This is a genomic window from Pedobacter antarcticus, assembly GCF_900103515.1.
Lineage (GTDB): Bacteria > Bacteroidota > Bacteroidia > Sphingobacteriales > Sphingobacteriaceae > Pedobacter > Pedobacter antarcticus.
Window position 1 is genome coordinate 692,057 of record NZ_FNGZ01000002.1, and the last position, 57,671, is coordinate 749,727.

General features: G+C 38.2%; 50 protein-coding genes and 1 pseudogene (2 of these 51 running past the window's edge). 34 read left to right on the forward strand and 17 right to left on the reverse strand.

Going from position 1 to position 57,671, the window contains the following annotated elements:
• From BLR53_RS06575 to BLR53_RS06630, 12 genes are all read left to right on the forward strand, one after another.
• Positions 1-282 carry the 3' portion of a FecR family protein gene (locus BLR53_RS06575; RefSeq protein ID WP_143007834.1) on the forward strand. 717 nt of this gene lie to the left of the window's left edge, so the window shows 282 of its 999 coding nt (coding positions 718-999); its start codon lies off the left edge, out of view; the stop codon is at positions 280-282.
• A gap of 140 nt (positions 283-422) precedes the next feature.
• A complete protein-coding gene (locus tag BLR53_RS06580) occupies positions 423-3,872 on the forward strand; it encodes a SusC/RagA family TonB-linked outer membrane protein (protein ID WP_083332025.1) in 3,450 nt (1,149 codons plus the stop codon).
• Between the two features lie 16 nt (positions 3,873-3,888).
• Positions 3,889-5,346 (forward strand): SusD/RagB family nutrient-binding outer membrane lipoprotein, encoded by a 1,458-nt coding sequence (locus BLR53_RS06585; protein ID WP_074588161.1) that lies wholly within the window; start codon positions 3,889-3,891, stop codon positions 5,344-5,346.
• Positions 5,347-5,391: 45 nt separating this feature from the next.
• Positions 5,392-6,621, forward strand: a complete 1,230-nt coding sequence (locus BLR53_RS06590; RefSeq protein WP_074588164.1) for an alkaline phosphatase family protein — start codon at positions 5,392-5,394, stop codon at positions 6,619-6,621.
• Positions 6,622-6,728: 107 nt separating this feature from the next.
• Positions 6,729-7,667 carry an NADP-dependent oxidoreductase gene (locus BLR53_RS06595; RefSeq protein WP_218122972.1) on the forward strand — a complete coding sequence of 313 codons (939 nt, stop codon included), beginning with the start codon at positions 6,729-6,731 and terminating at the stop codon, positions 7,665-7,667.
• Between the two features lie 160 nt (positions 7,668-7,827).
• Positions 7,828-8,391 (forward strand): Crp/Fnr family transcriptional regulator, encoded by a 564-nt coding sequence (locus BLR53_RS06600; protein ID WP_037444374.1) that lies wholly within the window; start codon positions 7,828-7,830, stop codon positions 8,389-8,391.
• Between the two features lie 126 nt (positions 8,392-8,517).
• A complete protein-coding gene (locus BLR53_RS06605) occupies positions 8,518-8,907 on the forward strand; it encodes a RidA family protein (RefSeq protein ID WP_074588571.1) in 390 nt (129 codons plus the stop codon).
• A 330-nt stretch (positions 8,908-9,237) separates the two neighbouring features.
• The gene (locus tag BLR53_RS06610; protein ID WP_074588168.1) at positions 9,238-9,657 is read left to right on the forward strand and encodes a DUF417 family protein; all 420 of its coding nucleotides are present in this window, start codon (positions 9,238-9,240) and stop codon (positions 9,655-9,657) included.
• Positions 9,658-9,746: 89 nt separating this feature from the next.
• Positions 9,747-10,109: a BlaI/MecI/CopY family transcriptional regulator gene (locus BLR53_RS06615; RefSeq protein ID WP_037444372.1), complete on the forward strand. Its 363-nt coding sequence runs from the start codon at positions 9,747-9,749 to the stop codon at positions 10,107-10,109.
• A 2-nt stretch (positions 10,110-10,111) separates the two neighbouring features.
• Complete coding sequence (locus tag BLR53_RS06620; protein ID WP_074588171.1) at positions 10,112-11,575, forward strand: N-acetylmuramoyl-L-alanine amidase; 1,464 nt, start codon at positions 10,112-10,114, stop codon at positions 11,573-11,575.
• 9 nt (positions 11,576-11,584) lie between these two features.
• Positions 11,585-13,969 carry an outer membrane beta-barrel family protein gene (locus BLR53_RS06625; RefSeq protein ID WP_083332026.1) on the forward strand — a complete coding sequence of 795 codons (2,385 nt, stop codon included), beginning with the start codon at positions 11,585-11,587 and terminating at the stop codon, positions 13,967-13,969.
• A 102-nt stretch (positions 13,970-14,071) separates the two neighbouring features.
• Positions 14,072-14,518: a hypothetical protein gene (locus BLR53_RS06630; protein WP_143007835.1), complete on the forward strand. Its 447-nt coding sequence runs from the start codon at positions 14,072-14,074 to the stop codon at positions 14,516-14,518.
• Positions 14,519-14,692: 174 nt separating this feature from the next.
• Here BLR53_RS06630 and BLR53_RS06635 read toward each other — a convergent pair whose 3' ends face one another.
• Both BLR53_RS06635 and BLR53_RS06640 read right to left on the reverse strand, forming a co-directional pair.
• Complete coding sequence (locus BLR53_RS06635; protein ID WP_037444367.1) at positions 14,693-14,905, reverse strand: hypothetical protein; 213 nt, start codon at positions 14,903-14,905, stop codon at positions 14,693-14,695.
• Positions 14,906-15,085: 180 nt separating this feature from the next.
• Entirely contained in the window at positions 15,086-17,455 is a 2,370-nt protein-coding gene (locus tag BLR53_RS06640; protein ID WP_074588180.1) for an outer membrane beta-barrel family protein, read from the reverse strand.
• 125 nt (positions 17,456-17,580) lie between these two features.
• On the opposite strand from BLR53_RS06640, the gene BLR53_RS06645 reads away from it, so the two are divergent.
• Entirely contained in the window at positions 17,581-18,897 is a 1,317-nt protein-coding gene (locus BLR53_RS06645; RefSeq protein WP_074588184.1) for a sensor histidine kinase, read from the forward strand.
• The gene (locus tag BLR53_RS06650; protein WP_074588189.1) at positions 18,894-19,571 is read left to right on the forward strand and encodes a response regulator transcription factor; all 678 of its coding nucleotides are present in this window, start codon (positions 18,894-18,896) and stop codon (positions 19,569-19,571) included. The genes BLR53_RS06645 and BLR53_RS06650 overlap by 4 nt, the downstream gene beginning before the upstream one ends.
• On the opposite strand, the gene BLR53_RS20265 is transcribed toward BLR53_RS06650, so the two are convergent.
• On the reverse strand, positions 19,568-19,732 hold the full coding sequence (locus BLR53_RS20265; RefSeq protein ID WP_342342063.1) for a helix-turn-helix domain-containing protein: 165 nt from the start codon (positions 19,730-19,732) through the stop codon (positions 19,568-19,570). The genes BLR53_RS06650 and BLR53_RS20265 overlap by 4 nt on opposite strands.
• A gap of 238 nt (positions 19,733-19,970) precedes the next feature.
• Between BLR53_RS20265 and BLR53_RS19760 the strand changes: the two genes are divergently transcribed.
• Genes BLR53_RS19760 through BLR53_RS06670 form a run of 3 tightly spaced genes read left to right on the forward strand, consistent with a single transcriptional unit; the run spans position 19,971 to position 22,539 of the window.
• Positions 19,971-20,387 carry a hypothetical protein gene (locus BLR53_RS19760; protein WP_074588192.1) on the forward strand — a complete coding sequence of 139 codons (417 nt, stop codon included), beginning with the start codon at positions 19,971-19,973 and terminating at the stop codon, positions 20,385-20,387.
• Entirely contained in the window at positions 20,350-22,200 is a 1,851-nt protein-coding gene (locus BLR53_RS06665) for an RHS repeat-associated core domain-containing protein (protein WP_176763526.1), read from the forward strand. Before BLR53_RS19760 ends, BLR53_RS06665 begins: the two co-directional genes overlap by 38 nt.
• Positions 22,201-22,212: 12 nt before the next feature.
• A complete protein-coding gene (locus BLR53_RS06670) occupies positions 22,213-22,539 on the forward strand; it encodes a hypothetical protein (RefSeq protein WP_074588197.1) in 327 nt (108 codons plus the stop codon).
• Positions 22,540-22,734: 195 nt separating this feature from the next.
• Here BLR53_RS06670 and BLR53_RS06675 read toward each other — a convergent pair whose 3' ends face one another.
• Entirely contained in the window at positions 22,735-23,076 is a 342-nt protein-coding gene (locus BLR53_RS06675) for a helix-turn-helix domain-containing protein (RefSeq protein ID WP_074588200.1), read from the reverse strand.
• A gap of 7 nt (positions 23,077-23,083) precedes the next feature.
• Here BLR53_RS06675 and BLR53_RS06680 point away from each other — a divergent pair, with 7 nt between their 5' ends.
• Genes BLR53_RS06680 through BLR53_RS06690 form a run of 3 tightly spaced genes read left to right on the forward strand, consistent with a single transcriptional unit; the run spans position 23,084 to position 24,492 of the window.
• Positions 23,084-23,920: a hypothetical protein gene (locus BLR53_RS06680; protein ID WP_074588202.1), complete on the forward strand. Its 837-nt coding sequence runs from the start codon at positions 23,084-23,086 to the stop codon at positions 23,918-23,920.
• Between the two features lie 2 nt (positions 23,921-23,922).
• Positions 23,923-24,279, forward strand: a complete 357-nt coding sequence (locus BLR53_RS06685) for a site-specific integrase (protein ID WP_074588205.1) — start codon at positions 23,923-23,925, stop codon at positions 24,277-24,279.
• A gap of 15 nt (positions 24,280-24,294) precedes the next feature.
• The gene (locus BLR53_RS06690) at positions 24,295-24,492 is read left to right on the forward strand and encodes a winged helix-turn-helix domain-containing protein (protein ID WP_083332028.1); all 198 of its coding nucleotides are present in this window, start codon (positions 24,295-24,297) and stop codon (positions 24,490-24,492) included.
• A 59-nt stretch (positions 24,493-24,551) separates the two neighbouring features.
• On the opposite strand, the gene BLR53_RS06695 is transcribed toward BLR53_RS06690, so the two are convergent.
• The 4 genes from BLR53_RS06695 to BLR53_RS06710 form a co-directional block, all read right to left on the reverse strand.
• The gene (locus BLR53_RS06695) at positions 24,552-25,259 is read right to left on the reverse strand and encodes a LytR/AlgR family response regulator transcription factor (RefSeq protein WP_074588208.1); all 708 of its coding nucleotides are present in this window, start codon (positions 25,257-25,259) and stop codon (positions 24,552-24,554) included.
• A complete protein-coding gene (locus BLR53_RS06700; RefSeq protein ID WP_074588210.1) occupies positions 25,256-26,317 on the reverse strand; it encodes a sensor histidine kinase in 1,062 nt (353 codons plus the stop codon). Before BLR53_RS06700 ends, BLR53_RS06695 begins: the two co-directional genes overlap by 4 nt.
• Positions 26,317-27,102 carry a histidine kinase gene (locus tag BLR53_RS06705; protein WP_176763527.1) on the reverse strand — a complete coding sequence of 262 codons (786 nt, stop codon included), beginning with the start codon at positions 27,100-27,102 and terminating at the stop codon, positions 26,317-26,319. Before BLR53_RS06705 ends, BLR53_RS06700 begins: the two co-directional genes overlap by 1 nt.
• 274 nt (positions 27,103-27,376) lie before the next feature.
• The gene (locus tag BLR53_RS06710) at positions 27,377-29,887 is read right to left on the reverse strand and encodes a TonB-dependent receptor (RefSeq protein WP_143007836.1); all 2,511 of its coding nucleotides are present in this window, start codon (positions 29,885-29,887) and stop codon (positions 27,377-27,379) included.
• A gap of 321 nt (positions 29,888-30,208) precedes the next feature.
• On the opposite strand from BLR53_RS06710, the gene BLR53_RS06715 reads away from it, so the two are divergent.
• Together BLR53_RS06715 and BLR53_RS06720 are read left to right on the forward strand one after the other, a co-directional pair.
• The gene (locus BLR53_RS06715) at positions 30,209-30,433 is read left to right on the forward strand and encodes a hypothetical protein (protein ID WP_037444354.1); all 225 of its coding nucleotides are present in this window, start codon (positions 30,209-30,211) and stop codon (positions 30,431-30,433) included.
• A 26-nt stretch (positions 30,434-30,459) separates the two neighbouring features.
• Positions 30,460-31,149, forward strand: a complete 690-nt coding sequence (locus BLR53_RS06720; RefSeq protein ID WP_037444352.1) for a hypothetical protein — start codon at positions 30,460-30,462, stop codon at positions 31,147-31,149.
• 880 nt (positions 31,150-32,029) lie between these two features.
• Here the strand turns inward: BLR53_RS06720 and BLR53_RS06725 are convergent.
• On the reverse strand, positions 32,030-32,440 hold the full coding sequence (locus BLR53_RS06725) for a winged helix-turn-helix transcriptional regulator (RefSeq protein ID WP_074588215.1): 411 nt from the start codon (positions 32,438-32,440) through the stop codon (positions 32,030-32,032).
• Between the two features lie 126 nt (positions 32,441-32,566).
• Here BLR53_RS06725 and BLR53_RS06730 point away from each other — a divergent pair, with 126 nt between their 5' ends.
• The 7 genes from BLR53_RS06730 (at position 32,567) to BLR53_RS06760 (ending at position 42,097) form a co-directional block, all read left to right on the forward strand.
• Positions 32,567-33,361, forward strand: a complete 795-nt coding sequence (locus tag BLR53_RS06730; RefSeq protein ID WP_074588217.1) for an SDR family oxidoreductase — start codon at positions 32,567-32,569, stop codon at positions 33,359-33,361.
• Positions 33,362-33,379: 18 nt separating this feature from the next.
• Complete coding sequence (locus BLR53_RS06735; protein WP_074588219.1) at positions 33,380-33,703, forward strand: nuclear transport factor 2 family protein; 324 nt, start codon at positions 33,380-33,382, stop codon at positions 33,701-33,703.
• Between the two features lie 608 nt (positions 33,704-34,311).
• Entirely contained in the window at positions 34,312-35,469 is a 1,158-nt protein-coding gene (dinB, locus tag BLR53_RS06740) for a DNA polymerase IV (RefSeq protein WP_074588222.1), read from the forward strand.
• Between the two features lie 4 nt (positions 35,470-35,473).
• Positions 35,474-38,422 carry a DNA polymerase III subunit alpha gene (locus BLR53_RS06745; protein WP_074588225.1) on the forward strand — a complete coding sequence of 983 codons (2,949 nt, stop codon included), beginning with the start codon at positions 35,474-35,476 and terminating at the stop codon, positions 38,420-38,422.
• Between the two features lie 654 nt (positions 38,423-39,076).
• Positions 39,077-40,249 carry a hypothetical protein gene (locus tag BLR53_RS06750; RefSeq protein ID WP_074588227.1) on the forward strand — a complete coding sequence of 391 codons (1,173 nt, stop codon included), beginning with the start codon at positions 39,077-39,079 and terminating at the stop codon, positions 40,247-40,249.
• A 148-nt stretch (positions 40,250-40,397) separates the two neighbouring features.
• Positions 40,398-41,201 (forward strand): TIGR02391 family protein, encoded by an 804-nt coding sequence (locus BLR53_RS06755; RefSeq protein ID WP_074588230.1) that lies wholly within the window; start codon positions 40,398-40,400, stop codon positions 41,199-41,201.
• 164 nt (positions 41,202-41,365) lie between these two features.
• Complete coding sequence (locus BLR53_RS06760) at positions 41,366-42,097, forward strand: hypothetical protein (RefSeq protein ID WP_074588233.1); 732 nt, start codon at positions 41,366-41,368, stop codon at positions 42,095-42,097.
• Positions 42,098-42,402: 305 nt separating this feature from the next.
• Here BLR53_RS06760 and BLR53_RS06765 read toward each other — a convergent pair whose 3' ends face one another.
• The 7 genes from BLR53_RS06765 to BLR53_RS06795 all read right to left on the reverse strand — a co-directional run bounded on the left by BLR53_RS06765 (position 42,403) and on the right by BLR53_RS06795 (position 53,806).
• Positions 42,403-43,734, reverse strand: a complete 1,332-nt coding sequence (locus BLR53_RS06765) for an McrC family protein (RefSeq protein WP_074588236.1) — start codon at positions 43,732-43,734, stop codon at positions 42,403-42,405.
• Complete coding sequence (locus tag BLR53_RS06770; RefSeq protein ID WP_074588239.1) at positions 43,715-45,946, reverse strand: AAA family ATPase; 2,232 nt, start codon at positions 45,944-45,946, stop codon at positions 43,715-43,717. Before BLR53_RS06770 ends, BLR53_RS06765 begins: the two co-directional genes overlap by 20 nt.
• A gap of 28 nt (positions 45,947-45,974) precedes the next feature.
• Positions 45,975-46,598 carry a hypothetical protein gene (locus BLR53_RS06775; RefSeq protein ID WP_074588244.1) on the reverse strand — a complete coding sequence of 208 codons (624 nt, stop codon included), beginning with the start codon at positions 46,596-46,598 and terminating at the stop codon, positions 45,975-45,977.
• A 138-nt stretch (positions 46,599-46,736) separates the two neighbouring features.
• The gene (locus tag BLR53_RS06780; RefSeq protein WP_074588248.1) at positions 46,737-47,951 is read right to left on the reverse strand and encodes a restriction endonuclease subunit S; all 1,215 of its coding nucleotides are present in this window, start codon (positions 47,949-47,951) and stop codon (positions 46,737-46,739) included.
• A complete protein-coding gene (locus tag BLR53_RS06785) occupies positions 47,951-49,411 on the reverse strand; it encodes a class I SAM-dependent DNA methyltransferase (protein WP_074588253.1) in 1,461 nt (486 codons plus the stop codon). The genes BLR53_RS06780 and BLR53_RS06785 overlap by 1 nt, the downstream gene beginning before the upstream one ends.
• Before the next feature lie 71 nt (positions 49,412-49,482).
• On the reverse strand, positions 49,483-52,707 hold the full coding sequence (hsdR, locus tag BLR53_RS06790) for a type I restriction-modification system endonuclease (protein ID WP_074588259.1): 3,225 nt from the start codon (positions 52,705-52,707) through the stop codon (positions 49,483-49,485).
• Positions 52,708-52,795: 88 nt separating this feature from the next.
• Positions 52,796-53,806 (reverse strand): helix-turn-helix transcriptional regulator, encoded by a 1,011-nt coding sequence (locus BLR53_RS06795; RefSeq protein WP_074588264.1) that lies wholly within the window; start codon positions 53,804-53,806, stop codon positions 52,796-52,798.
• A gap of 172 nt (positions 53,807-53,978) precedes the next feature.
• On the opposite strand from BLR53_RS06795, the gene BLR53_RS06800 reads away from it, so the two are divergent.
• From BLR53_RS06800 to BLR53_RS06815, 5 genes and pseudogenes are all read left to right on the forward strand, one after another.
• Positions 53,979-54,356 carry a hypothetical protein gene (locus tag BLR53_RS06800; protein ID WP_143007837.1) on the forward strand — a complete coding sequence of 126 codons (378 nt, stop codon included), beginning with the start codon at positions 53,979-53,981 and terminating at the stop codon, positions 54,354-54,356.
• Positions 54,357-54,375: 19 nt separating this feature from the next.
• Positions 54,376-54,873: a hypothetical protein gene (locus BLR53_RS06805; RefSeq protein WP_143007838.1), complete on the forward strand. Its 498-nt coding sequence runs from the start codon at positions 54,376-54,378 to the stop codon at positions 54,871-54,873.
• A gap of 55 nt (positions 54,874-54,928) precedes the next feature.
• A pseudogene (locus BLR53_RS20300) lies at positions 54,929-55,090 on the forward strand (HNH endonuclease); the annotation flags it as partial.
• Positions 55,091-55,120: 30 nt separating this feature from the next.
• Entirely contained in the window at positions 55,121-55,738 is a 618-nt protein-coding gene (locus tag BLR53_RS06810; RefSeq protein ID WP_244889460.1) for a hypothetical protein, read from the forward strand.
• A gap of 43 nt (positions 55,739-55,781) precedes the next feature.
• Entirely contained in the window at positions 55,782-56,522 is a 741-nt protein-coding gene (locus BLR53_RS06815) for an AbiV family abortive infection protein (RefSeq protein ID WP_074588280.1), read from the forward strand.
• 695 nt (positions 56,523-57,217) lie between these two features.
• Here the strand turns inward: BLR53_RS06815 and BLR53_RS06825 are convergent.
• Positions 57,218-57,671, reverse strand: the 3' portion of a protein-coding gene (locus BLR53_RS06825; protein WP_074588286.1) for a DUF932 domain-containing protein. Its footprint extends 578 nt past the window's final position; only the last 454 of its 1,032 coding nucleotides appear in the window; its start codon lies beyond the right edge, outside the window; the stop codon is at positions 57,218-57,220.

The window sequence follows — 57,671 nt, forward strand, 5'->3', positions numbered from 1 at the left end:
AATCATCAGGTTTATCAGCATGAGTTCGATCAGGAATCTACAACCGGCTGGATGACAAATACATTATTAATTAAAAACGAGAAGTTGGGGCAGGTAGCTGAAAAGATAAACCAGCTTTATGGTGTTAAACTCATTTTCGCAGATCAGGCTACGGCCGACACCCGTTTATACGCGAGATTCAAAAACGAATCCTTAATAAATGTACTGGAAACGATTAGTGCAACTGGAAATATTGCCTACCGCATAGAAAGAAACAAGGTCTATTTAACCCTTAAAAATTGAATTTACAAAACAGAATAATATCCTGATAGAAAGAGACATGCCAGGCATGGGCTTTTTAAAATTTAACCGGCATGGACTAGATGCCGGTTAATAACGCCATATAAATGTTCGAATATTTAAGATAACGAATTTGCTAATTTATGAAAATAAAGATATTTACACGCTATTTATTCTACCCCTTATTGTGCATTATTAGCACAATAACATTATTAATCACGACGGGCATAGGGCCGGTTTCTGGTGCCGAAAAAGATCAGGACCTCTCTAAAATACAGTGCTCGGTAACTGCCACGAAACAATCCTTACAAAGCGTTTTTGACCTGATACAGAAACAAACGGCTTTTAGTATAGTATGTGTGAATCAAATGGGGTTTTTACAAAAAGAAATCACTCTTAATGCGCCTAAAAGCAACCTCGAAGATGTAATGCAGCAGCTTTCGGTAAAAGCTGGTTTTACTTATACAGCATTAAGCGATAAGATCATTGTTAAAACCATCGCACCGGCGGGCATTGCAAATAATGTTGCAAGAGTTATTAAGGGACGTGTTACAGATAAAACTAATGGAGCGCTTCCGGGTGTATCCATATTAGTAAAAGGAACAAATACCGGTACTTCCAGTAATCAGGAAGGTGATTTTTCCATTAAAGCGTCGACTGGTGATATTTTGACTGTTTCCTTCATAGGATATAAAACTGCAGGAATTCCGGTAACCGAAGCTGAAAATTATGCAATTATACTGGAAGAAGATGCGCAAGGTCTATCTGAAGTTGTGGTAACTGCATTGGGCGTAAAGAAGGAGAAGGCTAAACTCGGGTATGCTGTTCAGGAAGTTCAGGGTGAGAGCCTGGTAAAGGCGCGTGAACCCAATGTTATCAACTCCCTGACAGGTCGTGTTGCAGGTCTGAATATTCAGAATTCTACCGATCTTTTTCAGGACCCTAAAATCTCATTACGTGGACGTAGTCCGCTGGTGGTTATTGATGGTATTCCGGATCAATCCGCAGACGTGTGGAAAATTAACGCCGATGATATAGAAAGTATGACCGTACTTAAAGGTGCAAATGCTTCTGCTTTATATGGCTCTATCGGACAGAATGGTGCAATTATGATTACGACTAAACGTGGTAAAAGTAATGGATTGAGTATTGACGTTAATACCTCTACCGAATTTCAGCCGAGCTTTGTGCGGATCCCAAAAGTTCAAACGCAGTATGGAAATGGATTTAAGGGGCAGTATGCCTATGTGGATGGTTCTGGAGGCGGAACAGAAGGCGGCGGCTGGATCTGGGGGCCTAAACTCGATCAGTTGGATCCCTCGACACGCAGTGGATATTTTGAGACCCCACAGTTTAACAGCCCGATTGATCCCCTTACTGGAAAACTGGTTCCACTACCTTTTATATCCCGGGGGGAGAACAATGTATCAGATTTCTTTAGAACCGGAAGTATATCCAGTAATAATGTAAGTGTTACCCAAACGTCTGACCGGGGCACATTCAGAGCATCTGCTTCTCATGTTTATCAACGAGGAGTCGTACCAAACACAGATTTAAAAAACACCTCTTTTAATCTTTCGGGGAACTATAAACTGACCGACGAGCTAACTATGGATGCCAGGATCAGTTATAACCGTCAATACACTAATAATTTTCCTGAAACAGGTTACGGGCCAACAAACTATTTATACAATCTGATTTTATGGACAGGTGCAGACGTGAGTGTTAAAGACTTACGAAATTACTGGACGCCAGGTAAAGACGGGATACAACAGCGTAATTATAATAATTCCTATTATAATAATCCGTATTTCCAGGCTTATGAATATTTACAGGGATATGCGAAAGACAACACATTTGGATCACTCAACCTGAATTATAAACTGAGTCCTTCTTTTAGTGTGCAGTTCAGAAACGGAATAAATACCTACGGACTAAACCGCACTTATAAAGAGCCTAAAAGTTATATTGGATATGGAGATAAATCCCGTGGACAGTACACAGTCGCTACTGGTAATTATTTTGATATTGCATCTGACCTCATTGTTGACTATAATCATACCTTCACTGATAAAATCAAGCTGCATGCGCAATTTGGCGGATCAAATTATTACAGAAATCATAAGTACGGAAGCACCAATACTGACGGTCTTGACGTTCCGGGGTTCTATAACTTATCTAATTCGACAAATCCGCTTCAGGGTACAAATTTCATAGAGGAGAGACGTACAAGTGGAATTTATGGTTTAGTAGATCTTGAATTTTTAAATGGAATCTATTTAACTGCCACCGGTAGGAATGACCATATTTCTACTTTACCTGTTGCAAACAATAGTTTCTTTTATCCGTCGGTGAGTTCATCTGTAGTGATTTCCCAGCTCACCAAGTTGCCGGATTGGCTTAGTTATCTGAAAGTTAGGGGAGCGTGGTCCAGAGTCTCCAGTGCGACACTGAATGATAACACAGGTTCGGCACTGAGTGATAAAACTTATACCTACAGTTATCTTCCTTCTTATAATAAGGGAGTGATCTGGAATAGTCAGCCGTCGCTCGCTTATGGCAGTGCACTATTAAATGGAAGCCTGAAACCGCAGACATCGGATAGCTGGGAAGCGGGTCTGGATGCGCGATTTTTTAACAACAGATTAAGTTTGGAAGCTACTTATTATCAGACTCGTGACTACAATAATATTGTATCTATTCCAATCTCAAATACCAGTGGCTTTAAAACAAGGTTGGACAACGGAAACGTATATCAGCGTAAAGGTGTCGAGCTTGTACTTTCCGGAACTGCCATACAAAGCAAGAACTTCAGCTGGGATATTACAGCAAACTTCAGTCAGTACCGCAGATATCTGAAAGAAATTTATGGCAATGCAGAACGGCTTAACAACCTGAAAGTAGGCGATCGTACAGACAAGATATTTACAACCGTTTATCAGGAAGATCCGAATGGCAATGTGATCTATGGTGCCAATGGCTTTCCACTGGAAGATACCTTTCAACGTTCAGTCGGAAATCAGGATCCTAACTGGACTTATGGAATGGAAAACTCCTTCCGCTACAAGAATTTTAGCTTTAAGTTCTTAGTAGACGGTCGTTTGGGAGGCAAGATCTATTCTACTACTAATCAGAAAATGTGGTGGGGCGGAACAAATCCAGGTACCGTAAACCAATATCGTGATGATGCCAATGCAGGTAATTCAACTTTTGTAGGTGAGGGTGTAATCTTGACTTCCGGTCAAGTAAATTATGACGGGAATGGCGTAATTATAAATGATACACGTACGTTCGCACCGAACACTAAAGCCGTAAATTATATTGATTATATGACCAATACAAGTAATGGTGCTTATAATAACTACAACTATTTCTCCCAGACTTTCCTGAAACTACGGGAAGTTACATTAACCTGGCAAGTACCCGCTAAATGGCTTGGTAAATCGGGAATAAAGGCATTAAATATCTCTGCCGTAGGACGTAATCTATTGCTATTCTCTAAAATGCCTAATGTAGATCCTGATCCGGGCGTTGACAATCTTCAAACTCCTTCTATGCGCACCATAGGATTTAATGCGAACCTAAGATTCTAATTGTAAAGACATACACATGAAAAAAAGAGTATTCATTTTACTTGCAGCAAGCATTGTTTTACTGCATACAGGATGTAAAAAACTAAGCGAATTTCAAATAGACCCCAATAAGTCGACCATTGCCACACCAGATTTATTACTTAATACGGTCGAACAAAAGGCTTTTCAGTCTACGAGTTTGAATGTTGCAGTTGCGACAAGACAGATGGGAATTACCGAGTCTGCATCCAATTATCAATATTATGGCTGGACCAGGAGCGATTACGGCGATTTTGACAATCTCTTGCAGGTGGTTAAAATGGAGCAGGCAGCGACCGCACAAAACAAACCAGAATATATGCCACTGGTGAAGTTTTTCAAAGCATGGTATTTTTTAAAACTAACCCAGACTTTCGGCGATATTCCTTATAGCGACGCTTTGAAAGGCGAAGATAATATCAGCTCACCAAAATATGACAAACAGGAAGATATTTACCTCAGCATATTGAACGACCTGAAAACTGCAAATGGCATGATTGACGGAAACACACCTTCTGTACAGCGTGATATTGTCTATAATGGTAATATGATGAATTGGAAGCGTGCAATCAATTCATTAGCGTTAAGGGTATTGATGAGCTTATCGATGAAGGAAAATGACAGTCGTTTTGAGATTAAAAAGCGGTTTGCTGAAATCGTAAATAACCCGTCCCAATATCCGGTTTTCACGGGTAATGCAGATAATGGCCAGTTAAAATTCTACGATCTTCAGGATAATCGTTATCCATATTTTAATGATAATAGTATCCAGACTGCCTATTATATGGATGAAAGTTTTGTCAATATATTAAAACAGCTTAAGGATCCGAGATTGTTCAGCTTTGCAGATAAGGCACCGAAGTTCGCAGCATTGCCAGCAACAGATTTTAGTGCTTATGCCGGCATACAAGGAAGTGCTCCAGTTAATGAAAATGCTTTGCGTCAGATAAAAGGAGAAGCATCCAGGATTAACCCCCGGTTTTATAGCAATCCGGTGAACGAAGCCAGTATCGCAATTGGATACCCTGAGCAGCAGTTTATTTTAGCAGAAGGTGTGACCAGGGGCTGGATCGGAGGAAGTGCAAATGATTATTATCAGAATGGAATTGCGGCTTCCATGAGTTTTTATAATATTGATCAGACGACTATCAAAAATTATTTGTCACAGAGCGAATTGCAGTTGGGCAATAATGCTGTTTCACAGATTATTACTCAAAAATATATTGCTTCGTTTATGAACAGAAGCTGGCAACCATTTTTCGAACAGAGACGTACTGGTTTTCCGGTTTTTGAGGTTTCCGGTTCAGGCGTGTTGAATAATAAACGCGTACCTAAACGCTGGATGTATCCGGAGTCGGACTTGCAGGTAAATCAGCAGCATGTGATTGATGCAATTAGCAGGCAGTTTCCGGAGGGAGATAATATAAACGGAGTAATGTGGCTCCTTAAGCCATAAGTTCTGAACTCAATTCTTATATTCATCAATACGATCAGATATTACATGAAAAAAATATTTATTTGCGGCCTTTTACTACTGAGTATAAGTGGTTATGCGCAATCTAAGCGAAAAGTAGTTTATGTTATTGCAGATGGCATTCCACCAGATGTCATAGAAAAATTGGAATTACCAAACTTCAAACGTATAATCAATGAAGGTACTTACCTCAGGATACATGTTGGAGGCGATAAGGGAAGTTATAATGAGACACCGACTATTTCTGCAGTAGGGTATAACAGCCTGCTTACCGGAACCTGGGTGAACAAACATAATGTCCCGGATAATGATATTAAGGAACCTAACTATAACTATCAAAATATATTCAGGTTATTTAAATCCCAATTTCCAGACAAAAAGACGGGGATATATTCTAGCTGGACAGATAACCGTACTAAGCTTTTAGGGCATCGGCTGCCTTCGGCCGGTAATTTACAGGTCGATTATATTGCCGACGGTTATGAATTGGATACGTTGAATTTCAAGCATGATAAGCAGCGCGATTTTATGCACAGCATCGATGAAAAAGTCGTGGAACAAGCGGCATTGAGCATCAGAAAAGATGCACCTGATTTGTCCTGGGTATACCTGGAATATACAGATGATATGGGGCATATGTATGGTGATAGTCCTAAATATTATGCATCAGTTCAAATGCTGGATGTTCAGATGGGTAAAATATATGATGCCATCAACGAGCGTAAAAGGAAGTTTAAAGAAGACTGGCTGCTAATTATTACAACAGATCATGGGCGTAGCGAAAAAGATGGTAAAGGACATGGCGGGCAATCAGACAGGCAGCGTAATACCTGGCTGGTAACTAACAGTAATGACTTGAATAAATACGCACATACTTATGATCCAGGGATTGTAGATATTATGCCTACGATCGCCAGGTATTCGGGTGTACAAATCCCCAAAGATGTTTTGGAGGAAATTGATGGAACACCACTGATTGGCCCGGTGTCAGTAGCAGATATGAAAGTCAATTACATTCAGGGAGATATTGACCTCAGCTGGAAGGTGATTGAGAACTCCGGGAATGTTAAAATATGGGTTACTACTACCAATAACTTCAAGACAGGTGGAAAGGATACCTATCATATGGTCAAAGAAGTTCCGGTAAAGGATGGGCATGCATTAATTAATGTGAAAGAATATCCTTCTGAATTTTATAAAATTGTAATGGAAGCGCCCGCTAATACATTAAATAAGTGGCTTTTTGTAGAAAAATAGTCTGTCTTAGCTTGGTAAATATAAAAATAGAGTGCCTTAAAAGCACTCTATTTTTGTTGCAGTGCTGTGATTTCGAATGTTCAATTTTGACATATAAAAAATAAAATATGATGAAAGCAATCATTTTAAAAGAGTTTGGATCTGCCGACCAGCTGCAAATCCAAGAGTTGGAGATACCAGCAGTAAAGGAACAAGAAGTGCTGATCCGAGTAAAAGCAATAAGCATAAATCCAGTAGATATAAAAACCCGCGAAGGCAAAGGGGCTGCCGGAAAAATCGGAGAGGAGAGGCCGATTATTTTGGGTTGGGATATCTCCGGGATTGTAACGGAATCGCGGTCTGAGAGGTTCAAAGTTGGCGATGAGGTATTTGGAATGGTCAACTTCCCCGGGCACGGTAAAGCTTATGCGGAATATGTATCGGCACCTGCCGATCAACTGGTACTAAAACCTGCATCAATAAGCCATATCGATGCAGCTGCAGCTACGCTGGCGGCTTTGACAGCATGGCAGGCCCTGGTGACCAATGCGAAGATTAAAGCTGGAGATCGTGTATTAATTCATGCTGCGGCTGGTGGGGTAGGAAATTACGCGGTACAGATTGCCAAGCACCTTGGCGCCTATGTAATTGGAACTTCTTCCGGTGCAAAAAAAGATTTTGTACTTAGTCTGGGTGCAGACGAGCATATAGATTACACAGCTGTTCCTTTTGAGCAGGCCACGAGAGATATTGATTTTGTGCTGGACACCATCGGCGGTGACAACATAGACCGGTCTTTGAAAGTGATTAAAAAGGGGGGCACGATAATCAGCATTCCTTCCGGATTCAGAGAAATGGTGGCCGAAAAAACAAAGGATTCAGGAATTAACGGATATTTCATAATGGTGCAATCGGATGGTCAGGATATGCAGCAGATTGCAAGGTTACTAGAAAATGGTCAGCTTAAATCTCATGTATCGCAGGTCTTTGATTTCGAAGATATGATAATTGCCCATAAAGCACTGGAAACCGGGAGGACGCAAGGGAAAATAGTTGTCAGGTTATAATAAGCCTGAAAAAGGAAAACGGGAATGATCTCCGACCATTCCCGTTTAATCTAAATTAACGCTCTCATATACTAAAGCGTTCAAAACAATAAATTATTGTGCCGTTCTAAAATTAATTCATGATTTTTCTAAATCATCACTACTTTTATAGAATTCAGGCATGCAAGACATATTACGTCAACATATAGAGAAAATAGTGTCATTGAGTGACGAGGAATTTGCTTTCGTACGTACTCATTTTACAGCCAAAAAATTTAAGAAGCACCAATTTCTTATACAGGAAGGTGAACCTGTAAAATACTTTTATTTTGTAGTTTCCGGGCTTTTAAAGCTTGTACACACCGATAATACGGGAAAGGAGCATATTGTTTCTTTTGCTATGGAAGATTGGTGGGAAAGTGATTTTTATGCGTTCTATACACAAACTGCAGCAACACTGTCGCTGGAATGTGTAGAAGATACAGAAGTACTCTGCCTGTTACTCAAAGACTATAAAAAGCTGTGTGACGATCTTCAGAAGATGGAACGTTTCTTCCTCGAGAAATCAAACTATGGTTTTATCGGGTCACAAAGACGTATTATATCGTGGTTAACGTCAAATTCTAAAGAGCGTTATGAACAGCTTCTTAAACAGTATCCCTCTCTTGTACAGCGAGTACCTAAAAGTCTGCTTGCCGCCTACCTCGGTGTTTCCCGCGAAACATTGAGCAGACTGTCTCCTTAATGCTGTGATATAACTCACTTTTTATTCGTGCGCTTTGTCAAGAGCCAGTTCCATGGGTTATCTGCAGATTTGCATATAAATTTTAAATAAGCGCCAGTGTTGGTGCGAATTCAAAGCCCTAATAAAATGGAAACAAGAAATATTAATCCCTGGAAATGGCAGGATACACGTAGTTACTCACAAGCTGTTGAAGTTAAAAATGTCGAAAGTACGCTGTATTGCTCAGGCCAGGCGGCTATAGATGCGAATGGAATATCAAGTAACGAAGATATGAAGTCCCAGCTCATTCTGGCATTGCAGAATCTGGAACAAGTGATTCAGGAAGCCGGTTATGAATGCAAAGGTATTGTCCGGTTGAATATCTACACGACCTCAACTGCCGAACTTTGGCCTCATTTTGATATTTTCCAGAACTGGATAGCGAAACACGGCATTAAACAAGCAACGATCCTATTAGAAGTAAAAAGTCTTTTCGAAACATTAAAAGTCGAATTTGAAGCTACAGTAGTAAAATAACTGAGATCAGAAAAAGTGCTTTTAATCAAAGGTTAATTATGTCATGCTCGGGTTTCGCTAAGTTTAGATTCATACTTCCTTCACTGTTTATTCATAGTTCCTTCATACTTCCTTCAATCGAAATTGAAGGAAGTATGAACGGACATTGGATGCAGTCCGACCAGGATCCGCAATAATGACGAAATACACCTTCTCGTCTGACGATAAACAGAATAAATAGGAATACTACGAATTGCTCAATCATTATTGATAGGAGAAGAGCGCAGGAATAGTTCTTTAATTTTATTTGTAAGGCTTAAATTGTTTTTCCGACTAAGCCATAAAAACAATATGAAAATTCAAAAAATGGGATACGCTTTTGGTGTAATTGCGACATCGTTAGTATTATTATGGATTGGTATTCTGAAGTTTACTGCTGCGGAGGCTGCCGCTATCAAACCTCTTGTAGAGCATAGCTTTTTAATGAGCTGGATGTATAAAATTGCTTCGGTAAATATCGTATCAGTTCTAATAGGTCTGTTTGAAATAGTCACAGGTCTGCTCTTATTGCTTTCTTTTCGGATTAAAATAGCCGGAAAAATAGGAGGGTATCTCGCGTTAATCATATTTCTGACAACAATTAGCTTTCTTGTTACCACACCTGGGATTTGGAAAAAGGTTGATTTTGTACTTGTAACCGACTTTTTCATTCTAAAAGACCTGGCATTTCTAGCTATATCCTTACAGGTAATTGAGCGTCACTCAGATTAATATCTCTAAAAGTTAGTTATACAACTTGAAAGTCAGTTGTATAACTAACTTTTAGTTGTGTAACTGAAATATAAGTTATACCTTCGGATATGGAAGAATTAACCAGAAGCGAAGAAAGGGTAATGCAGGTCCTTTGGAAACTGCAAAGCGCATTTGTCAAGGATATTATTGAAGCACTGGACGAGGAGCCGAAGCCACCATATAATACAATCTCCTCCACAGTAAGGTTGCTGGAGAAAAAAGGTTATGTATCCTACAAAGCGTATGGAAAAACTTATGAGTATTTTCCTGCGATAAGTAAGGCAGCGTATACAAAGACAACCTTCTCAAAAATGTTTGCTGGATATTTTGATAGTTCACCTGCAAGTTTACTCTCATTTATGGTTAAAGAGGAGCAGTTAAGCGAACAGGATGTTGAAAATCTCAAAGCTTTGATCAAGAAAAAATCCTGATCATGGAATTCATCTATTATCTGCTGAAAGTCAGTATATGTCTGGCGCTTTTTTTCGGAACTTACGTGCTGTTCTTAAAGAAACTAAGCTTTTTTAAAGGTAATCGCGCGTATCTGGTTGCCACATTGCTGCTCAGTTTTACGATTCCTTCCCTGAAATTTGAGCGAAGTCCGGAGATTATTGCTCCCCGGTTTTTTGGCGACTACGATACTGTAGAACATATATCAGGTAAATCACTTTCACCAATAGTGATCAGTGATGCGACTGGTTCCCTGTCACTTTCAGATTTGTTTTTTTACACATATCTTTTAGTTATGCTGATATTTTTGTCAGTAAGCTTCTTTAAAATATATAAGTTAATCCGGTATGCCGATGCTGAGTTTACCCGTATCGACGGTTTAAAGGTCATTTATAAGAAAAGCGGCTTTGTTAACTGCTCCTTTTTTAATTACGTTTTTATAGATCGGGACAGTCTGACAAAAAATGAAATGCAGATACTGTTAGCACATGAACGGGTTCATGCGAAACAGCTGCATACGCTCGATAAATTAGTTTTATTGCTTTGTAAATCGTTGCTGTGGTTCAATCCAGTTATTTATTGGTATGAAAAGGATTTAGAAGAGGTACATGAGTTTGAAGCCGACCAGATCACAGCAACTGAGTTTTCTGCTGATACCTATGCAAACCTGCTTATCGGACTTGCTTCAAAGAAACCATCAAATCCAATTCTCCATAGTTTCAGCAGGCAGCCACTTAAAACCAGGATTGTAAGGCTGTTTACAAAGACATCATCCCCTAGATTGAGGTGGTCTTATTTAACCATTATTCCATTACTTGTTTGCCTAAGTTGGATATTTGCATTTAAAGCGCCTGATATCTCCCTGAAACAGGTTGCCGGGAACAGCAATTTTGTGTTGGTTTTGGACGCCGGGCATGGGGGTACAGATAAGGGAGCTGAGGGTGGTGGCATTTTGGAAAAAGACCTGGCATTGCTAATCTTGCAAAAGGTGAACAGCATTGCAAACGAAAGAAATGTTAAAGTTGTCACGACGAGAAATATAGACCAGTATCTATCTTTAAAGGATCGTGTTAAATCAAAAGGCGATCTATTGGTTTCATTTCATCTGGGTCAGGATATTGATCCTAAAATTAACGGAATCCAGCTGCTGGTTGGAAATGCCGGCGCAGATAGTGTAAAACGTAAAAGGTTAGATCAAATTAGTTATCAGTTATATAAAAACTTAAGTCAGCTCAAAGGAATTGCAGTAGACAACACACCAAAAGAAGTTGAAAGCCTGTATATTTTAAACAAAAGCAGCGCGCCGGCAATTATCCTTGAATTAGGTTATTTAAGCAATAAAAATGACAGGGATTATTTGACTAACCCCGTAAAACAGGAAGAGTTAGCAAACACAATCGTAAGTTCTATAATAGAATACAACACCATCCTAAATCGGGAAAAATAGCAAAATAACATGTTTAAATTCGCAAGCTTTCTTTTGTTTGCCGGTATGTTTTTACTGGTGAACAGATCCTCCGCGCAATATAAAATAATTGTTAATGTATCTGGAGAAGATGGCTCGGCGGCTGCCATATCGGTTACGATTACAAATAAGGATAACTTTTTGAAAATAACACGAACGGACATTCTGGGCAGGTTCATTTTTAATGATCTTAAAAAAGACAATTATCTGCTCTTATTTTCTTCGGTAGATTTTGGGGAAATACAACACAAGCTACTACTGGAGGCAGATACTGTAATTAGTGTAAAACTCGAAAAATCGGCAATTGAGTTGCAAAATGTAGAAATTCGGTCTACAAAAGCATTAATAGAAAAAAGGGTAGACAGGACAATTTTTAATGTAGATGGGAGTGTAGCTGCAATTGGAAGTGATGCACTGGAGCTAATGAGCAAAGTTCCCGGCATCCGGGTTGTAAATGACAGGGTTTCTTTAGTCGGCAAAGGAAGTATCAATATTATGATTAATGATAAACTCACGCCACTATCTGAAGATGATTTGGCTAACTATTTAAGATCTATTCCTTCAGATCATATCTCCCGAATTGAGGTTATCACCAATCCTTCTGCTAAATATGATGCTCAGGGGAATAATGGTTTGATTAATATCGTGTTAAAGAAATCTGTTGCAGAAGGATTTAAGGGGGCAGTAAATCTCGGTTTTACTCAGGCGACTCATCATACTGGGTCCGGTGGTGGAAATTTAAGCTTTAGAAAAGATAAAATCACCTTATTCACAAATTTCAATTTTCGTAAAGGCTCAACCGTTCCTTTTGAGCAAAGCAGTATTTTTTACCCCACGCAGACCTGGAACATAGTGAATAAAGACCGGAATTTTCGAATTGTACCCAGCGGACAATTAGGTCTGGATTATCAGATTTCAAAAAATACAATTGCCGGAATCTCTTATAATGCCGGGCTGACAGATTTCCATTCTGAAGAAAATATAAAAACAACAGTATTTAATAAAGCAGGGGCGATAGATTCGCTATTGAATTCTGACGCCAATGCCAAGATCAAATCGAATTATAAGACGGCAAATTTTTATTTGAAACAGTTAATTGATACAATGGGTAAACAGCTTGTTATTAATGCAGACTGGTTTAAGTATAGAGATGATAATCAGCGATTTTTCGATAACACAACTTATAATCAGGATGGTGGGATAATTCCAGGATCATTTGCTCAATATCTTTCGTCAAGCGGGCAGAATATCGATCTATATACCTTAAAGGCTGATGTGGATTTACCATACAAGGCATTTACTCTTTCTTTAGGGGCAAAAACGAGCTTTATAAAAAATAAAAGCGATGTATCCTTCTACAGGATGAAGAATGATATTTATGAAATTGATAATAGTCAGACCAACCTTTTTAATTACACTGAAAATACGCAGGCACTTTATTTTAACCTGAATAGAACCATCAATAATTGGGATTTTCAGATGGGATTAAGAGCCGAGTATACGCAGATAGAAGGTGTGTCTGTAAATTCAACAACCGGCGATGATTATCTAAGGCTGTTTCCTACTTTATTTATAAGCTATCGGAAAAATGAAGAAAGTGAGTTTTCTTTGAACTATGGACGCCGTATTAACCGGCCAGCTTATAAAAAGCTGAATCCTTTCCGATGGTACAGTAATCAATATTCCTATGCAGAAGGTAATCCATTCCTACGACCTTCTTACAATAATAACATAGAATTATCCCATACCTATTCCAAGGTTTTAACTACTACATTGTCGTTTAATAATACCAATGATGGGTATAGTAATGTGAATTTTACCGACGTAAATACTAATATTCAGATCTTGCGCCCCTTGAATTTAATTACCAGCTATCAGTATCAGTTGAGCAACTCTATTATTTTTAACCAACTGAAATGGTTAGAAAGCGTAAATCAGCTGGATGTATATTATGTTAGGTCTAATTCGTCTATTGCGCAGACTTTGCCGGGTTTAAATGGTTTTGGGGCTTATTTTTCTTCCTCCAACCAAGTTGTGTTTAATAAGGTCAGAACAATGATGGGGGAGTTGAACTTTTGGTATCAGTTCCCCGGAGTTAATGAACTGAATAAAATGAAAAGTCAATATCGTCTTGATATTGGATTTAAAAGACTGCTTTTAGATAACAAACTCCAGCTTGCATTGAATGTATCCGATATACTGAAAAGCGGAAAGGAAAGATATAGTAGTATAGTCAACGGCATAGGTCAGGAGTATAAAAACTATTATGATTCACAATATTTACGCTTAACAGTCAGGTATAATTTCGGAAACGAAAAAATTAAGCAACAAGATCATAAGCCTGGTAATGAAGAAGAAAGACGTCGGAGTAACTGATTTACAGCTGATCATTATTTATATTGCGACTTCTGGCGATTTAGTAATGGCAAGATGGCCCAATTAAAAGCCTTTGCTGTTAAAAAGGAATAACTTTCAAAAGTGATTAGTATGAAAAATAAAATATTATTATTCGCGATAATTCTAATTTCGTCACTGACTTCTGAAAAGCTGGCAGGACAGACGAAAAAAGACGTCTATTATGTCGTAGATACCCTAAGTACTGCTCCTAATAATAAGATTGCTGAGTTGGGGACGGAAGGAAACCTTAAGTATATAAGTTTTTATTGCAAGTGTGTCCCCCCTTACAACAGAAATTTAACTTTCGTTTACGATCCAGGTAAACAAAACGTTCAGATTCTTAGAGAAATTAATCATCCGACTCTTTCATGGAAGGATTTACAAGAGTTAATCGTAAAGGCCGGGGCTGAGTTTAAGCATCAGTATAATCTGACGATACTAGAAGTACTACCCGACAAAACCTATAGATCAGCAAACGTTAGACTGGTACTATACCCCGAAACTACCGTGGATTTTGAGAAGCTTTAGCATTACCATAGCGTTTGAAAACTTCCACCTAAGAAGAAGTGATGTTGACACATTTCAGTTTAAAGTCTAATAAAAAAAAAAGCACAAGTTATATTTAAAGATGAAGTGAACCCCAAAAGTTGGACAAAAACTTTTGGGGTTCACATCAAAATGACTTGTGCTTTTCTTTAATTTTTAAAGGCCTGAACAAACCTGGTAATGAATATATGACATGTTAGCTATTTCTCTTGTAGAAAATCCACCAGCCCAAAACATTTCAGCTCCCATGTCAAATGCATATTGAAGACAATTTCTAGAAGGTGCAAGTCTTCCAGTAGATGCATTTAAACTTGTTGACATTAATAAAACGATAGCTAATAATCCGAAGTACTTTTTAGTTGTTTTCATAAATTTAAATTTTAGTAAAAAAATACACTGTAATAGATAAATCAAATATATACCTAAAATAATTTCCCTTTTTGTTATAATGATTATTCGGGAATATTAAGTTATTATTTGCTGAGGTCAATCTATTATATGCTTACCATAGCTGCAGGTTAGACAAGAAATAGGTTAAACATAAGCAAGTTAAAGCCTGCTCTGTTCACTTGTTTCCCCCTTAAGGGCTTTACTCTTCAGCGCATTATTACCTAGGTTATATTTGAAACTGAACCGGATGTTTTGAGTATCTCCGTAATAGGTAAATGAGTTACGTTGATCGGCGTAATTGGAACTTACCGTCATTTTCTCACCACGGTAAACATCGGATATCATCAAGCCAATTTCCGCTCTGTTGCTAAATAGTTTTTTACTGGCACTAAAATTTAGACTGCTCATAGAACTCACTTTGGCCGGGCCTTGTATGCCACCTGTGGTAAAGCTGAAGTTGACGTTAGCGCTAAATCCATCGCTTTTGCTAATTATATATTGCTGGTCTATATTGGCGTTTAATGAATTGGTCCGGTTGTAAAGCATAGTCCCATCGCTTAACTTGAAGCTGCTTTCAACTCGGTTCGGTCCAGCCTGCAGGTCGATAGTGAACCAAGGCGCTAGTTGGAAGTTGGCGCTAAAATCGATACCATAATAGCGGTTTCCAGGGATGTTAGTAACCTTTTGGATCAGTAAATTATTTACATTATCCTGGAAAGGTAGTTGAATTGTGGGGTTTTGTTCATAGCTGTAATAAGCTTCAGCCCTATAGTTACCTTTATAAGCATAACTTATGCTAAGCTTGTCGGTAATAGCCGGCTTGAGCTTCGCATCACCTACCAGGTAAGAATTTGGGCTGAAATAAGTTTTTGAAGGATTTAGATAGCTGTATTGCGGACGACTAATCCGCCTGCCATAAGACAGGCCTAAAGTATGACTGTCATTAAGCTTGTTCTGCGCAAAGAGAGTCGGGAACAAATTGTAATAACTCTGTCTGTTCATCTCCTGCTGTTGGCTCGAATTTCCCAGTGTGGCGGTGTGTTCAGCGCGTAGTCCCGCCTTTAAGCTCCAGTTTTTGATTTCCTTATGGAGACCGATATAACCTGCCAGTACCGATTCATCATACCGGTAAGTATTGCTGAGCGCGGGATCGGCAGCAAAACTACCGGGCAGGTATTGCTGAAAATCCTGTTTATTATCAGCGTTCACTTTGCTATATTTTAAACCGCTTTCCAATTCAAACAGCGGCATATTGTTACGGTAATCCAGCTGGGTGCTAAACAACCGGATCTGCTGATCATTGTTGTTTTTAAACCGGCTAAAGTAAGAATCCGCTACGTGGTAAATTGTACTGATATCTTGATCTGCCCGGTTAAGATCTTTCGTGAAATCTGCATTCAGATTCAATGATTCTTTAGCTGAGAAACGATGTTCATAGGAGATATTATAAGCCTTATTACTGCGTGGTGTAGACCGTTCATTTCGTGTGTCGAAGCTATAATTATACTGTCCGTTTTCATAGATAGCTGTAGGGATCAGGTAAAGTGCATGATTCTTTTTTGCAATATATCCGTTTGTGCCGATTGTGATAGTATTAAGACTGTCCGGCGTATACTCCACATTAAACCGATAGGTATGCTCAGCATCTCGGAAATTCTTTCGCCTGAGTGTATTATACCAGGTCTGCTGCTGGACAACATAATCAGTTATTTCACTGATCTCATTATAAAAGATTCCATTACCAAAAGTATAATTGGCAGCAGCAGCAAATTTCTGCCCTTTTATATACTGGTTTGTACCGAAATTACTTTTAGCATAGATTCCCTGGGTGTGGCTACTATTTATTGAGCCTTTGTAGCCGCTTTGCAGGTTGTTTTTTAGTTTAATATTGATAACTGCGCTACCAGATGCATCGTATTTTGCGGGTGGGTTAGTAATAATCTCTACAGACTTGACTTCGTTACCACCGGTACTTTCCAGAAATGCTTTCAATTCATCACCGGAGAGATAAACTTTTTTATCGTTAATGGTCACCAAAATAGATTTACTGCCGCGCAAGGAAAGTTCCCCGCCACCGGACTGGACCCCGGGCGCACGTTTAACAATCTCCCAGGCATTAGCGGATGATAGCACGGTATTCTCTACACTGAATTCCACCCGGTCTATTTTACGTATGATCTTAGGTTTAATGGTTGTGATTTGTACTTCGGCAAGCTGCGAAACCTCGTCTTGTAAATTTATAATTGGCAGCTCCATATCTCTATCCACCTCAACTGATTGCTCAAAGGATACAAAGCCGACTACATTGATCAATATTTTATAATCATCCTTGGCTAGTCCTGCGAATTTGAACGCTCCGTCCGGGGTCGCAACGGCCCGTTGGTTAAAGCTGCTATCTTTACTGCTCTTCAATGTTATATTAGCATAGGGAACAGCAATGTGTTTTTCGTCCCGGATATGACCTGACAAAGTAAGATTTTGTGTGAATCCTGCCATAGGCAGTAATAATAGAGAAAATAAAATGCGCATAGTGTTTGATTAGATGCCTCAAACCTCTATAAACCTGTACTTGCTTTTGGTTAATGCTTTGTTAACGGTAGGTTAATGGCTAATGAAAATTTAGGAATAACCTGGAAGTCCAATATCTTTAGAAAATGAAACGGAAAATAAAGTACTTGATCTGGGGTTGCAGCACAGCCATAATAGCGTTAACTGCTATCCAGACGTATTTTATTTACAATACTTATATTCTTAAAGAGAAAGACGCGGAAACATTGGTTAGGGCAGAACTCACCCGGATGGAGAGCGAAATAAATATTGATTCGATCCGGAATGACTGGTTTACACAGGCCGAAATACTTGTACGTACAAAAGGTGCTGAAGCTGCGGCCGCTTTTCTAAGTCGCGGTTCACCCGCAATTAGCAGGCAGGTTAGTGCTTATATCAGAAAGAATAAAATTTTAGAAAAATACAAAACCACTTATGAGGTAATTATTCATAAGGTTTCTCTTCAAGGTGATGGTTCCGTGCTAAATCTGAACAACAAACGTTGGTTTGCAAACGGAGTCGTTAACGGTGGCCACCAATTAATACTTCATGATCTGATTTCAAATAGTGATGCTGACGGAGCTCTGGTACGAAACTTTAATTCACGGTCAACTTTCACTATTCATGGCGGCAGTAGTAGTATTCTCCGTGAAATGCTTGGCTTACTTATCTTTTCGGTGGTCCTGTTAACGGTAGTGATCCTGCTTTTTTATTTTTCCATCAGGAGCCTGATTACGCAGAAAAAGATAGCAGATCTGCAGACGGATTTTATCAACAATATCACCCATGAATTTAATACACCCTTAGCGACAATGGGTATTGCGCTGAGTACGGTCAGGTCTCAATTATTATTAATGGAACATAACAGTATCAGCTCGAATGGATTAAATGTTATTGACCGCCAGTATCACCGTTTAAAAAAATTGATAGATCAGGTTGTTACGCATACAGGTGTAACCGGACAGCTGGTACTTAACAAGGTAGAAATACCGTTATTGGATTTCCTGGAAAAACTGCTCGACGACTTCCAGTCAGCTCATCCCGGCATTGAGCTTATTCGCAAACTTAAAGAGGTTCCCAAAGAAATTCTGGCTGATCCTTTTTATCTCACCACAGCGATAACCAACCTATTGGGAAACGGAGTGAAATATGGTGGTACGCAACTTATAGTTGATGTGATGAAGCAGGAGGATCGCTGCCGGGTTATGATAACGGACAACGGAATCGGCATTGCACAGGCAGATATCAGCAATATTTTTCATAAGTTTTACCGCGTGGAAAAGGGTGATATACATACCACCAAGGGGCTTGGCCTTGGTTTGTTTTACACGCGCAGCATAGCAGGCGCTCACGGTGGAGAGCTCAGCGTTCAAAGCATCCCCGGGACAGGATCCACTTTTACATTGATTATTCCTCTCGCATGAAACATATTTTAATGACCGAAGATGACCTGGATTTTGGCGGTATTCTGAAGCAATACCTGGAACTGGCGGGTTTTAGGGTAACATGGAAGCTTCATGGTGAGCAGGCACTGGCACATCTGAAAACAGAAATTCCTGATATCTGCGTGCTAGACGTAATGATGCCAGTAATGGACGGTTTCACATTAGCGGAAAATATTATATTGATATACCCTGATATGCCCTTTGTTTTCTTAACCGCAAGGAGCCAAAAGGACGACCGCCTTAAAGGCCTTGGATTAGGTGCTGATGACTATATAGTTAAACCTTTTGAAGCCGAGGAGCTCGTTCTGCGGATCAAAAATATTCTGACACGTAGTACGCAGGCGGGAATGCTTTTACCTGAAGTTCTGCTGCTTGGACAATATAAATTTGATCATCAAAGCCTTTTATTGATACACAATTCCGGTAATATTCGCCTGACTGAAAAAGAAGCCTTACTACTGCGTCATTTCTACTTGAATAAGAACCGGTTGATTAAGCGGGAAGAGATCCTGTTACAGCTATGGAAAAGCGACGATTATTTCTCGGGGCGCAGCCTGGATGTGTTTGTAAGTAGACTGCGCAAATACCTCAGTGCAGATGACCAGATTTCACTGTCAACAGTAAGGGGGATAGGATTCGAATTTAAGTATTAACTCAGATTTCGAAATTCATTAGGACTGTGGCCGACATGATGTTTAAATGATCGGCTAAAATGCTGAGGATATTTAAAACCTAATTCATAGGCGATCTCACTTACAGACTTCGAAGCATCAAATATCATCTCTTTAGCGAAGTCCATAATTTTAAATTGAATGTATTCCTATGCGGTTTTACCTGTTTCCTTTTTGATTAAATCGCCGAAATAGTTTGGAGACAAGTTGAGTTGATCAGCACAATAGGCGATTGATGGCAACCCCAGTTCCTTTGATTTATCTGAGTTGAGATATCCACTCAATAACTCTTCAAATTTTTGTAATATCCCTTTATTGACATTTTCCCGCGTAATGAACTGCCTGTCGTAAAAGCGTATGCGATAATTTAGCAGGAGTTCAATGTTGCTGACAATTAGGGTCTTGCTAAGCTTTGTCTTGACCCCGGGCAGTAATCCAGATGCAGCTGTAATAAACTCAACTGTTGTGAATCAGCTTTGTTATCAATATCGCTATGATGGGCGTAAACGCTTAGTTCAAAAACGTCCTGCCGGAGTTGACGACTGGACAGATCTGTTCTACAATCAGCTGGACCAGTTGGTTTTTAGCCAGGATGTATTAGAGCGGGGATTAACGCAGCGAAGTTTTGTTAAATACGATAGCCTAGGTAGGGTGATTATGACAGGACTGGCACTGAATTCTACGGAGAGTCCCAGTTTAATTCAGAATGTTATCGATAACTGGCCAGAGAATTGGGAATACAGAGATAGAGGCGGTTTTCATGGTTACAGTAATCGAAGTGTGCCGTCCAATGTATAGTTTTGATAACCGCCTGCTGACAACTAAACGTCAGCATTTAAAAACTGGTGCTGCTACCACAACAATTACCAATAGATATGTATACGATCATGTAGGTAGAAGGTTACAAAACTATCAAAAGATCAATACGGGAGCTGAAGTACAATTGATAGATGACCGGTACAATGCCATAGGTCAGCTACAGGACCGCGCTTTAGCAGACCGCTTACAAAGCACAAGCTTAAGATACAATGAGCGGGGCTGGCTGAAAAGTAGTGGTTCAGCGCAGTTTAGTTATGAGCTGAAATATCAGGATGGTGTACAGCCGCAGTTTAATGGCAATATCTCCGCGCAGGAATGGTCTGTTGCTTCTGTTGGAAGCAATACTTTCAATTATAAATATGACAATCTAAGCCGTTTAACTTCTGGAGTAGCCACCGGAATGAGCGAAGTGCTGACCTATGATTTCAATGGAAATATCAAAACGTTGAAACGTGATGCGGTCGCAGTGAAGACTTATGCTTATATCGGTAATCGTTTGAATACAATTACTTTAGGAAATGGAGCATATGCTTATGATGGTAATGGCAATGCCATCCGGGAGGGACGAACAGGTATGGAGATCACTTATAATAGCTTAAACTTACCCTCTAAGGTAGGCAGCGTAAGTTATACTTATGATGCTTCCGGCAGAAAACTCCGCAAAACAGGGGACCAGGTTACTGATTATGTAGATGGTATCCAATATATAAGTGGAGCTATAGATGTGATTCAGACGGAAGTCGGAATTGCGCGTAGGAGTGGAACTGCTTATAGTTACGAATATAATTTAACGGATCATCTGGGAAATGTACGCTATACATTCAACAAGAATTCAAGTACAGGCGCTATAACGCGGGTGCAGAGTGATGATTATTATCCGTTTGGATTAAGAAAAGTTATCGGGAGTTCAGTATCTTTAGTTAATAAATACCTGTATAACGGGAAAGAGTTGCAGGAGGAGTCCGGACTGTACGATTACGGCGCACGCTTTTACGACCCGGTTGTAGGGCGTTTCAGTACAATAGATCCACTTTCTGAAAAAAACAGGCGTTTCAGTCCTTATGTTTATGGGAATAATAATCCAATCCGTTTCATTGATCCGGATGGAATGGAGCCTCTTGATATTATCTATAAAAATAGATTAACCAATAAGGAAGTCGGTCGAGAAATAATGCCCGGAGCGCCTGTATACAGGTACACAGATGCTAAGAATACAGCAGAATTAGTAGCAAATAACTTTGATCGGCCTCAGGTAAGTGCGACAAATCCTAATGCACAAGGAGGTCAACCTGCAGCATCTCAAAATGTCGATTATCAGGATATGTCGCAGTCAACAACTAGTTTAGCTGTTGTAAAGAATGTTGCGTATACTTTTGGAACAGAATATGCTGCAGCTAAAGTAGTAAGTGGAGTTGCATCTATTTTTGGAGCGGCCAGCAAGGCAGTACCGAATGGATCGGTTTATTCAGTAGCTTTCGAAACAGAATTATCGAGTACGCTTTATCCTGGTAAAGGTTATTATAGTCACTTTAAGGCGGCTAATACAGCATTGTCTAATACTATGGCTTCAGATGCAACTTTTTCATCTTCCATGTCTGAACTTGGGATATCTATACCTCGTTCTTCAACAGGGAACATATTAGGAAAGTCACCGACGAATTGGGTTTGGCATCATGATGTAGGTGCTGGTGTGATGCAACTGACACCAAAGGTACAGCATTCGACAGGAAGTATTTTTTGGAATACGATGCATCCTGGAGGTTTAGGCGGAATGGCAACATGGGGTAGATAATAAATATATAATATGAATTTAATAACTTTAATAGGCTTTATAGTAGTCCCGGTAAAACTTGAAGAGTTTTATATAGAGCACGAACTGGACATGGATTCAGAGGCATTGATTATTTACATGAAAGAATCTTTAAGTATGGAATCTGAAATATATATATATCCAATAGAAGAAACGGATGATGATCTTGTTTATGAAAAAAATGGAATAAAATTTATCCAATTTTTTCCATTAGATTATGCATTAGAGTTAATAAATTCAGATTTACAATTGATGAACAAGGGATTGACAGATCGAGCTATTGCCGAACGATTATTAGAGTATCGACTAAAGGATGCGTAGCAGTCCATCAGGCTTTTTCGATTATCCAATGGGCTGCATAAATACTTATGTGGCCCATTGATGTTTTGTAATCTACAAGTTGTGTTTTTGTACGTACATCCCGCCTTCGGTCGGTCTGACCTACAAAAACCTGCTTGCCTTCGCTTGGGCGAAGGAAGAAAAAACTGCGCAACTTGTTTTTACTGTATGGCTATATTAATGGGCGTATGCTTGTTTAGCTTTAGCATCCCTAAGAAAAGCATCCATAAGGGCAAATAGGTGACCTTTATCTTCACCGGCCAACAACTGGATATCCTGAATGCGTTTGATGATACTTTTATCGAGCAATAAATCCGTATTGCCTACAAGATAATCCAGGGAAACTTCCAGTGCATCGGCAATGGCAGCAGCCATTTCGATAGAAGGTTTCACTTCGTCACGTTCATATCGGCCAATAACAGCACCATGCAATTCTAGCTTTTTAGCCACATCATCCTGAGAAAGCTTTTTGGCTTTCCGCACTTCGATAAGCCTTTTTCCAAATGTACTAGACTTCATAAATGTATTGAAAACGACAGTTAATGTAATCGTTAGTCAAATCAGTAAAACAGTGACCTTGAAGGACAATAAGGGCAACCTGAAAACGGTAACATTGAATGTTGAGGGGCCGGTTTGTGTATCAGGTTGTATCACCAGGGAACAATTGTATGAAGACAATGCGAACCGTTGCATATTGCTGTATATGGATAACAGTATCGAACAGGATAAAAAGATCATGGAGTATCAGCGCATCCTAAAACCCATCACCGTTAAAAATCCCTACGCTACCTTCCTGCAATTGCCGGAAGAAGTCTTTAAGCCCAGAAGAACAATGTTATTATTACTGCTGTTGACCGAGGCAATCACGTATTACCACCAGTACCTGCGTGCGCTGAAAACCGATACCGATACCGGAGAGCAGTATATTGAAAGTACGCTGGAAGATGTAGAAGCCGCCGTTACACTGTTGGAAACCACGCTGCTAAAGAAGAGCGACGAGCTGAACGATGCCTGCCGAAACTTCTTTGAGCGGCTGAAGGGCTACCTGAAAGAAAAAGATACCGAAAGCGAGAGCGTAAGCTTTTACAGCAAGGAGATCCGATCGGCCGTTAGGCTGACACCCAGCAGTATCGGGCGTTATTTGTACGAGCTGGAACGGATGGGCTATATCAAGATCACCCGTGGTAACCGCTATAGAGGCTTTGAGTACAAGGTACAGAGCTGGAATGACCTGGAGAGCTTACAACAGAACAGCAAAACGCTGGTCAGCAGCATCCTTGAAAATATCAGATCAGTATCCCGTAACCCAACAGTATCCCAAAGGCCTGATGGGCCGAGAGCGGACAGGAAAGCTTTTCAGTAAAAGTGCAGCTCAAAGGCAAATCTACCAATATCAAAGGCATCCTGAGCAAAAAGGAAATCACAAAGTTGTACGAAGCGACTACAGAAAGTGTACTGGGGTTAAGGGATAGGGCTGCTGACCCTGTATTATGGGTGTGGTTTGAGAAAAAGCGAAGGACTAGCTTAAACACAGATGATATCCTGCTGGAAAAAGAACTGGTGCTTGTAAGAAAAGGCAAAGGGTATAAAGCAAGCTATGTTCCTTTGACCGGGAGCAATAATAAAGACCTGGAATACTACCTGAACTTCTCCAGGCCTTACCTGCTGAACGGCAAGAAGGAACCGGCATTATTACTGAACGCAAACGGAAAAAGGTTATAAACCGCTTTTGAGCGGATGCAGAAACTACGGTCAGCATCTGTAAATGAAACCAATAAGCGGGAAGAGATCCTGTTACAGCTATGGAAAAGCGACGATTATTTCTCGGGACGCAGCCTGGATGTGTTTGTAAGTAGACTGCGCAAATACCTCAGTGCAGATGACCAGATTTCACTGTCAACAATAAGGGGGATAGGATTCGAATTTAAGTATTAATAGGGCCAAAACAGCAGAAAGCAGAATTGCTAAGCTTGTTAGATTTCAATTGTACCTTATTAAAGCTTTCGCATCATTTCGTTGAAAAATATATCATGATAGGATTTACCGATCGCGATCTCATGTTTTCTAATAACTACATCATGATGATCAAAGGAATCTATTTTAGATTTATTGATAATATATGAACGATTTATGCGTAAGAATTCCATTTTAGGAAGCCATTCATAGATGTTTTTAATGGTCATACGAGATATAATCCGTTGCTCTTCCAGTTGGAAAATAACATAATCCTTCAAACCTTCAATAAAGAGAATATCACTGAGATTAATTTTAAAAAATCGGCGATCAGATTTCACAAAGATGTAGTCTTCTGCGACTTTTTCTACACTTTTCTGCTCCTCGTCTATTAAAAGTGCATGGTAGGCAATGGCCTTCTCTACAGCTTTTCGAAAACGGGCATCATTTATAGGCTTAACTATATAATCTACAGCATCTAACTCGTAACTATCTACTGCGTATTCTGAATACGCAGTCGTAAAAATTACCAATGTGGTTTTCGGAATTATTCGTGCAAACTCTATTCCACTGATGCCTGGCATGTTAATATCTAAAAAAACTAGATCAACCGCTGTCTCTTGTATAAAAAGGCCTGCAGATGTCGCATTGTTAAAACTGCCTAAGAGTTCTAATTGTACAATCTGATCAACTAATTTTTTTACGCCCTTGCGTGCTATAGGTTCGTCATCAACTATAATACATCTCACAGTTTTAAGATTAATTTCACGGTATAAGTATCAGTTGATTCGCTCTTCGTTAATGAATAGCTATTTGCGTAGAGCAAATTTAGCCTTCGAACGATATTGGTCAACCCAATGCCGCCTATTTTTCGTGAAACAGGCTGTGCAGGTTTTGAATTCTCACATGTAAATTGAAGTTCTTTATTTTCCAGCTTAAAAACAACATGAACATAAGAAGATCCATGGCTATCCAAATTGTGTTTTACGGCATTTTCAACAAACGGTATAAATAGTAAGGGGGCAACAAAAATCGAATTAAGGTCGCCTTTACTTTCCATGATAAACGTAAACTGTTCTCTCCGTACTTTTTCCAATTCCAGATAATCGTTCAATAATTGAATATCATCCGTCAGACGAACCTTTTCTTTAAAGCTGTCTGTAAATTGATATTTCAATAAGTCGTCTAATTTAGTTAAAATATGAGAAGCCATCTCGGGGTCTTCGTCTACTAATATATGGGCATTGTTAATGGTGTTAAATAGAAAATGCGGATTAATTTGACTTTTCAAAAATTTCAATTCTGACTCTCCTGCAGCTTTTTGCAATTCCTGTTCTTTAATATTGCTATACATTAATGGTTTAAACAATAAGACAGTTGACATGCCGAAAATGAACAAAATAATGGCCAGAAAGGACGAAGATAGGCTCAGAAAGAGAGCAAAAATGCTGGGCTCTTGCCGGCTGACGGCGATATCATAAAATAGGTCTTGCAAAACCATTAGTATCAAGAGGGCTAAAATTGTAAATAGCACCACAGCTATTAGATACGCTATCATCTTGTCTTTAGCCAGAAAATAAGGGAACAATAAGTAAACGTTGACATACACCAGCATATTCATAAATAAATAGTAAGTGATCCAGCCACAAAAACGATTGAAGGAAAGATTTAAACTGTCCGGGGCATCGAAAAATATACCAATTGTAATAAGTAGCATAATAACTTGTAAAGTAAGATGCCGGGGTACGCGATACTTATCTTGTGTCAAGAATGCGATTCCTTTATTATTTTCCGTTATAAATTCCATCACCTTAGGTCTAATTGGAGTTCTAGTTTTCCTGATTGAGTAGTCAAATTATATAAATCGGGATATAATTTATTTAGTTTATTGACGACTTCTATTTTATCTTCATTACTTATGGTAAAGTCTTCAGAATAATAACAGTTAAATTCTAATTTATTGTTTACAGTTTCAATTGAAATATTCAGCGCTGTAACCGTGTTATTATTTAGAATATGCTGTGGCAACACAATTAACAGGAGGGGAGGAATTAGTATATTAGAGGTATTACCGCTTACTTCAATCTGGTATTCGAAATGCTGATCGCTGATTAGATCATTTAAGATTAAGAAGTTTTTTATAAAGGTGATCTCTGAATTAAGAAAAACCTTTTCCTGGTCGCAATCATATAATTGATAACGCAGGATCTTTCCAATTTGCATAAGGATTTCAGCTGCTTTTTTTGCATCCTGATTGGTGAGAGATGAAGCTTTTTTTAAGGCCTTGGACAGGAAAATTGGAGAGACCTGACCTTTGAGTTTGTTGACTTCTGACTCCAGAAATTGATATTCTAAGGTAATAATATGATCATTAGTATGCTTCCATTGACGAAACAAGGTCAGCGCGGACATGCTCCAAAAGCAAATAACTGTGATCATAGAATTGGATAGACTATCCAGAAAAATCAGGGGATTGGTGTAGGATTGTATCCGGTGCGGCAAACCCAAATAAGTTCGTACAGCATATTCCAGAATTATACCTGAATACAGTAGTATAAATACAATAAGCAGCAAATATAGAATATAGGTCATGTAATTCTCCTTGAGCAATAAGCGCGGGATCAGTAAAAAATAGTTAAGATAGGTGCTTACTAAATAGGTCGAAAACGATACTAGGCAAATGATATATAGACTATTCCCCAATTGCGCCATACAATCCTGATAACTTATAAATACCTGATTGAAAGTTATAATAGCTAAGGTAAGAATAAAGAGAAGGTGTCTCCAGATTCGGTATTTAGAATCAACAATCAGCGGATAGAATTTACTTTGCATGTAATTTTCTCATAGTTCAAATAAAATTACATTAAAAATCTATTCTGTATAATATATTAAAGAGTGAAGTTGCCTGTTTTTTAGGCTCAATACTGCCGTTTTTTAGATTATAGGCATGGCCATAATACTCTTTGGTACCGGTAGCATTTAACCATTTAATAGCAAATTCCTGCGCACGTTTAGATCGGTTTATTCGATAACTTATGGAATAATTGGCTAGGAAAAGCGGTGTAAATTGTTTGGTGTAAGCCTTTGTCTCTTCGTATCCTATCTTGTGATCCAGAGGGTTAAAGGAAGCTGTTTCATCTACCGGAGTATAGCGATCGCCTCCCTGCAGCGTTAATTTCAGATTGACGCTCAATACATCTCTTTTTTGTACACCTATCCTCCACTCTTTGCCTGCTAATCCATTGAAAATAAAACGTCTATTGAACTTTGTATTATGCCAGATACCGTCTCCACCAGTGTATTTGGAGTCAAATATAGAAGCGGTCATGATATAATAAAATCCTTTGTTCAGGTATTTTTCCAGGGTTACATCTACACCGAAGTTTCTTCCTTTGCCTTGATTTACTAAAGCGTCCTCTACATAGAACAAACTACGATTGAGTACAGAGTAAGAGCTGTCAGCTATAACCGGCACATTAAATAGGTATTGAAAGTAAAGTTCTGCTTTTAGACTCATATTCTCTGATATTTTATATTGATAGGATAATAATATGTGGTGAGTTTTTATGAAATCAAGATTTTGGTTTACTTGGTGTCCGGTAATTTTATCTTTGACATAATACACATCCATTTTTTCCATACGGCTATGTAAGCCATAGGCCAAAGACACAACATTTTTTGGCGACGTTTGCCACCTGATAGATGCTCGCGGTTCTATCGCACGACTCTTATTTAAATTTAGCATTTGTGCATTTATGCCTATTGTAGCAGATAACTTATCACTTAACTCAAACCGGGAACTGCTGTATGCTGAAATTAGATTGGTATGGCCAGTTCCTTCCGCAATGCTTTCTAATGAGTTCCCTATATAGGGTGCAAGCTCGAAGTTCATATTATACTGCATGCGGGTAAGGGTGAAACCTGTTTTATTGGTATGTCTTGAACTGTATTGTTTATCAAAGGAAGATGTGAAGATCAGATTGGTATATCGGCTGTCTACGTTCAAATATGGACTTGTGTTTTCTGTATCATCATAGTAATCTTCTATAGCTTCATTACTGGAATAACTGGACGCCAATGTGCTGCGGAAGGTTCCTCCATTAGCCAGGTAGTACTGATGACTAATACCTGCTGTTGCCGTGGTTTGTTTCATTTCCGAATACTTGCCGTCATCTGTGTATTTCCAATTGGCTTCTTGTTCTTTTTTATTTCTGAATTTATCGACCAGTCCTGTACCCCAGATAGAAAATGTTCCGGCGCGTCTTGTGGGGAAGTTCAATTTAAAGTTTAAGTCCTGATAATCCAATAATTGGTTTTTATGATCGCCGGAACTTATTTTACTCATCAGTCCGGTTGTAGAATAGCGATAATTGAATAGATAGGATGCATCATTATTTTTACTAAAAGGGCCTTCAGAAGCGAAGTCTAAACCCAATAAACCGGCCTGAAAAGTATGTTCATATTTGCGATTGTTGCCCTTACGCAGTTTCATGTCAAATACACCCGAAACCGCATTATTGTATTCGGCGGGAAAGGCACCAATATAGAAGTCCGAATTAGCTAAAACATTTGTGCTCAATGACGAGAGTACACCGCCCCCTAAGGTTGCTATATCTGCAAAGTGGTTTGGATTCGGTATTTCTACCCCCTCCATCCGCCATTGCAGCAGGCTAGGTGCATTGCCGTGAACGGATATCCCATTATTACCGACATTGGGGGACACCCCCGCAAAGGAACTTACCAGACGAGCGGGATCATCCATTCCTCCGGCATAACGACTGGCTTCTTCCATTCTTAACAAGCGACCTCCTGTCAAAGCCATTTTATTAGAAACCTGTTCTTTGTTAGATACGTAGTTGATAACCACATCTTTTAAGGCAACTTCAGAAGTAAGCATCGTTATCTCTAACAACACTTCTTTGCCCGAACTCAAAATAATTTCATTGATTACTGTGGGGGTATACCCTACACAAGACGTCTGAATGCTGTATCGACCAATTGGTACATTTTGCAAGCTGAAGTGTCCATCTGCCGTTGTTTGTGTTGATATACCGGGAAGTTCAAGCAGCTTAACAGATACCATTGGGATGGCCTCACCCGACAGCTGATCTTTTATTACACCTCTTATTTGTTGGGAAACAGTTTGCTGACTGTACGCTGAAATAGGAAATAGCAGACTCAGCAGTAGCATGGGCATTTTATTCTTTAATATGCTCATAATCTTATAGAACATATTGAATATCTGTTGTATTCTTTTTTTCTTAGACAACTCTTCACTTAAAACTTCTTCAAGGGAAACCAATACTTTCTCGCAATCGGAAACTGCAATTTGTGATAATTCTGATATTTTTTTGATTGTGTCTCTTTTATTCATCTTTAATTCTCCTGATTGATAACACAAAATTAGCTTGCGCCAAAACGTGCTCTGGAGATTTGCGACAGAATACCGGTTTTATGCGACGAAAGGGAGAATTAAGGGTAAGAGGTAGGGAGATTTACTTGGTGTAGAAATATAATCATTTATATCTCAATAAGTTAACTATTGGTATTCGTGTTAACAATGAATAGGTTTTAATTATATATTTGTTAAATATTGTAATCTTATTTTTGGTTAAAATTAACTATTATGATTTCTTTTGTATCCATGTGTTGCAGATGTTCCAGTTAAATAGTTTGTAAACCAAATAGTACCCATATGAAAAATACAAAAATGGGTTTTGAAAAATATTTTTTTGTTGAGGAAGTGAGATGTATAATGGCCGGGAGTGCTGGGAGGCATCTTGGTTGTAATGGATTTTTGTTGGCATCTTTATCTCTTCTTCTTACGCCAGTAGCAGGGACCGCAGCGGGTGCAAGCCTAATAACCGGGCGGCTCTCATTTATTAACGACGCGCTTTCAATTGCAGGGGGGAACGATTAAGGAAATGCTTAAAATAGATAATTAGAATGGCAGGTGATTTTTATGAGGTGAAAGTTCTTAGCGCAGTTAGATATGGTGTATTCATAAATATATATTTGTTCGGGGGTGTAGCATTAACTGCTTTTTTAACATGGCAGCTACATCAAATAGTAATATTATATATTGGAGTATTTATATTTTGTATAACTCCGGTTTTCATGAAAAAAATATTTAGGCGTAAGTTCATTAGAGATGTTAAAATAAATTTTTTGCCGGAAAGTATACATATAGATTTTTATAAAAAAGGCGAATCTGATTTATTTGACAGAATCGAAGTCGACTATAATAAAATCAATTCCTATAGATTTAGTGAGAATGTAGATTCTTCAGTAATTGCGCTTTACATCGAGAATACCTCAAAATTGAGCTTGCACTTTGAAAACCAAAATGATATTGATTCGATCGTTTCTGTTTTTAGAAAATATTTAAAAGACTATAACCACCGAAATGTAGGTAGACCCAAAATTCGTTTAAAACCAAGTCTATATACTACAAAATTAGGCACAGCAGTTATTATCTTTTTAGGTATCGGTTGGATCTTGATTTCTATTTATTTACTAATTAATATTCCTAAGACTATACCATTCACAACTATCGGAGGTATATTTTTCTTTCTTCAAATACTAACTCAGCGAAAAAGGGATATTCAAACAAGCGTCATGGAAAATGGTAAATAAAAATGTCTTCTTAAATGATTTAATTTAGTGATTGGATTCCACAGGAATTTCAGCCCGACGCAAAAGATTGTGGACCGACTTGGATAAAGATTATTTATAAGTATTATGGTCGATTTTTTAGTGACACTATTTAAGAGATCTTTGCGGAATTTCTAGAGAAGGAATTTCACTTTTTGCTCCGGTTGGACAGAAGCACGGAATGGGGATTAGCTCGCTGCGCTCGCTGATCCCCGGAGGGGGGGCTTCAACCAAAAATGCTGTCGCTGCGCTCCTGGCAATTTTTTGTTTTAACCTGGCCGTCGAACTGAAGGGTTCGGGCCGGTGTAAAACAAAAAATGCCACCCGAAAAGGGTAGCATTTTTGTTTGGCGGGGAATCGGATTACCCACTACAACATCTACAGGAACTTTTCAGAATAATCAGGGAAATTTATAAGAATAAGAAGCATATGGAAGATAATGATAATGGGCGAGAAGGAAAGTAGTTAAAGAAATTCCTGTTTCTGATCTGTAATCGATGTTTTAGATCTTTTTTAAGATTATATTATCTAGTAGAGGATTCCAAGATTACTCTACTAGATAACTTTTTAGAGTGGTTACCTGGAGATTCTTCATTCGCTGATCACCTCATTCCGAAATACCAAGACAAGCTATTCCGTGAAAATTTGACCACCCACAATATGCCTTTAAAGGATTAATAATCCCAATTATTATATAATTCTCATAAATAATAATGCTGATCAAAAAAGTACGGAATCAAATGGTCTGTGTTAACCAAACGTGGTTATTTCTCCTTCGGAGATGAAGGGCTTTTATAGCCCTTTCTTATATACACGGGATATTCTGGATAGAATTTTATGCGGCAGCTGCACGACGCAATTACTATGATTGAACTGTACGAGCTTCGTCAAAGGTTTTCTTCGGTTCAGCTAATGCTGATTCGCTGTGCTTTAAAATGACCCTTCTCAACCGATCCTGATATTCATCACCCCAAAGGCCGATGGAACTGATCAAAGGGATGAGTGTTTTACCAAAGTCGGTAAGACTGTATTCAACTTTTGGGGGCAACACCGGATAAATTTTCTTATTGACTAGTTCATGATCTTCCAGTTCCTTTAATTGTACATTCAGTACCCGTCTGGTTACGTCCGGAATCTTTCGCTGAAGTTCGCTTGGCCGCAAGTTGCCTATATGGATGAACCAAAGGATTCGGATCTTCCATTTGCCATACAGCACTTCACCTACCAGGTCAAGTCCACAATTGAGTGTCGGAGTTGTCTTCTTTATGTACATAAATACGAATATACAGTAAACCCGAATAGGGATCAATACGGATAAATTTATCCCTATTTGATTCGTAACCCCGTAATTGTTTGCTATCCGCGTACTATCGAGATTTGTACTACAACAAAAAAAGATATGGAACAGCAATTCAACTACAGCAACGAATTATCCGGAAAGATAGCCTTAGTAACAGGGGGTACAAAAGGTGCAGGGAAAGCAATTGCGGAACGCTTAAAAGCCGCTGGTGCAACAGTGGTTATTACGGCAAGAAACAAATCCGAACAGCCGGATGCAGACCTTTATTTTATTCCTGCTGACCTGAGTAAGGCTGAAGATGCGCAAAAAGTAATCAGCAAAGTGTTGTCAACTTACGGCAGGCTGGATATCCTGGTGAACAACCTTGGTGCTTCATCAACACCAGCCGGCGGTTTTTCAGCATTGAACGATGAGGATTGGATATCAACCCTTCAAGCTAATTTACTTGCTCCTGTCAGGCTTGACAGAGGATTTTTACCGCAAATGATCGATCGGAAAAGTGGTGTTATTATTCACATCGCTTCCATCCAGGGCAAATTGCCGCTGTACGATTCTACCTTGCCGTATGCAGCTTCAAAAGCAGCATTAATCAATTACAGTAAAAGTTTATCCAATGAAGTTACGCCGAAAGGTGTCCGCGTGCTAACAGTTTCACCGGGATGGATAAATACAACAGCATCTATTGACTGGTTAGGCGAGATTGCAAGAAATGCAAATAGTACAGTAGAAGAAGCTCAACAAAGTGTCATGGAGGCATTGGGTGGAATACCTTACGGCAGGCCCGCAGAACCGGAAGAAGTAGCCGAATTGGTTGGCTTTTTAGTATCTCCAAGAGCCAATTACTTGACAGGAACAAATTTCGTCATTGACGGCGGAACGGTACCGACTATTTAAAATCTTAATTATATCATCATGGAATTACCTAAAGTAGTAGAGCGCTTCGTAGAGACGCAGAACAATTATGACAGCAAAGCTTACACAGAATGCTTTACTGAATCCGCCATCGTACATGACGAAGGTAAAGTACATACTGGCAAGGACGAAATTCGCCAGTGGATCGAACATGCAAATGAGGCTTATCAGTCTTCAATGGAACCACTCAAGTACGAGGAGTCTGGATCAAATGGGGTTCTGACTGCGAGGGTGTCCGGTAAGTTTCCGGGAAGTCCAATAGTACTTCAGTTTCATTTGGGATTAATGAACGATCTCATTGATTCATTAAAAGTGACAGGATAGATTTCGCGTCAAAGGAATATCCTGATACAAAGAATAAAAAACCGCCCGTTTGATAAGGCGGTTTTCTTGCTTTATAACAATCCACTTTTTTAGAAACTTACTCTCAGCTGTAAGTGGAGATTCTGTATCCGCTGATCACCTCATTCCGAAATACCAAGACAAGCTATTCCGTGAAAATTTGACCACCCACAATATGCCTTTAAAGGATTAATAATCCCAATTATTATATAATTCTCATAAATAATAATGCTGATCAAAAAAGTACGGAATCAAATGGTCTGTGTTAACGGAATCTCCAGACAGGGGGCAATCGAATTGTTTTATCTAGTCATTAACTTCACTTTGACATAGTTCTGTCTAGTCTTCCATGTGCATGTTGTAATTTTTAAAGGATGATAATACTAATTGAAGAGCAATGCCCATCAATGTTCAGGATTAAAATTTGAAATCTCCAGTTAAGCTAAGATACCAGACATTGTGCTAAAAAGCAATTGGCTAATATTTTTAGTGTAATATTCCATATCAGAAATTAATTACCAATAAAATTAGTTTTTATTAGTTTATACTAAAAATTTTAGTATAAATTTGTGATTACCTAATTCAACATCATGTCAACAGAAAAGCAGATCATACACATGGATCAGGATTCCTTTTTTGTGTCCGTCGAAGTCAAGAAAAATGCATCATTGGTCGGCAAGCCTGTCATTATTGGCGGAACCTCAGATCGAGGAGTAGTTGCTTCTTGCAGCTATGAAGCCAGAAAGTATGGCGTGCATTCGGCAATGTCATCACGAATGGCAAAAATGCTTTGCCCACATGCCATCTTTTTAAAAGGTAACATGGATGAATATTCAAAAGCTTCAAATGAAATCACTGAAATTCTCAGGGAACGGGTTCCGCTGATTGAGAAAGCCAGCATTGATGAACACTACATTGACATGACCGGAATGGATCGTTTTCATAGTACCCTTCAGTATGCTCATGAGCTAAAACAAACCGTGATTAGGGAAATGGGATTGCCGATTTCCTTCGGTTTGTCGGTCAATAAGACCGTGTCTAAAATGGCGACTAATGAATGTAAGCCAGATGGAGAATTGAATATCGCGCAAAAGGAAGTGCAGCCATTTTTAAACCCATTATCAATTCGTAAAATTCCTGGCCTGGGAGAAAAGACTTTTGTCAAGCTCAGCGACATGGGCATTAAGAAAATCTACACCCTTTCCCAGATCCATCCCGACCAAATGAGCTTTTTGTTGGGTAAATCTGGCTTGTCATTGCTTCAAAAGGCACAGGGAATTGACAATAGCCCGGTTATTCCTTATACAGAACAAAAATCAATAGGTACCCAATGTACCTTCCATGCCGATTCCATCGATATTGAAATGATAGGTAACTTGCTGGTTGCACAGGTCATGGATGTAGCCTTCCAGTTAAGAGAGAAAAAGAAGTTAACGGCCTGTATGACGGTTACGATCCGTTACGCCAACTTTGAGACGGAAACCAAACAGATGGCTATCGGCTATACTTCACTGGACAGTGTATTGATTGCAACAGCAAAGGACCTGTTTAAAAAAATGTACAACCGCCGGATGCTGCTGAGGCTGGTGGGGGTAAGGTTGAGCAACTTGGTCACAGGTTTTGAACAGATTGATTTATATAGCGAATCTCAGGAGCAATATAGTTTAGTTCAGGCATTGGATAAGATCCGTAGACGTTTCGGGCAAGCTGCAGTAACCAGGGCTGCGGTAATGGATATCAAATTATAAAGCCATGTATATCAATGTCCATTCTCAATATAGTTTGCGCTACGGCACCATGTCTATTAAAACACTGGTAGAGGAGGCTAAGGCACGTGGAGTCACCCAAATGGTGATCACAGACATCAACAATTCTACTGGTGTCATGGAATTTATGCGGGAATGCCGTAAGCAAAAGATCAAGCCCATTGGTGGAATGGAATTTAGAAGGGATAAGAAACTACTGTATATTGGTGTCGCCAGGAACAGGGAAGGGATGAAAGAACTGAATGATTTTCTCAGCTACCATAATCTTGAACAAAAGGAATTGCCAGATACGCCCTGGGCATTTCAAAATGCATACGTTGTTTATCCATTTACTCATAAGCTGGAACTGAAAGCGTTGAAATCAAATGAATATATCGGAGTCAGGTTTGATGAACTGCACCAATTTTACAATAAGGAGTTCCAACGCCCAGAGAAACTTGTGGTGCTCCAGCCAGTATTTGTGGCCAGTAAGATAGGTTACCGTTTGCATGAATACCTGAGGGGCATTGACCTGAATACGCTGATCACTATGGTAGAGCCGGAAGACAAGTGCAAAGAAATAGACCTGTTCTTAAAACCAGGGGAACTGGAAGCCAAATTTGTGAAATATGCCTTTATCCTGGACAATACGCGCAAACTCATGGACAGCTGCGAGATGGACTATCCTGACGGAAAGGTAAAATTGAATCGTAAGACTTTCACCGGAAATACCAAGGATGATAAAGCGCTCCTTGAAAAGCTGGCGATGGAGGGGATGTTGTACCGTTATGGCCCTAAAAATAGGGAGGCAATCAAACGGCTTAAAAAGGAATTGAAGGTTATCGTAGATCTGAATTTTTGTGCATACTTTTTGATCACCAATGACATCATCCAATATTCCATGAGGCGGGGCTATTACCATGTGGGTAGGGGCTCAGGTGCAAACAGCATTGTGGCGTATTGTCTGCGGATTACCGATGTGGATCCTATAGAGTTAGATCTGTATTTTGAACGCTTTTTAAATGCAGAGCGTTCAAGTCCGCCGGATTTTGACATTGATTACAGTTGGGATGAACGGGAAGATGTACAAGATTATATTTTTAAGCGCTATGGTCGGGAACATACGGCCTTATTAGGTACGATGTCCACTTTTAAAGACCGTTCCATTATTCGGGAGATTGGTAAGGTGATGGGCTTGCCCAAATCTGAAATTGATGGTTTTACCGATCCTAGCCTTGCTGCGGTCAATCGGGATAACAATACCTTTAAAAAGATCATGACTATTTATGAGCTAATGGGTAAAATGCCGAACCAAAGGAGCATCCATGCAGGTGGAGTATTGATCTCAGAGGAGCCTATTACTTATTATACGGCATTGGATCTGCCACCTAAAGGTATGCCCACGGTACAATGGGATATGTATGAGGCCGAGAGTATCGGTTATGATAAATATGATATTTTATCACAACGTGGAATTGGGCACATCAAGGAAGCCGTTAAGCTTGTAGAACAGAACCAAGGGAAGACCATTGACATCCACCAGGTGCGTAAGTTTATGAAAGATTCCAACCTGAATGAGCGGTTAAAGACCGGTAATACGATCGGTTGCTTTTACATTGAGTCCCCAGCCATGCGGCAACTTTTGACAAAATTGGTCTGTGATAATTATTTAACACTGGTGGCGGCAAGTTCCATTATTCGGCCGGGTGTGGCACAGTCTGGGATGATGAAGACCTATATCCAGAATTTTCATAGTCCGGATCTTGTGAAATATTTACATCCGGTCATGGAAGAGCAACTAAAGGAAACTTTTGGGGTAATGGTCTATCAGGAAGATGTGATCAAGGTCTGTATACATTATGGCGGGATGGATGGTGCCGATGCGGATATTTTAAGAAGGGGAATGAGTGGGAAATACCGTTCCCGTGTGGAATTTGACCGTTTGGTGGAGAAGTTTCATGAAGGCTCAAAAGTTTTGGGCAGACCGGAACAGGTGACTACCGAAGTCTGGCGGCAGGTGTCGAGTTTTGCTGGATACAGTTTTTCTAAAGCACATTCTGCAAGTTTTGCAGTGGAAAGTTATCAGAGTTTGTATTTAAAAACATATTACCCCATTGAGTTTATGGTGGGGGTGCTGAACAATTATGGAGGCTTTTATACCCGCTGGCTGTATGTGCATGAGCTGAAAAGGACAGGGGCAAATGTGCATTTACCTTGTGTAAATCATAGCAGTACGGTGGTTTCCATTAATGGGACCGACGTGTATTTAGGGTTTGTGGGCATGCAGGCTTTGGATAATAAGCTGATGGAACTGATTCCTGAAGAACGCATTCTAAACGGGGATTATCTGGATCTGGAGGATTTTGTAAGACGAACTGAAATCAGTTTGGAACAGGTAATTATACTGATTAGGTGCGGCGCCTTGAGGTTTACGGGTAAGAGTAAAAAGGCTTTGTTATGGGAGGTGCATACCATGCTGGGGCAGAAGGCTAAGCCTTCCAATCATGCAGAGTTGTTTCAAGTGCAGACGAAACATTACGTGATGCCTGAGCTGGTGAACACCAAACTGGAGGATGCTTATCATGAGTTGGAGCTTTTGGGTTTTCCTTTAACCCTTTCCATGTTTGATCTATTAAAGACGGCATATCGGGGAGAGATCCGGACTAAGGAGCTGATCAAATATGTGGGGCAGACGGTGAGGATGGTGGGCTTGTATGTATGTGAGAAGACGGTGCATACCAAGAACAATAAGAAAATGTGGTTTGGGACATTTTTAGATGCAGAAGGAAATTTCTTTGATACTACGCATTTCCCGAACAGTACGCCTGTTTATCCATTTCGGGGTACGGGTTGTTATCTAATTCAGGGTAAGGTGGTTGAGGATTTTGGCTTTCCAAGTATCGAAGTACAGAAGTTTGCGAAATTAGAGATACAGGGTAATCCAGTGATGGATTGAACTGTGAAATTTGAATAATGGAACTTAATTTCTATTAATATCGAAAATACCATCGAAGAGTATATTCGAAAAAGAAGGGCTCAACAATCCAAGAATTATTAAAAAAAGACAGGGGCACGACCATACCGGTCGTAACCCCTTAAATTAACGCTCTCAAGACTAATGTAAGAATAATCATTCAATCCACAATCTATTTATATCCCATTTTCTGGAAGTATGGTAATCTTTTGATCGCTGATTCGAGGCTAGTTGGGTCACCAAGTAAAAGAACAGCCTCAATATCAGAGCATCTTTTGGCATCGATAAATCAATGGGGTGTTACTTTACCTATATTAGAGATTCTGCATTCGCTGATCACCTCATTCCGAAATACCAAGACAAGCTATTCCGTGAAAATTTGACCACCAACAATATGCGTTTAAAGGATTAATAATCCCAATTATTATATAATTCTCATAAATAATAATGCTGATCAAAAAAGTGCGGAATCAAATGGTCTGTATTAACGGAATCTCCACTTAATGTTACAGGATTTATTTTTAGATTTGATTTATTGACAGGATCTAAACCTATTAGATCTATACGGCCAGATTTGGGTGGATAGGCCTGACAGCGTCAGAGCTATATATAAGTTATGCTTAATTTTAAGAAGACTTGAAACGAGATGAAATATATGAGGACTTACATTTTTCTACTGACTTTTCGGTAGAGGATTGGAATGCGTTATTAAAATTTAAATTAGGTAAGTATTTCTTAGATGAATCTCTTCTTGAAAAGAACAGGGAGATTCTAAGAACTGAAATTGTAAATTACATAAGATTCTGCACTAAACCCGATTATTTCAAGCTGTTTGAGTGGACGTTTTATCTTTATAAAAATTGTATTGGCTCCGATAAGCAACGAATCATTAAAGTCTTGGCAGATTCATTTGACGACATTTCAAATACTGACATGAAGTGGATGACAAATGTCTTGACGCAGCCAGACGAGAAAGAATTTTCAGAAAGAGATAAAATAAGTTACTACTTCAAGGTTATAGACGAAACCTTGGAGGGAGCCTTTAAACCTCGTTTCAAATTGCTAGACAAACTTGTTAACTTTAATTTAGATGGAAATATTCCTGATAATTCAGGAGCCGACTTTGGGAAAGTAATTAAAGACTTCCCAAATCAAGTGAAAAGCGACGCAATTCTGTTTTTAGAAGACCCTTTTTTTTCAATCTCAACAAATCAGTGGAGAAATATAGCTGCACACAAATCCTTTACCATTAACAAGGATGATATTGTGGTTGAATACGGAAGAAACACGAGGCAATCGCACACGTTGTCATATGACGATTTGTATAAAATCGTTCATTGGACTCAAGATATTTATCGAGTAATTAGATTTGGTCAAGTATTGACCGACTTAAACTATATTGAAGAAATAGTGACCGAATTGGGCGGTACTGAAAATATGAATATTCGATTCGAGTCATCACTCGTTCATATCATCCATAATATGCAAATTGTAGGCTTTGAATTTGTATCAAATGAAGAAGAAGGCGAGATATTTTGTTTAAATGTAAAAGGGAAAATCGATCATGATGTGAAATCTTCTTTAATTCATGCTTCGCAATGTTTAGATCAATTATCATGCGCAATTTACGATGACAAATTTGTCAAAGATAATTTTATAAAAACTAAAATAAGCATTGTTGACAACAACAGAAAAGTTCTTGCCTCTGCGACAATACCTATAGAAGCGGCAGTTAACAAGGCAAATGGTAACTTGACTCTTGACAAATACTTGAACATGATGGAATTCGACATAAAAAACTACGCCTAACACCGGTTTGCGTCAGGCTGGCTGACGAGCGAACTTGGAACTTTGTGCTTATAATGAACTTTAGTAATAAATTGTAGCTTTGTGTTCCGAAACCCGCCCTAACGCAAAGCCCGAAAACATTATGCCTCATTATATTTGACCACACTCTATGACGAACAGTTTTGACCAAAATACCTTAAGAAGCTTATCAAAGATAATTGGAGAGCAGATTTTGACACATAAGCAGATCAATGAGCAGTTTCAAAATTCAGGGCTTGTAGACACAGGTGAAGGAACAAATAAGCCAGACAGAATATATCACACATTGACTGCTCGACAGAAGCAGGACAAATGTGCAAATAATGTGTTAGGCTTTGTAATAAAAATAATCAACCCGAAACGGTACGACAGCGAAGAGGAGTTTGAACGGCATAGAACAGCAATCAACGAAAAACTTCTCTATGAAGGAATAGAAATAGATAAAACAGGACAACCTAAAATCGTTGATAAAGCAAAAACTATATCAGAAGCAAAAAGAAGGTCAATGCGTGTTAAGGAACGTGTTCATGGAATAGGAATTCATCTAGATATTTTGCCTTATTGTGAATCTGAATGGTTAAACGAAAATTATTTTCATGCAATTCTTGAAATAACAAAAAGTGTCGCAGAAAAACTTCGCCAAAAAAGTGGCTATTCATCAGATGGTGCGGAATTGGTTGATGAATGTTTTGGATTGGGGAAAGATAAAAAACCGATGCTTGCATTTAACACTTTGCAATCTGACAGTGATGAGAGTGAGCATAAAGGTTTTGGAAATTTTGTAAAAGGCTTTTTCAGCATGTACAGGAATCCTAAAGCACATGACCCAAAAATTTTAGAAGATACGCAGTTGACAGAGATGACAGAAGTACTTGTTGTTGCAACAATTATTCAAAACAAACTGGACAAAACATTTAAAACCGGATTGAAATAACAAGGCATAACACGAATTTTGCGTCAGCAAGGCTGACATGCAAACTTGGAGCTTGTGCTTTTAATAAACTTTAGAATAAATTGAAACTTTGTTCTCCCTAACACGCCCGAACGCAAAGCCCGAAACCGTTACAAGCAACCCTAAAAACGAAACAGACGACAATTATGAAACTTCCGAACTGGTTTAAAATTATTTGGTGGGTTGGACTTCTAGGTTTGACTGGAACAATAATGTATAAGCGTTTTGACGCAATTACTTCTGGACAATCTCTTCCAGCAGACGTATTCGTATTTTTAATTTTTGTTGCCTTGACACTTGTTCCTATTTTTTCGGAAATAGAGTTTTTTGGAATTAAACTCAAAAAAGAAATTGAAGATTTAAAGCAAGACATTAGTATAAAACTTGGGGACATAAAAAATGAAATTCGTAACAATCAAACACAGTCCGTGACAAACACGTTTCAGGGATACGGTCCACCACCGCCTGACAACAAACTACCGGAACTTGAACACGAAATTAATAGGATTGTAAACGCTAAACTAAAAGAACATGGTGTAACACTTGGCAGCCACTTAGCAAGTAGAATTGATGTGCCTGACGACAATCTCCAAATGTTTAAAGTTCGCTACAATGTTGAAACCCAACTAAGACGAATTTGGGAACAACGATTTGAAAATGGTGAATTAGATGCAAGATTTAAGCATCAATCAATAATGAAAATTATTCAAGACCTAACAAAATTTGAAATTATTGACAATAACTTTTATGGTATATTAAAAGAAATACTATCAATTTGTAACTATGCAATACACGGAGAAAGTGTAACAGATAACCAAGTGAAATTTGTAACGAAAAACGCAAAACAAGTTCTTGACTATTTAAGCCAGGTAAAATAATAAGCAATGAAAATGACTATTTTAGCCTTCTTTCAAAACCCTGGAATATGACGATAGAAAGAAGGGGGCCTTATAAACAGCTGGTTTAAGACATTGATTGGAGATTCTGAATCCGCTGATCACCTCATTCCGAAATACCAAGACAAGCTATTCCGTGAAAATTTGATCACCCACAATATGCCTTTAAAGGATTAATAATCCCAATTATTATATAATTCTCATAAATAATAATGCTGATCAAAAAAGTACGGAATCAAATGGTTTGTGTTAACGGAATCTCCAGTTTATATATAGTATTATTAAATTTATTTGGTTAAATAAAGATTGTGATAGTTATTGAATAATTTAGAAAATGTTCTAAGTACGTTTTGCTCAACGTTATGGTGTCCATTTTTGGACCAAAAGGGAACTTCTGCAGCAGTTACTTTGATTGTTTGAGTAGAATTGAAATTTGAAATGTGAAAGATGTCCGGCTCTTGTAGAGTATCTGACTGATTTGGATATAACAATAACACTTGGTTACAACCTCTCTTGTAAGCATATGAGGTCATTTGGTAAAGGTCACTCTGTGCAATCCCTTTTTTTTTGTCATTTTTAAAATCTCCACGCAGTTTATATTTGGTATCCACAATAACTTTAATCTTATCATCTTTTTTTGATACCAAGAAAATGTCATGTTGCATTTTGAAGATGTCATCGTCTGTTAAATACATATCTGACTTTTGGTACTTTACGTGCCAATCATCGGAAAAATGACGTTCAAGAAATCCTGCAATGAAATCTTCGAATACATATTCCATTGGAAGTAGAAGCGACCAGTGTTTTGCTTCATTGAAGGAATGGCTATATAGTTGACTTTCTAATACCAGTTGACATAGCCCGATTGTTGTATGATATTCTATAAAAAAGGGGCTTATCGGAATATTGTTCAACATGCCAGCATGACATACCTGTTCTTCTACATCATCTAAGATGAAAAGAATATCATCCAGTTTTTGCCGTGTTTCGCTATATTGAGCTTTAGATGCTAATATTCTAGTAACGTATTTGATGCAGCGATTTAACCGATTATCATAATCCAGTGGTTGATGATCGCATTCTAGGACGTGAAAGTTTCCATTAGCAATACTGTTGGAAAGATAGCGGCTAAAATTCAGCGTTCCTTTTGGCATCGTCATGGCCTCTTCAAGATCTTGATAGAGTGAAATAGGATTTGTTGATACGACTTGATGAATTTGATTTGCAATCAAGCTTATGATTAATTCTGGCAGATCCATATCAGGTAAACTGGCCAAGTTTACATTACTAAATGGGAATTTCCATTTTCGGCAGTAATTGAACCAAAAAAAGAGATGTCTTAAGATCTCTGATTTATCCATTTGTGCCTCACGGAATACTTTAGGGTAAATCTCAATATAATCCATTTCTCCTTGAATAAAGCCAATAAAATTTCTTGCTCTGGCGCTATTACCGTCGAAGCTTAAGAATCTTTGCTTTCGATTCAAAGGGGCGGCAGCAACAGTATTAGTATCAATATAGCTTGATAGCCAAATAGCATCCAGATATTCTTCCAGCTTATGCCTGGAAGATATTTTAAAAGATTGGCCAAATTCAAAATTAGGTTCCTGTGGCTTCATTGGCTTGAATTGAAACAATATTCCAAACGTAACTTGTTGTATTAAACACAGCCTCTATACTTGCAAATTTTAAAATGTCTCGTATTTCATCTGTCCTTCCAGAGAAGTATTCCATTAGTAATGGGATAACTTTTTTTAATAAAATCGTCCCTAATGTTTCATTTTTCATGAAATACCCGTGACCTATAAGAAAATCCGCTGTTTTCTTCCTATTGTATATGGCTTCATTAATTTTTTGAAGTATACTCGATGAAAGTTTAGGCAATACTTTATAATCTGGATAAAAGCCTTCAAATTCAAAGCGACGTCGTAGCGCAATATCTACTAATGCAATAGATTTATCGGCGGTGTTCATGGTACCAATAATGTATACATTTGGCGGAATAGTAAAGTCAGGTTCTCCGTTGGGTAAGGTTAGGCTTAACGAGTTATCCGCATCCATTCGCTTATCGTCTTCTAAAAGAGTAATAAGTTCACCAAATACCTTTGATATGTTAGCACGATTAATTTCATCAATAATGATCACATAGTTTTTTAGTGGAGTTTCAGCGGCAACAGGCTGTTGGTATTGATCTATCAGTTGTACTAAAGGCTTATAATAAGTGCCCAATCCGGAATTGAACTCCCTGCGTCCTTCAACAATAGCTTTTAAGGTTTCTACACTAAGTGTATGTGTATCTGATCCATTGGGTTTCTTGAATCGTATGGTGCCATTTTCAACATCGGTTATTTTAAATATATTCCCCGAACGCATTGGGATTTCAATGACCTCGCCATTAGTTAGCGGACTGACCAATTCTTCAAAGATTTCATCAAAAGTTTTAACTTCTTGCTGGTTGTTTTTAAATGCCTTATAATTAGCTTTAGCTTTTTCTACAAGCCGATAAAATATACCTTTGTGAGGTCTAAAGGTCAATTGCTCTGTATCCGTATTGGGTTTAATGCCGACCATAAATTCCTCATAAGAATATCCTTGATGAAAGGTGACAAACTCGATTTGTCCTTCTTTGCGAAGACGATCAAATACAATTTTATTTTCTGTGTGACTCCCAGATAAGTTAGTAGTTATTTGTACAGCTTTATCTATACTATTATAGGTCTTACCGGTTCCTGGAGGACCAAAGAGGATTTGATTGAGAGGATGGTTCATATTTTCATTGCTTTGGGAATCATCCTCTATTGGTGCATTGATTTGTTCAAGAACTTTTTCTCTAAATGTTCTGTTAAAGACCATTTCTTTGAAGTCCAGCTTGTTGTGTTTAAGGAAACCACTTTTAATTGTTGCAGGCAAAAGCTCCATTACTGATGCTATAATGGCAGCAGAAATATCTTCTTTGTTACCCAAACTAGTTGTTTTATTTAGATAAGCCTCAGGAGAACTATCAAATGCTTCATAATTTGATGATATTGGAGTTTTACTGATGTATCGAAAACCTTTTGTTGTTAGGTTAAATATATACCGTTGCCCTATCCCAAAGATAAGTTGATTTGACTTCTCGTAATTGAAGTAAACCTTTTCAGAATCCGGTTGAATGTCGAGTTCGTTGATTAGAAAATCTAGTATTTGAAAATAGGGGCGTAAGTTAGTCTTGATGAGCTCTAAGGTTTCCAGTAGAACTTTCGAAGGCTTAATTTCTTGCCAGAATTGATCGCCGAATGCAAAATAATCTTGATCGACTGGTTTAGTTTTTAATATTTTGTCCTGTAGAGAAAAAAATGTCTCCTTCTTTTCTATAGGGATTTCCAAAGTTTTACATATTTCAACCAATTTGATTTTGTTGAAGACATTGAGGATTTGATTATCACTATATATGTAGGCTAGTTTCCATTTGATGGTGTCCCCCAAGTCAATCCGATCGATTTCATCATACTTTTGATTTCTTGCAGCATCTAAAACCTGGATAAGAAGAGACTTTACTTTTTCAAAGGCTTCTTCTTTTGAATTCCCATACTTAGCATACCAAGCATATTCGCTATCACTTAATCGACCTCTCGAATTATATGTATTATCTTTTTGTTCTTTTTCATATACCCCAAACTTAAAAGCAGAACCACCCCAAATACTGCCTAAATCAGTGGATTTAGACTCTAGCCAATAGCAGAAAGAATCTTTATTAAGATTCGTGTATTCTTGTAAAGAAAGGTTCTTGATTCGCTCATATGGCCATTCTGTTTGGAAATCTTTTATTAATTGGTATCTATGATCAGTCATTGGTGAAACTTAAGATGTTTTTGAAACTTTAATCTAAATTATTGTTGTAATGATCCTTGAACAATTCACCTATACTTTTGAAGGTATTGATATCAAATGCAGGATTTTCTTTTTGCTCCTGGTTCGTCACAAAATCTATTAATATTTTTGAATTAATATTGGTGTTGTTTCGAACATGAAAAGCTATATCTAAAAACGTTGGTCTAAAGCTCGTTTGATAGAAATTTTTCATTTTTGCGCCTAACTCATTCTGCGCATCTTTTTCTAAATCCATATTAAGAATAAGCTTCTGAACTAAATCAAATGTATGAATCAGCCCCACAATTTTATCACTTTGATAGGAAGGACCAAATTTTTCAGGCTTCTTTCTGATAGATTGCAAATTCTCAAAAAGCGCATCAAATCCGTGAAATCTATCTTCATAATGTGTAGTAACTCCGACTTGAGCTCGTTGTCCCTTTTTATTGTACGTGAAATTTCCATACTCCACCTGTAATTGATTATACATAACAAGGATTAAATCGAGGTTTTTTGCTTTCTTCTGGAAATAATTAGATTCTATTTGCTTTGATAATGTTAAATATAACAGTACTACGGATATCAGCGAAATTACTGGTGTGGCCAAAGCATTAACAGTAGTTGAAATTTTCATCTTATCATCATTAGTGAAATCAAAGATCGTCCAATATGATTCTTTGAATACAAGTAGTGATAGAACTAATACACTAAATAGGCAAATTAGAACAATAATGATGGATTGGTAAAATAGATTAGGTTTCATTATATCGTGCTATTTCTTCTTTCCTTTTACCTCATTCTTTAACGTCATAATCTTCGCCAAAAAATCCTTAGCATCGCCGTCTGTAGGTAATTGGGGCACTAATTCTCCTTTGAAGGCTTTATATAGTAAAGAGTTTTTTATAGGCTCAAAATAAATCTCTTGAAATTTACCTAGTTTGGATAGGTTTATATCGAACCATGATAATATTTTTTCTGCTAAAATATGTTTATCTTGATCTAAATCAGGAAAAGGTATTGTAGCCAAGTTCTTAAAATACAATCTAGATCTAACACTTCCTGTAGTTACTGATGATATGTTTTTTATGCCAGATTCGCTTTTTAGATATGCCAATAATAAGTATTTTGAAATATTTTTTGCTGAAAAAACAACATAATCAGGACTTGTAATTGCTGGTTCGATGCCTTCATAAATGGCAATAGAACCAATATTAATTCTCATTGTATTATAAATAAAATCTCCCTTTTCTACAATTTTATAATTTTCAAAATTCTCTTTTGTGCCCGTTGATAAGTCAATTATACCTTCTTTGGCGGAAACTCCTATTTTTTTAAAATTATTATATGATTCACCAACTTTGCTTTTTCTTTCAACAAGAAATTGTCCAAGAATGGTTATAGTAGCTTTACTATAGAATAAAGATTCGAAAAATTTAATTTTAAGTTTGTTCAGATTTGAAATTCGTAACTTAATTTTATCAACCTTTGCAAAGTGTTTGTCCAACTTCGCAACTATACGTTCTTGCTCGGCTAAAGGAGGAAGAGCGATTTTATGCGTTTTTATTACGGTCTGAGAAATATTCGGTTGTGCTCCTCCTTTTCCTTTTTCTATAAATGTTTCTTTTTCTGACTTTAAAAAAAGGAAAAGAAATTTATTCATGTTAAAGAATGTCTTTGCAACAGCACATGCTTGATTAGTGGATGAGTCAAAATCCAATATTCCGGTTTTTCCAATTGTTGCACCATACATTGCTAAAACGACTGATCCTTTAGGAAATATTTTGGCACTTGATTTTTGTAACCCTAGTTCTGTAATAAATTCATTAGAATGTGTTATTAATCCATCGTTGAGATCACCTGTTTTTACCCAAGGAATAGTTCCATTATAGTAATCCGCTATTGCTCTATTCGGTGTACCTCCAGAACCCCATTCTGCAATTTCACCTAACGTCGTTTCCACCCACCCCTTTGGCAATACCTTTTCCATTAGCTTAACTCCTTAATTAAGTTCTCTAATTCTGTTTGGATTGCTTTCAGCTCAGCCAGAGCTTCGTTTGCAATGTCGATTGGTTCGCCTAGGTCTTTCGAATTGGTTAAAGAGCTGTCTGCAATTAACCCTAAATCTAAGGAGTTGTTTTTTGCTTCGATAGCCTCCCGCGAAATACATTGCCAGCGCTCGTCTTTTATAGTTGTTCTCTTCTCATGATCAATGATACCATCAAAATCATGCATCACATGCTCAGAATCTATACCACCGGTATATGCCGTAATGAAATCTTCAAAGGCTTTTTCGGTAAATGGAGTACGTACACCATAACTAGGCATATTGGTACGCATATCGTAGAACCATACTTTCTTGGTGTTTGCTTCTTCTGATTTACCTCGTGTAAAGAACAATACATTCGTTTTAACCCCTGCAGCATAGAAAATACCTGTAGGTAAACGCAGTATGGTATGCAGGTTACATTTCTCCATCAGGTCTCGGCGAATCTTTTGACCGTCACCATCTTCGAAAAGTACGTTGTCGGGTAATACCACTGCAGCTCTGGCTTTACCATCTTTCTTCAGTGAACGGTAAATATGCTGTAAGAAGTTCAGTTGCTTATTGCTCGATAGGTATGTTAAATCGTCACGAGTTGGTCGTTCTCCACCTTTTTTTGTTCCAAAAGGAGGATTGGCCAATACACCATCCAGATTTTTAATGAGTTTTCCTGCTTCCGTAAGCGTATCACCTAAGGTAATTTTACTCTCCATACCATGCAACTGCGCATTCATCACTGCTAAACGCTGTGCATCACCAACGAGTTCAACACCAGAGAATGCCTCTTTGATTTGAAATGTTCTATCCTTGTCATTAATCGCATAATAATTATCATGTTTCTCTTTGAGGTAGTGATCTGCAGCAATCATGAAACCGAATGTACCACAAGCAGGGTCATTCCAACGTTCGCCAAGTTTTGGAACTGCTAGATCCACCATCACATTGATCAGTGGGCGGGGGGTGAAATACTGGCCGGCACCAGATTTCTTTTCGCCTGCATTTTTCTCCAGGAGTGTTTCATAGATATCACCCATTACATCGCGATCATTCTCCTCGTACCAATCCAATTTGTCGATGGCTTTGACAATAGTATTGAAGTTAACCGGTTTGGTCAATGTAGTGGAAGCGTTGGTGTATATTTCCTGAATACTTTCGCTGTTTGTTTTGGTACTTACTGTGGCCAAAAATTCGCGATAACGATCAAAGTTGACAATGTTATCTGTTTCATTCACAAATACCTGCCACTGATATTCTTCAGGAATCTGGTCCTTGAAATCCTTTACTTCCGAAAGTTTCAGAAATAAAATATAAGTCAGTTCGTTCAGATATTGGTGATAGGTTACTCCGTCATCACGTAATACATTACAAAGGTTCCAGAGTTTATTGGCTATTTCTTGTGCGCTCATATATTGTTCAATCGTATTTAATTATTAGCCTGTGGCTATTCATCGGGTAAAAATGCGGTTTTAAAATGGGATTATGCCGTGAAAAGATAACCGTTCAACTGATGTATCAGATTATCAAGATCATCCTCGAAAATATGATTTAGTCTGTTAAATCCACCCTCACTTAAAAAGGGTTGGAGATCCAGATCTTGCCTGGTTAATATGGTTTCGGCTAAAAGTTGTTTTTCAAAACGTTCTATCCATTTAAGCTGAGTTTTATTCCAGGGCTTGAGGACTTTAATCTTGATGATTGCGTTTCTGACTCTTTGCGCTGGTGTGACCAGTTCAGTATTTAATGCCAATGTTCGGATATATGCAATGATATCTGCGGATGTATCGACCATGTTTTTTTCTCTCCAGGCTGCATTTAAGGTAGTTTCATTAAATCCTTTACTATCTAATAGCAATTTTAGCTCTTTCAGGGATTTGCGGTCCAAATCTGCAGGTTTAGTGCATATGATTTCAAGCGCAGCGATTTCATTCTTATTGGTCTGAATGAAATTTTTGAAGCTTTCGATATAGTCCTCAGGTTTTTTGCCATAGCCGTAACCACGCTCCATTACTATAAAATTATCCTGATGATTAGAAATCAAAATCTTATAATTTGCCTTTTTATTTTCGTCTAGGAAAGGCCATAGATCTGCTGTATCATGAATTAAAGATTTGACTTCATTCATAGATAGGCTTTTTATGGAATGGATTAATTCCTCTGGATTGCTGCTGTCTCCAAGAAAGGTAAAACGGTCTAGGTCATCACCTTTTATCTTGCTTTTCTTGCTTTGTAATTTAGCTATTAATTGCTCCTTAAAGCGATCGAATTGCTCTTCGCTGCTTATTTGTTGTAAATCCTGCGCCAGTTGTTTAAAAGAAACTGCAGGATTGGAAACGGCAATCATCTGCGTTTTATCTTTCATGGCCTTGTAAAGATGTACCGCATCGTAGATTTTAAAACTCTCTTTGCCAATATCCTCACAAAGACGCGTCGCACGACCAATCATTTGCTCATACAAAATTCTGGATTTTACAGCCCGTAAGAAAACCAGATTGCAAATTGTGGGTACATCTATACCCGTAGTTAAGAGGTCTACAGTAACTACAATGTTCGGGTATTTCTCGTTTTTGAATTTTTTGGTTTCGCCAGCCGGATCTTTGATGCTTCCTGTTATCTTCTTGATGGCATCCTGATGGACATCTATTCCAATTTTCCCGAATTCTTCGTATAAAATACGGACCACATCATCAGCATGGGAATCACGAGCTGCAAATATCAGTGTTTTCTCATCACCATCTGGATCAAGTTCTTTGACCAGCTGAGCAAGTACGGTTTGGTTAAAGGAAGGTGTTAAGACATTCTTGTTAAATTGATCAACATCGATATGAATATCATCCTCAATGTTTGCCAGTTCCTCAATGGAATTGGTTTCCGGATCATATACAGAAAGCGATTCGCCTTGTTCCCAATGTATACCATTTTCGTTGAGTTCAGTTTTAATGGTATAAGGAGGTTCATGATCTGTCAGGAAGCCGTCTATCACTGCCTCTCGGTAAGAGTAAGAGTGGACAGGCTCTCCGAAGATTTGTGAAGTATGCAATGCAGGTGTGGCGGTAAGGCCGATTTTCCAGGCATCAAAATAATAAAGCAGTTTTTTGTACTGACCGATATAGTCTTCCTGATTACGGAATTCAAGATCATCTTCTACAAATTCACGGTCTAAAATATAACCACGGTGCGCTTCATCTACAACAATACAATCAAAGCTGTCGACAGGTAAAGGTTGCTCTGAGTTAAATACACGATTTACCATACTTTGTACTGTAGCAAATTGAAGCCTTGTCTCATAGTCCGGACGTTTTAAGTCCAGATTGGCAATTTTGTAAATTGAGGCGAAAGACTGTAGGTTTTCTATTTTATTATCAGATATACTGTCTCTAGCTTGTTCGGCCAGTAAGGTACGATCAGTCAGGAACAATATGCGTCGGAAACGGTTCGATTTTATCAAACGATAAATTAGTCCACCGATGGTTCTGGTTTTTCCTGTACCAGTGGCCATGACCAATAGGGCAGATTTATCCTCTTGATTTTCCTGCTGGATTTTTTCTTCTACTGATTTAATGGCATCAATCTGGTAATAACGTAGATTCAGGCCATTAGAAGAAGCTAAATAACTATAATCGCTATCCGAAAGTTTCTGGTTGGCTTCTTTAATATTTCTTTGCAACAGTTCTTCTAACCCTTCTGGGGAATAGAAATTATGTAGTGCTTTGGCTTTATTGAAGGGGTCACGCACATCCAAAAACCATACGCCACTTTTACTTTTTAGCTGCTCAATATAGGACCTGCCATTTGTCGCAAATAGAAAAGGAGCACTGTATTTATTCCACTGACCAAGTGTGTTGAAATGTAGCGACTCCTGGATATTTTCTGCATATAATTTTGATTGATCTAAATTACTGGAAATATCTTGTGCATAGCGTTTGGCTTCTACAATTCCATATAGTTCTTCACCAATAAAGAGTGCGTAGTCTGCCCATTTGGAACCGCAAGGCCATTCCGCAATGGCTATATTTTTTCCTTTCTGTGGTAGTGTTTTATTCGTCTTGTAATTGAAATGGATAGAATCACATTCCCATCCTGCTTTACGCAGTTGCTCATCGATCAGTACACGCGTTTGAGCTTCGTTCATTTCTAATTTGGAGGCCGACCTTTTAGCTCTTTCCGTATAGATCTGTCGTTGCTCTTGGCTTACTGTTTTATGCTGGTTCAATAGCTTTTCATACTCCTGTTTTAGCTGCTGATTTTCCAGTTCCAGGGTATGTAAAGCATGATGGGTATCCAGGTTTTCTGGTTTATGGAATTTAAAACCCGTTATATCTTGGTTTTTAACAGAGTAGGATTCATAGAACCATTTACCTAATTTAAAGGCAGCAAAGAGGGAAGCTGTTGCTTCTTCTGTAGTTCCTTTGAAATTATGTACGGCATGGTTTCCTTTGTGTCTTAATATAGTGAAGTAATCATTGACATTTGTAGGCAGGATGCTTTGGTTACTTAAAACAAAAATTCGATTTTGGAAGGTGTTCTTTTCTGGGAATTCCATTCCATAGGTATCGAAGATCTGCTCGGTCATGTATTCACCATATTGTCTTAATTTGAAAAGAGCAGTTCCTGGATCTTGGTAAAGGTTGTATTCTGCAGCTTTTGCAAGGTTATATAATAATGGATATTCTTCTTCAAAAAATAGAAAGTTGGTTTCAGACATGCGTTAAGTTCATTGTTTCAGATGCTACCAAGATAGTGAAAAAAGGGGGTTAGCCGTCTGATAATGTTTGAATTGTTTTCTTGTATATCTATGGAGTATAATTGTCCAAGGAAGAGGTTAACTGAGCTTTGAATTCTAATCTGATAGCTTTGGGATTTAAGATCTCTACTGCAGAACCTAAGCCTAGGAGAAGCGCATAAAACTCATAGTTGGGTATAATGTCCAATTGGATCACCGCATAATTAGCCTCTTTAGCTATAATCTTTTGGGAAGAGTGAATAGGTTTGGATTCAATATAGGGCCAAAGGGATTTGTTGATCTTAATCTGGATAAGTTGGGCCTGGGCACCTATGGGTTTACTTACACCTATCAGATCTTCAAAGTACTCCTCAGGGTCAACAAGAAAGAGTTGGTATTCATGATGATAGGATTTCGAGAAAGAAATAATCCGGTCTATTGCCAAGTTGGTCAAACTGCTATAGTCTGATCTTTGTCCAAAAAGAAACCAGCGATTGTTGTATTGTTTCAGAAAGAAAGGATGGAGGATAAAGTTTTCTTCCTGATCTTGATTGAATGAGCGGTAGGTAATGTTTAGTACATCTTTATCCTGGATGGCTTTGAGTAATTGCCCCAAATAATCAAGGTTTTTTAGGTATTCGTTATAGTCAAAAAAGATTATATTTTCGAGGTCCTCGAGGTGAAATGTTTTTTTTAATTTTAAGGAAAGCTCTGGTATGAAATCAAATTGAGCAATTCCCTTAAACCGCCCTAGGACTTCGATGGCATTTTTTAAGAGTTCTGCTTCTACGGGATTGATCTGTTGCATTCCTATTGAATACTTGGGGTCTTCGTATTTATAATAGGCTTTCTTTCCTTCTTTAATGGCGATTATAGGGGCTCTAAAGCCGGCTTCACTACGCATGAAATCCATATCCTTAAACAGCTGTCTACGGGAGATAGAAGCTTCTGAACCTGTATATTCTGTGATCATATTGGCAACGTAGGAGATGAGCTCCTCTATAAAGAATTTTCGCCCTTTATTGGAAAAACATCTGTCCAGCGCTTCGTAACGGATGATTGCATGTTTATTCGTAGCCATATTGTATGGGTTTAACAGACGAAGATAATCGTTTCTGTGCACTGTATGTGCATAGTTATTAATGTACTGTGCACATAGGGTGCACAGGTCGTGTTTTACTTTGTTTCGTTATGCACCATCACCACAACTGGTTGCCTGCTATAAACTGATTATGATTTCTAAAATATATATTATGAACAAACACGTACTACTGGGATTTTTATTCCTGTCGTTTTCATCCTGTACCAGCTACAAATATGGTGCTCAAGGAAATGCACAAAAAAGTAACCTGACCATGGGTGTGGTCAAAAGCCAAGTAATTAAAGGGCAAACTATGCAGGATGAAGTTTTGAAATTGTTTGGGTCTCCGAACTTAGTGTCTAAAAACAAATCAAACAGAGAAGTTTGGAGCTACAATAAAATGTCTGTAGAAAACAAAGCCGGTTCTACAGATTTCTTTTCTGGACAGCGTGCCAGTCAAAGCAGTAGCAGTAGGTCTTTTGATCTGATCATCACATTTGATGAAAATGATGTTGTCGCAGATTATTCTGTTGTATCCACCGCATATTAACCCTTTAAAATTATATAAAATGAAGAAAGTATTTACTTTACTATTTAGCGTAGCCTTGTTAAGTTCTTGTGCTACCCAAATGATTACCAAATCCCCAACAGAAGTCAAAATGATGACCACTAAGCAAATGGAATCCAATCAGGATTTAGTTTTTAAATCAATTATTAGCTTACTACAGTCTGAAAGTTATATGGTGGAGCGTGCAGACAAAGAAACAGGCCTGATTAATGCGAGTAAACGTATAGAAAACAAGAATGCTGCAATGCAACGGTTTTGGGTGGGTACATCCAAAGATGCCAATACTTCAAAAGCGATGTTTTATGTAGAAGCAATCAATAAGGACTTATCTGAAGTGAAAATTACTTTGTATGAAGGCGCTGAGACGAGTTCAAATGGATATTGGAGATCTGTGAATAAAGACACGAAGGAACAAATGATTTATGAACCGAAAGTGTATCAGGAATGGTTCCAGAGCTTAAAAGCAGAGATTGAAAGAAGGAAGGCTTTGTTGCAATAGGTGATTTGATATCTATAAGGAAAAATCCATAATATTGGTCTAAAGAATAATAAGTATGAATGATGCTCTTGAAATACAATCGAATGATAAAATAACTTGTCTATGGTGCAGCTTGGATGCTGAAACTTCTAAACTTAGCTTTTTAAAAAAGGCGCATACCATTCCCCAATCGCTTGGTGGTAAATTTTTATGTAAGGAGGTTTGTGATACCTGTAATCATTATTTCGGCAGCCCTGGCTTTAATAAAATGGCAATTGAGGTTATTCTTCGTGAAGCGTTTGAATTGACAAGGAATATGGTGTTTACAAATCAAAAGAAACGGTCAAATCATTATGCCAGGTTTAAGTCCAATTTTTTTAAATTAAATGTAGAAAACAGAACATTTTCTCTGAAACAAATTTATTCGATCCGGCCTGGATTTCAACAGATGATCGCAAGGCAATTTAAGCGTGGTTTATTTAAGGTTTTTTTAGAGGAATTACAAAGGCAGCTGGGTATGGGCATGGGCGATCGGTTTAATTTTATTCGGGAATTTGCCAGATACGATTTGGGTGATTATCCGGTGTTTTATCTTGTTCCAAAATTACCTGTGCTGGCTTATGTTGAGGAAGAATTTATAGCACCCAGATTAAATTTCGGCCCTTATCAGCTGGAGCGGATTGATGCTTACGAATTTTATGAAATGAATATTTTTGGTCATGCTTTTCTAATTCCTACACACAAAAACTGGCATTTAAACTATGATGCTTATTTGGCTAATGTAAATAATTATTTAAGCCATGAATATAAAAAGATGATTCCGATAAATGCATTTGAAGATGTTGATTTTGCCTGCGAGTTTATGAACTCCAAAGGCTCGACTTGAGGTGTTTAACTGGGATACATGCTATTAATCTTTAACCTTTACTATGAAATTTGCTACACCACTGCCCTTAAAAAACCAGTTTATTACAGCCATTACCAGTAAGGAGGCTGCTGATGGTATTTCAATAGCTATTCAAAATTCAAAAGAGCTGTTGGAAGATGCTGAAATTTTAATGAATAATAAACGCTATCCCCGTGCTGTTTCACTGTCAGTTTTGGCTATTGAGGAATACGGCAAGGTGGAGAAAATAAAGGAATTATTATTATCCAAACAGATGGCTTCAAAGATATGGAAAGGCCTAAGAAATCATAAATCAAAGAATTTTTACTGGATGTTTCCATTATTAAAGCAAATGGAAATAAATGATCCTGAATTGATAGCCGAATTCACCTCTCCAAAAGGTGATAGCGTAAATTTTCTGGATCAATTGAAGCAGATTTGTTTCTATACTGAAGCGGTAAATAATCCTGATAAAAAGGGCTGCGTTTGGTGGTTACCTTCGGAGATCACTAATCTTGATGTAGCTAAATTTTATTGTCGGCTTGCAAGGACTATTGTACATGATGATGGAATCCTATGGACTGAGGAGGCATTGAAGGTTTATGCTCAGCATGCTACTTATGAGGATGGAAAATCTTATTATAAGGATCTGATTTCGTATTATAAAGCATTACTGGATGGTAAACACATTACGGAAGATAGATTTCGGAAAATTTATAGCAGCATCACCGGCCAGCAGAAGTCAGATATGGGGGCGGTCGATGGAACTATAGAGACTGAATAAAGGAAACGTTGTGTTTAAATGTACTCTATAGGTAGATCGGCAACGAAAGTAGCAAGAGAATCAATAATAAGGTCAAGATTGAAACCTTTATTTTTAGCGTTTTTGGAGAGTATGAGATTCCAAATTACATAACAATGATAATAACCAATGGTATGTAACCTAATTGTATTGCTCTCTAAAGTCAACTTTTTTTATAAGCATTTGATTAATTGGATAAAACACTGTAAACTGATCCCCTTCGCCAATTTTGCATTGACCCCCACTGGCACTAATGATCAGGAGACTTCTTCTTACAGCAGTAGGGATCTCATTAAGTGCTCATGATCTTTTCAAGATGCTTAAATAATCTAAAAAGATGTCTGTTAAAGGTATAATTATAACATATAATGCCCGTAAGGGCCGAGCCAAAATTTTGAGCTTTTAGGGGCTAATACCCGATGATTAATGCAATCAATCCTAAAACTATGAAGAATATACCTAGCAGATTTAACAGGGTTTCAATGGTTGTCGTTATCAATCCCTTTAAATAGCTAGTATAGATCTGCAGTCCTGCGATGTTTCTACGGTTAAATCTATGTTTACCTATTTGATAACGAATAAATACACCAATTAGCAAAAATAAAACACCATATATATTAAAGTAACTTTCCATAAGAATTAAATGAAAAGGGGATTTCTCCCCTTTGATTAAATTTTTAGTTTAATGCGCTTGCTCCTAATTTTATGTACTCTGTACATAAATCAAATGCAGTTTGCGTTCTTGATAATGCCGTCCCAGTCATAATGGACTTAAATTTGCTTTCCTCATCCTTAAAGTTACGGACGTTCTGAAAGTAGCCAGTTACTGCATTGTAAGCTCCAAAAACAGTTCCTTTAGTGGTTTCAATCTGTTGGCTTGATGCAACTTGTGCATATTCATAGACCTGGTCGATTATGTTGTTATAATTGGTTGATAAAGCTTCGTTTTGACCTGTACGCAATTTTTCTAATACTTCCTTATTAGGTGCCATTGCCATTTGAATAAGACGTTTTACATCTTTATCGCTAATACGCACCCTTGACCACCTATTATAAATTGCTTCCATTTCAACCGATAGCATATTGGTAATGCCCAACATTTTGTGTGCCTGTTTCAACTTATCGCTTGCA

Excerpts from the sequence above, each read along its gene's own strand:
- BLR53_RS06810 (WP_244889460.1), top strand. The coding sequence starts at position 55,121 with ATGGCAATTGAGGTTATTCTTCGTGAAGCGTTTGAATTGACAAGGAAT.
- BLR53_RS06610 (WP_074588168.1), top strand. The coding sequence starts at position 9,238 with ATGAAAATTCAAAAAATGGGATACGCTTTTGGTGTAATTGCGACATCG.
- BLR53_RS06770 (WP_074588239.1), bottom strand. The coding sequence starts at position 45,946 with ATGACTGATCATAGATACCAATTAATAAAAGATTTCCAAACAGAATGG.
- BLR53_RS06690 (WP_083332028.1), top strand. The coding sequence starts at position 24,295 with ATGCAGAAACTACGGTCAGCATCTGTAAATGAAACCAATAAGCGGGAA.
- BLR53_RS06730 (WP_074588217.1), top strand. The coding sequence starts at position 32,567 with ATGGAACAGCAATTCAACTACAGCAACGAATTATCCGGAAAGATAGCC.
- BLR53_RS06615 (WP_037444372.1), top strand. The coding sequence starts at position 9,747 with ATGGAAGAATTAACCAGAAGCGAAGAAAGGGTAATGCAGGTCCTTTGG.
- BLR53_RS06665 (WP_176763526.1), top strand. The coding sequence starts at position 20,350 with ATGGTTACAGTAATCGAAGTGTGCCGTCCAATGTATAGTTTTGATAAC.
- BLR53_RS06640 (WP_074588180.1), bottom strand. The coding sequence starts at position 17,455 with ATGCGCATTTTATTTTCTCTATTATTACTGCCTATGGCAGGATTCACA.
- BLR53_RS06760 (WP_074588233.1), top strand. The coding sequence starts at position 41,366 with ATGAAACTTCCGAACTGGTTTAAAATTATTTGGTGGGTTGGACTTCTA.
- BLR53_RS06775 (WP_074588244.1), bottom strand. The coding sequence starts at position 46,598 with ATGAAAATTTCAACTACTGTTAATGCTTTGGCCACACCAGTAATTTCG.
- BLR53_RS06585 (WP_074588161.1), top strand. The coding sequence starts at position 3,889 with ATGAAAAAAAGAGTATTCATTTTACTTGCAGCAAGCATTGTTTTACTG.
- BLR53_RS06650 (WP_074588189.1), top strand. The coding sequence starts at position 18,894 with ATGAAACATATTTTAATGACCGAAGATGACCTGGATTTTGGCGGTATT.
- BLR53_RS06805 (WP_143007838.1), top strand. The coding sequence starts at position 54,376 with ATGAAGAAAGTATTTACTTTACTATTTAGCGTAGCCTTGTTAAGTTCT.
- BLR53_RS06715 (WP_037444354.1), top strand. The coding sequence starts at position 30,209 with ATGAAAAATACAAAAATGGGTTTTGAAAAATATTTTTTTGTTGAGGAA.
- BLR53_RS06600 (WP_037444374.1), top strand. The coding sequence starts at position 7,828 with ATGCAAGACATATTACGTCAACATATAGAGAAAATAGTGTCATTGAGT.
- hsdR (WP_074588259.1), bottom strand. The coding sequence starts at position 52,707 with ATGTCTGAAACCAACTTTCTATTTTTTGAAGAAGAATATCCATTATTA.
- BLR53_RS06625 (WP_083332026.1), top strand. The coding sequence starts at position 11,585 with ATGTTTAAATTCGCAAGCTTTCTTTTGTTTGCCGGTATGTTTTTACTG.
- BLR53_RS06645 (WP_074588184.1), top strand. The coding sequence starts at position 17,581 with ATGAAACGGAAAATAAAGTACTTGATCTGGGGTTGCAGCACAGCCATA.
- BLR53_RS06635 (WP_037444367.1), bottom strand. The coding sequence starts at position 14,905 with ATGAAAACAACTAAAAAGTACTTCGGATTATTAGCTATCGTTTTATTA.
- BLR53_RS06700 (WP_074588210.1), bottom strand. The coding sequence starts at position 26,317 with ATGGAATTTATAACGGAAAATAATAAAGGAATCGCATTCTTGACACAA.
- BLR53_RS06605 (WP_074588571.1), top strand. The coding sequence starts at position 8,518 with ATGGAAACAAGAAATATTAATCCCTGGAAATGGCAGGATACACGTAGT.
- BLR53_RS06800 (WP_143007837.1), top strand. The coding sequence starts at position 53,979 with ATGAACAAACACGTACTACTGGGATTTTTATTCCTGTCGTTTTCATCC.
- BLR53_RS06780 (WP_074588248.1), bottom strand. The coding sequence starts at position 47,951 with ATGGAAAAGGTATTGCCAAAGGGGTGGGTGGAAACGACGTTAGGTGAA.
- BLR53_RS06795 (WP_074588264.1), bottom strand. The coding sequence starts at position 53,806 with ATGGCTACGAATAAACATGCAATCATCCGTTACGAAGCGCTGGACAGA.
- BLR53_RS06720 (WP_037444352.1), top strand. The coding sequence starts at position 30,460 with ATGGCAGGTGATTTTTATGAGGTGAAAGTTCTTAGCGCAGTTAGATAT.
- BLR53_RS06620 (WP_074588171.1), top strand. The coding sequence starts at position 10,112 with ATGGAATTCATCTATTATCTGCTGAAAGTCAGTATATGTCTGGCGCTT.
- BLR53_RS06580 (WP_083332025.1), top strand. The coding sequence starts at position 423 with ATGAAAATAAAGATATTTACACGCTATTTATTCTACCCCTTATTGTGC.
- BLR53_RS06725 (WP_074588215.1), bottom strand. The coding sequence starts at position 32,440 with ATGTACATAAAGAAGACAACTCCGACACTCAATTGTGGACTTGACCTG.
- BLR53_RS06595 (WP_218122972.1), top strand. The coding sequence starts at position 6,729 with ATGATGAAAGCAATCATTTTAAAAGAGTTTGGATCTGCCGACCAGCTG.
- BLR53_RS06765 (WP_074588236.1), bottom strand. The coding sequence starts at position 43,734 with ATGAAGCCACAGGAACCTAATTTTGAATTTGGCCAATCTTTTAAAATA.
- dinB (WP_074588222.1), top strand. The coding sequence starts at position 34,312 with ATGTCAACAGAAAAGCAGATCATACACATGGATCAGGATTCCTTTTTT.
- BLR53_RS06745 (WP_074588225.1), top strand. The coding sequence starts at position 35,474 with ATGTATATCAATGTCCATTCTCAATATAGTTTGCGCTACGGCACCATG.
- BLR53_RS06815 (WP_074588280.1), top strand. The coding sequence starts at position 55,782 with ATGAAATTTGCTACACCACTGCCCTTAAAAAACCAGTTTATTACAGCC.
- BLR53_RS06590 (WP_074588164.1), top strand. The coding sequence starts at position 5,392 with ATGAAAAAAATATTTATTTGCGGCCTTTTACTACTGAGTATAAGTGGT.
- BLR53_RS06705 (WP_176763527.1), bottom strand. The coding sequence starts at position 27,102 with ATGACCTATATTCTATATTTGCTGCTTATTGTATTTATACTACTGTAT.
- BLR53_RS06710 (WP_143007836.1), bottom strand. The coding sequence starts at position 29,887 with ATGAATAAAAGAGACACAATCAAAAAAATATCAGAATTATCACAAATT.
- BLR53_RS06755 (WP_074588230.1), top strand. The coding sequence starts at position 40,398 with ATGACGAACAGTTTTGACCAAAATACCTTAAGAAGCTTATCAAAGATA.
- BLR53_RS06735 (WP_074588219.1), top strand. The coding sequence starts at position 33,380 with ATGGAATTACCTAAAGTAGTAGAGCGCTTCGTAGAGACGCAGAACAAT.
- BLR53_RS06785 (WP_074588253.1), bottom strand. The coding sequence starts at position 49,411 with ATGAGCGCACAAGAAATAGCCAATAAACTCTGGAACCTTTGTAATGTA.
- BLR53_RS19760 (WP_074588192.1), top strand. The coding sequence starts at position 19,971 with ATGTTGCTGACAATTAGGGTCTTGCTAAGCTTTGTCTTGACCCCGGGC.
- BLR53_RS06675 (WP_074588200.1), bottom strand. The coding sequence starts at position 23,076 with ATGAAGTCTAGTACATTTGGAAAAAGGCTTATCGAAGTGCGGAAAGCC.
- BLR53_RS06670 (WP_074588197.1), top strand. The coding sequence starts at position 22,213 with ATGAATTTAATAACTTTAATAGGCTTTATAGTAGTCCCGGTAAAACTT.